This is a genomic window from Flavobacterium sp. GW823-FHT06G12 (assembly GCF_058794775.1).
On the sequence record NZ_JBXAHE010000003.1, the window covers coordinates 692,057 to 749,727 of the forward strand.

32 protein-coding genes (2 of these 32 running past the window's edge) are annotated in these 57,671 nt (G+C 34.7%); 28 read left to right on the forward strand and 4 right to left on the reverse strand.

Going from position 1 to position 57,671, the window contains the following annotated elements; all coding sequences use genetic code 11:
* The 8 genes from AC1Q5Z_RS15310 to AC1Q5Z_RS15345 all read left to right on the forward strand — a co-directional run.
* Positions 1-2,287, forward strand: partial view of a substrate-binding domain-containing protein gene (locus AC1Q5Z_RS15310; protein WP_343587091.1) — the 3' portion only. It extends 452 nt beyond the left edge of the window; only the last 2,287 of its 2,739 coding nucleotides appear in the window; its start codon lies off the left edge, out of view; it ends in the stop codon at positions 2,285-2,287.
* Between the two features lie 230 nt (positions 2,288-2,517).
* On the forward strand, positions 2,518-3,876 hold the full coding sequence (locus tag AC1Q5Z_RS15315) for a sugar porter family MFS transporter (protein ID WP_492445724.1): 1,359 nt from the start codon (positions 2,518-2,520) through the stop codon (positions 3,874-3,876).
* On the forward strand, positions 3,839-5,455 hold the full coding sequence (locus AC1Q5Z_RS15320; protein ID WP_343587087.1) for a glycoside hydrolase family 32 protein: 1,617 nt from the start codon (positions 3,839-3,841) through the stop codon (positions 5,453-5,455). Before AC1Q5Z_RS15315 ends, AC1Q5Z_RS15320 begins: the two co-directional genes overlap by 38 nt.
* A gap of 184 nt (positions 5,456-5,639) precedes the next feature.
* Positions 5,640-8,744: a SusC/RagA family TonB-linked outer membrane protein gene (locus tag AC1Q5Z_RS15325; protein ID WP_492445726.1), complete on the forward strand. Its 3,105-nt coding sequence runs from the start codon at positions 5,640-5,642 to the stop codon at positions 8,742-8,744.
* A 15-nt stretch (positions 8,745-8,759) separates the two neighbouring features.
* The gene (locus AC1Q5Z_RS15330; RefSeq protein WP_343587084.1) at positions 8,760-10,451 is read left to right on the forward strand and encodes a RagB/SusD family nutrient uptake outer membrane protein; all 1,692 of its coding nucleotides are present in this window, start codon (positions 8,760-8,762) and stop codon (positions 10,449-10,451) included.
* Positions 10,452-10,470: 19 nt separating this feature from the next.
* The gene (locus tag AC1Q5Z_RS15335; RefSeq protein ID WP_492445728.1) at positions 10,471-11,868 is read left to right on the forward strand and encodes a DUF4960 domain-containing protein; all 1,398 of its coding nucleotides are present in this window, start codon (positions 10,471-10,473) and stop codon (positions 11,866-11,868) included.
* A 21-nt stretch (positions 11,869-11,889) separates the two neighbouring features.
* The gene (locus AC1Q5Z_RS15340) at positions 11,890-13,446 is read left to right on the forward strand and encodes a glycoside hydrolase domain-containing protein (RefSeq protein ID WP_492445730.1); all 1,557 of its coding nucleotides are present in this window, start codon (positions 11,890-11,892) and stop codon (positions 13,444-13,446) included.
* Between the two features lie 25 nt (positions 13,447-13,471).
* On the forward strand, positions 13,472-14,377 hold the full coding sequence (locus AC1Q5Z_RS15345; protein WP_492445731.1) for a carbohydrate kinase family protein: 906 nt from the start codon (positions 13,472-13,474) through the stop codon (positions 14,375-14,377).
* A gap of 109 nt (positions 14,378-14,486) precedes the next feature.
* On the opposite strand, the gene AC1Q5Z_RS15350 is transcribed toward AC1Q5Z_RS15345, so the two are convergent.
* A complete protein-coding gene (locus AC1Q5Z_RS15350) occupies positions 14,487-14,957 on the reverse strand; it encodes an Lrp/AsnC family transcriptional regulator (RefSeq protein WP_198857282.1) in 471 nt (156 codons plus the stop codon).
* A gap of 188 nt (positions 14,958-15,145) precedes the next feature.
* On the opposite strand from AC1Q5Z_RS15350, the gene AC1Q5Z_RS15355 reads away from it, so the two are divergent.
* From AC1Q5Z_RS15355 to AC1Q5Z_RS15390, 8 genes are all read left to right on the forward strand, one after another.
* A complete protein-coding gene (locus AC1Q5Z_RS15355) occupies positions 15,146-15,961 on the forward strand; it encodes a DUF1338 domain-containing protein (RefSeq protein ID WP_345159258.1) in 816 nt (271 codons plus the stop codon).
* 56 nt (positions 15,962-16,017) lie between these two features.
* Positions 16,018-17,571 carry an L-piperidine-6-carboxylate dehydrogenase gene (gene amaB / locus AC1Q5Z_RS15360; RefSeq protein ID WP_492445733.1) on the forward strand — a complete coding sequence of 518 codons (1,554 nt, stop codon included), beginning with the start codon at positions 16,018-16,020 and terminating at the stop codon, positions 17,569-17,571.
* Positions 17,572-17,734: 163 nt separating this feature from the next.
* On the forward strand, positions 17,735-20,857 hold the full coding sequence (locus AC1Q5Z_RS15365) for a SusC/RagA family TonB-linked outer membrane protein (RefSeq protein ID WP_492445735.1): 3,123 nt from the start codon (positions 17,735-17,737) through the stop codon (positions 20,855-20,857).
* 22 nt (positions 20,858-20,879) lie between these two features.
* A complete protein-coding gene (locus AC1Q5Z_RS15370; protein WP_488754647.1) occupies positions 20,880-22,379 on the forward strand; it encodes a RagB/SusD family nutrient uptake outer membrane protein in 1,500 nt (499 codons plus the stop codon).
* Positions 22,380-22,513: 134 nt separating this feature from the next.
* Complete coding sequence (locus tag AC1Q5Z_RS15375; RefSeq protein WP_492445737.1) at positions 22,514-24,520, forward strand: MGH1-like glycoside hydrolase domain-containing protein; 2,007 nt, start codon at positions 22,514-22,516, stop codon at positions 24,518-24,520.
* Between the two features lie 36 nt (positions 24,521-24,556).
* Positions 24,557-26,692: a beta-galactosidase gene (locus tag AC1Q5Z_RS15380; RefSeq protein WP_492445739.1), complete on the forward strand. Its 2,136-nt coding sequence runs from the start codon at positions 24,557-24,559 to the stop codon at positions 26,690-26,692.
* A 188-nt stretch (positions 26,693-26,880) separates the two neighbouring features.
* Positions 26,881-29,178 (forward strand): aminotransferase class III-fold pyridoxal phosphate-dependent enzyme, encoded by a 2,298-nt coding sequence (locus AC1Q5Z_RS15385; RefSeq protein WP_492445740.1) that lies wholly within the window; start codon positions 26,881-26,883, stop codon positions 29,176-29,178.
* 180 nt (positions 29,179-29,358) lie between these two features.
* The gene (locus tag AC1Q5Z_RS15390; RefSeq protein ID WP_492445742.1) at positions 29,359-32,307 is read left to right on the forward strand and encodes an FAD-binding and (Fe-S)-binding domain-containing protein; all 2,949 of its coding nucleotides are present in this window, start codon (positions 29,359-29,361) and stop codon (positions 32,305-32,307) included.
* Positions 32,308-32,478: 171 nt separating this feature from the next.
* On the opposite strand, the gene AC1Q5Z_RS15395 is transcribed toward AC1Q5Z_RS15390, so the two are convergent.
* Positions 32,479-34,488 carry a hypothetical protein gene (locus tag AC1Q5Z_RS15395; RefSeq protein ID WP_492445743.1) on the reverse strand — a complete coding sequence of 670 codons (2,010 nt, stop codon included), beginning with the start codon at positions 34,486-34,488 and terminating at the stop codon, positions 32,479-32,481.
* Between the two features lie 794 nt (positions 34,489-35,282).
* Positions 35,283-36,128 (reverse strand): AraC family transcriptional regulator, encoded by an 846-nt coding sequence (locus AC1Q5Z_RS15400; protein WP_198857272.1) that lies wholly within the window; start codon positions 36,126-36,128, stop codon positions 35,283-35,285.
* 179 nt (positions 36,129-36,307) lie between these two features.
* Here AC1Q5Z_RS15400 and AC1Q5Z_RS15405 point away from each other — a divergent pair, with 179 nt between their 5' ends.
* The 9 genes from AC1Q5Z_RS15405 (at position 36,308) to AC1Q5Z_RS15445 (ending at position 53,754) form a co-directional block, all read left to right on the forward strand.
* Positions 36,308-37,222, forward strand: a complete 915-nt coding sequence (locus AC1Q5Z_RS15405; RefSeq protein ID WP_278021399.1) for a dihydrodipicolinate synthase family protein — start codon at positions 36,308-36,310, stop codon at positions 37,220-37,222.
* Positions 37,223-37,344: 122 nt separating this feature from the next.
* The gene (locus tag AC1Q5Z_RS15410; protein ID WP_492445746.1) at positions 37,345-38,928 is read left to right on the forward strand and encodes an aldehyde dehydrogenase (NADP(+)); all 1,584 of its coding nucleotides are present in this window, start codon (positions 37,345-37,347) and stop codon (positions 38,926-38,928) included.
* Between the two features lies 1 nt (position 38,929).
* Positions 38,930-39,940 carry a 4-hydroxyproline epimerase gene (locus AC1Q5Z_RS15415; protein ID WP_492445747.1) on the forward strand — a complete coding sequence of 337 codons (1,011 nt, stop codon included), beginning with the start codon at positions 38,930-38,932 and terminating at the stop codon, positions 39,938-39,940.
* A gap of 56 nt (positions 39,941-39,996) precedes the next feature.
* On the forward strand, positions 39,997-41,232 hold the full coding sequence (locus AC1Q5Z_RS15420) for an NAD(P)/FAD-dependent oxidoreductase (RefSeq protein WP_492445749.1): 1,236 nt from the start codon (positions 39,997-39,999) through the stop codon (positions 41,230-41,232).
* 3 nt (positions 41,233-41,235) lie between these two features.
* A complete protein-coding gene (locus AC1Q5Z_RS15425) occupies positions 41,236-42,534 on the forward strand; it encodes an aminopeptidase P family protein (protein WP_343587020.1) in 1,299 nt (432 codons plus the stop codon).
* A 4-nt stretch (positions 42,535-42,538) separates the two neighbouring features.
* Entirely contained in the window at positions 42,539-44,698 is a 2,160-nt protein-coding gene (locus AC1Q5Z_RS15430) for a S9 family peptidase (RefSeq protein ID WP_492445751.1), read from the forward strand.
* 275 nt (positions 44,699-44,973) lie between these two features.
* Entirely contained in the window at positions 44,974-48,180 is a 3,207-nt protein-coding gene (locus AC1Q5Z_RS15435; RefSeq protein WP_492445753.1) for a SusC/RagA family TonB-linked outer membrane protein, read from the forward strand.
* A 12-nt stretch (positions 48,181-48,192) separates the two neighbouring features.
* Complete coding sequence (locus AC1Q5Z_RS15440) at positions 48,193-49,650, forward strand: SusD/RagB family nutrient-binding outer membrane lipoprotein (protein ID WP_492445755.1); 1,458 nt, start codon at positions 48,193-48,195, stop codon at positions 49,648-49,650.
* Between the two features lie 258 nt (positions 49,651-49,908).
* The gene (locus AC1Q5Z_RS15445) at positions 49,909-53,754 is read left to right on the forward strand and encodes a M43 family zinc metalloprotease (RefSeq protein ID WP_492445756.1); all 3,846 of its coding nucleotides are present in this window, start codon (positions 49,909-49,911) and stop codon (positions 53,752-53,754) included.
* A 77-nt stretch (positions 53,755-53,831) separates the two neighbouring features.
* Here AC1Q5Z_RS15445 and AC1Q5Z_RS15450 read toward each other — a convergent pair whose 3' ends face one another.
* Positions 53,832-55,043, reverse strand: a complete 1,212-nt coding sequence (locus AC1Q5Z_RS15450; RefSeq protein WP_492445757.1) for a M24 family metallopeptidase — start codon at positions 55,041-55,043, stop codon at positions 53,832-53,834.
* A 186-nt stretch (positions 55,044-55,229) separates the two neighbouring features.
* Here AC1Q5Z_RS15450 and AC1Q5Z_RS15455 point away from each other — a divergent pair, with 186 nt between their 5' ends.
* The 3 genes from AC1Q5Z_RS15455 to AC1Q5Z_RS15465 all read left to right on the forward strand — a co-directional run.
* A complete protein-coding gene (locus AC1Q5Z_RS15455) occupies positions 55,230-56,519 on the forward strand; it encodes a S28 family serine protease (RefSeq protein ID WP_492445758.1) in 1,290 nt (429 codons plus the stop codon).
* A 179-nt stretch (positions 56,520-56,698) separates the two neighbouring features.
* Positions 56,699-57,499: a molybdate ABC transporter substrate-binding protein gene (gene modA, locus AC1Q5Z_RS15460; protein WP_492445760.1), complete on the forward strand. Its 801-nt coding sequence runs from the start codon at positions 56,699-56,701 to the stop codon at positions 57,497-57,499.
* A protein-coding gene (locus tag AC1Q5Z_RS15465) for a TOBE domain-containing protein (protein WP_343587001.1) crosses the window boundary here: on the forward strand, positions 57,496-57,671 show its start. The gene runs 220 nt beyond the window's last position; 176 of the gene's 396 nt are visible here — the first part of the coding sequence; it begins with the start codon at positions 57,496-57,498; its stop codon lies off the right edge, out of view. Before modA ends, AC1Q5Z_RS15465 begins: the two co-directional genes overlap by 4 nt.

The following is a 57,671-nucleotide window of genomic DNA, read 5'->3' on the forward strand; positions in this document are numbered from 1 at the left end:
TGGTAAAATTATCGAAATTACAGGAGCAAATGGGTCTTCGCCAGCCTATGAAAGATCGCTTGGTTTTAATCAGATTATCAATGAAAATAAACGTTTTAGCATTGTTAAAACCATTCAAGGAGATTGGGAAAAAGAGTCTGTGAAAGAGCCATTAAAGATTGCTCTTCAGCAAAATCCCGACGTTGAATATATTTTTGCGCATAATGACCGAATGGCTTTGAGCGCCTGGGAAACTGCCAAAACTTTAGGATTAGAAAATAAAATTAAGTTTATTGGTGTTGATGCATTAAACAGTGTAAATGGCGGAATTGAATTGGTAAAAAATGGTGTTCTAGATGGAACAATTTTATATCCTACTGGAGGAAATGAGGCTTTAAAACTAGCATTGAAAATTTACAACAAAGAATCTATTTCCAAAAACAACATATTAAATACTATTGTTATCGATAAAAATAATGCAGAAATTATCGAAAACCAAATGGATAAAGTAGATCAGCAGCAAGTTGTAATAGAATCGCAGCAAGAGGCCATTAAAGTACAGGAAAAAGAATATGCTTCACAAAACAATTTGGTTCGTTTACTGAGTTTCTTTCTTGTAATTATTTTAAGCTTAACCATTTATAGCATTTATTCTACGATTTCGATTTCTAAGAAAAAGAAACAGCTGGAGAAAATTAACCAAACTGTTATTCATCAGAATAGTGAAATTCAGGAAATGGCAAAACTTGCGGCTAAAAGTAATGCTGCAAAATTGAGTTTTTTTACAGGACTTTCACACGAGTTTAAAACTCCTATCACTTTAATAATGAGTTATGTGGAATCTTTAATAGAAAATGATAAAATTAAAGGAACTGCATTGATTGACGAAGTTAAATTAATCCATAAAAATTCTAACCGCTTATTGCGATTAATTAATCAATTATTAGATTTCAGAAAAATTGAAGAGCAAAAATTTACTTTAAGAGCTTCCAATACTAAGATTTATGATTTTACTAATGAAGTCATGCTTAATTTCAAAGGTGAAGCTGCGCGCAGAAATATTGATTTTCAATTGATTTGCAAAAACAAAAGTCTTGATCTTTTTATTGATCGAAATTTGATGGATAAAGTGTATTTCAATCTATTGTCAAACGCTTTTAAATTTACGCCAGATAACGGAAAAATTACGATTTCGATTATTGAATCATCTGATAATTCAGTTAAAATCCATTTTAAAGATTCTGGAATTGGAATTCCCGAAAATGAATTGTCAAATGTTTTTAATCCATTTTTTAGAGCATCAAATAATAATAAAAACAGTTCGGGAATTGGTTTGCATTTATCGAAAGAATTTGTGCTTTTGCATAAAGGAAATATTGAATTGAAATCAAAACAAGGCAGCGAATTTATAATAACGCTTTTGAAAGGGAATGAGCATTTGCAGCCTTCAGAAATTATTCAAAAAGTAGAAAATTTAAGTAGTATTCCAAATCTGATTACTGATAATTTGGAACTAGAATCAGAATTAAAAGATTTAAATGCAATTGCAGATTCTGAGAAGCATTCACTTTTAATTATAGAAGATAATGCCGATTTGGTAACTTTCTTAAAAGCTAAATTATCTAATGAATATATTGTAAATATTTCTGATGGGAGTGATGCTATAGAAAAAGCTTTAGAAATTATTCCCGATATCATTATTTGTGATATTAATCTAGTGGATAAAGATGGTTACGAAATTAGCAAAGAATTAAAAAAAGATCTTCGTTCCTCACATATTCCTATTATTATTTTAACGGCGCAAAGCAATAAAGAAGCTGTTTTAAAAGGATTACAAAGCGGTGTCGATCTCTATTTGACTAAACCATTTAGTCTTTCAATTTTGAAACAGTCTATTTTGAGTCTGCTTTTCAACCGAGAAAAATTACGTTATTATTATACCAATAATATATATCGTGTAGAACCTGAATCTAAATTTGGAAACCAAGAACAAACTTTCATTACCAAAATGAATAGCATTATTATGACAAATGTTGAGAATCCTAAATTTTCTGTTGAAGAATTGGCAGACAAATTAGGCGTTTCTAGAGTTCAGCTATATAGAAAAGTGAAAGCCATAATAGGAATTAATATTAGTGACCATATTAATAATGTCAAATTAGAGAAAGCAGCAGAGCTTTTGAAGTCAAATGAAATGAATATTTCTGAAATTGCGTACTCATTAGGTTTCTCTTCTCCAAACTATTTTTCTACAGCTTTTAAGAATAAATTTGGAATTTCTCCTAAAGAATATAAAACGTCCAGCTAATTTGTCTTTGAAATTGTTTCTTTTAAAGTATCAATTTTGAAGGTGATGTAACAAAATCGAAACTACAAGGTTTTCGTAAAAGATTTTTAATTTACGTAAAACCTTGTAAATAAAGGTTTTGAGCTTAAAGTGCTAAACTATCAATATTTATAGAAATAAATTGTAACATCATTAAAAATAAGTTGATTTTTTTGCAGATATCTTAGCAACAAGTTTTTAATACATGTACAATGAATAAGATATTGATTTGGTCTGTTACTGCTGCACTGGCAGGTTTTCTTTTCGGTTTTGATACCGTAGTTATTTCTGGAGCTGATAAACAATTACAGCTTCTGTGGCACTCGTCAGATGCCTTTCATGGTTCAGTTGTTATGGCAATGGCTTTATGGGGAACTGTAGTTGGCGCTATTTTTGGAGGAATCCCAACTAATAAAATAGGACGTAAAAAAACGCTGTTCTGGATTGGTATTTTATATTTCGCTTCAGCAATTGGTGCTGCCTTTGCAAATAATCCATTTGTATTTGCTGCTTTTAGATTTATTGGCGGTTTAGGAGTTGGTGCTTCTACTATTGCTGCTCCGGCTTATGTGTCAGAAATTGCTCCGGCAGAGAAACGCGGAAGATTGGTTGCTTTGTATCAGTTTAATATTGTATTAGGAATTTTAATTGCTTTTATCTCTAATTACTTTTTAAAAGATATTGGCGAAAATGCCTGGAGATGGATGATTGGAGTTCAGGCAATTCCTTCTCTAATTTATATTCTGTTTATTTTGTCAATTCCGGAAAGTCCGAGATGGCTTTTATCTAAAAATCGTGACGAAGAAGCCCGTAAAGTGTTATATACTATTGATCCGTCAGCAAATATTTCAGATTTGCTGGACGATTCCCGTGAAAACGGTGTTACCAAACACGAAAATATTTTCATGAAGAAGTACCGTTTCCCATTGATTCTGGCTTTTTTAATTGCCTTTTTCAATCAGTTTTCTGGAATTAATGCATTTCTATATTATGCGCCAAGAATTTTTGAAGAAGCCGGTTTAGGACAAAATACAGCGTTGTTAAGCAGTATCGGAATTGGAGTTACAAATCTTATTTTCACCTTAATTGGTGTAGCATTAATTGACAAATTAGGAAGAAAGTTGTTAATGTACATTGGTTCTGTTGGATATATTATTTCACTCGGACTAGTATCGGCTTCTTTCTATTACAATTGGGGAGGTTTATCAGTTCCTATTTTCCTTTTCCTTTTTATTGCTTCACATGCAATTGGTCAGGGCGCGGTAATTTGGGTTTTTATTTCAGAAATATTTCCAAATCATATTCGAGCATCTGGACAAGCATTTGGAAGTTCAGTACATTGGGTTTTGGCTGCGATTATTCCGTCTTTAATTCCAATGTTATTTTCAGAAATCGGACCCGAAGTTGTATTCCTTATTTTTACTTTAATGATGGTTTTACAATTGTTATTTGTAATTTTTCTGATGCCGGAAACAAAAGGAATCTCTTTAGAAGCTTTAAGCGAAACACTAACTAAAAAAAATAACCACAAAAATGAAATCAAAGAAACATCTGCCGTTAGCTCTTTATAGTGCTGCCTTACTGTCGATAGTAGGATTAAAACCGTCTTCTGCAACTGCACAAACTGCTGCCGTAACTGTATCGAACACAGCGGAAGAACAAATGTATCGACCAAATTTTCATTTTACGCCAAAAAAAGGCTGGATGAACGATCCTAACGGAATGTTTTTCGCCAATGGATATTATCATTTATTCTACCAGCATTATCCTGACGGAAATACATGGGGACCAATGCATTGGGGACATGCCATTTCTAAAGATTTAATTAAATGGGAAGAACAGCCAATTGCGCTTTACCCAGATAAAGACAAATATATATTTTCAGGAAGTGCTGTTGTTGACACGCACAATACATCTGGATTAGGAACTGGAAATACAGCACCAATTGTTGCCATTTATACTTTGCATGATATGACAAAGGAGAAAGAAGGTAAAATTGATGTGGAACATCAGGATATTGCTTTTTCTAATGATAATGGTTTTACATGGCAGAAATTTGAGGAAGGAAATCCTGTCGTGAAAAATCCTGGAATTAGAGATTTTAGAGATCCAAAAGTATCTTGGGATGAAACGCATAAACAATGGATTATGGCTTTGGCAGCACAGGATCGAATTCATTTTTACAAATCAGCGAATCTAAAAAACTGGGAATTTGCATCTGAATTTGGAAAAAATATTGGTGCTCATGGCGGTGTTTGGGAATGTCCCGATTTCTTCGAAATAAAAGTAGAAGGAACAAAAGAAACCAAATGGGTTTTAATCGTAAATCTTAATCCAGGCGGGCCAAACGGAGGTTCTGGAGTTCAATATTTTGTTGGAGATTTTGACGGAAAAACTTTCACGATGGATCAAAGTTTTGCGGAAAGAGTAAATAACGAAAAAGCAGTTTGGGCAGATTATGGAAAAGATAATTATGCCGGAGTAACTTGGAATAACGTTCCAAGCTCAGATGGAAGACGATTATTTATCGGATGGATGTCAAATTGGGAATATGCACAGCAAGTTCCAACAACAACTTGGAGAAGTAGTACTACAATTCCGCGCGAATTGAAACTGGTTAAAAAAGAGGGCAATTATAATTTGGTTAGTATGCCAGTACGAGAACTAAATAATTATGTTGCTGAAACTATTAGTGCAAAGAGTTTAAACGGAAAAGGAAATTTAACATTGGTTAAAGATGGTTTTAATGATTTGACTAAAAGCATTATTAGCTTAGATTTAAAAAAATTAAAACAGTGCGATTACACTTTTACACTTTCTAATTTAGATGGCGAATCTTTAAGTTTTGGACTCAATAACAAAGAGAATTTTCTATTCATAGATCGTTCTAAAGCCGGTAAAGTTGATTTCTCTGATAAGTTTGCTTCAACCATGAGTAAGGTGTTTTTGGAAGGAAGCCAAAAAAGTGCCGCTTTTAAAATTATTTTGGATAAAACTTCAATTGAAATTTTTTATAACAATGGCGAAAAAGTGATGACTGAAATCTTTTTTCTAAATAAACCATTCTCAGCTTTATCTATTTCTTCGAAAGAAAAAATAGAGATAAACAATTTTAAAATTCAAGAACTAAATTTTTCTAAAAGTCATTAAAAAAGAATAGCAAAAGCACTTTTTCTTTAGTGAAGAAATGATTGCTAAAGCTTGAAAACATTCGAAAGATTATTCCTTTCTGACCTTTTATGCTTTATTCTGAAATAGATCGGCCACTTAAAATTGGCATTCGAAATACTAACTACGTAATTAACCAATTAAATATAACCAAAACCATTAATTTATGAAAAGTAAGATTATTTATTTTCTATTTTTCTTCTTTCCGATGCTGATGATGACGGCTCAGGAAAACGGAATAAAAGGAACGGTGTTTTCGTCTGATGACGGAATGCCGCTTCCTGGAGCGACAGTAATTATTTCAGGAACCAATACCAGTTCAGTAACTGACTTTGACGGAAATTTTTCCTTGCCGAATGTTGCTCCAGATGCTGTACTTGTAGTTTCTTTTATAGGATATGCCCCGCAATCGATTTCAGCTAAAGGGCAAAAAACAGTCAATGTGACGCTAAAAGTTGACAACAATCAATTGAATGAAGTTGTTGTAACGGGATATTCAAAACAAAAGAAAACGGATATTACAGGAGCGGTTGCTGTTGTAAACATGAAGGAAGTCATGAAACAGCCGGAACCAAACCCTATAAAAGCTTTACAAGGAAGAATTGCTGGAGTAAAGGTATCGTCGGATGGTTCGCCAAGCGGCGGAAATACCAAAGTGGTGATTCGTGGTGTTGGAACTTTGAATAACACAGATCCGCTTTATGTTATTGACGGAATGCCGACAAAATCTGGAATGCATGAACTAAATCCGAATGATATTGAAACCATTCAGGTTCTGAAAGATGCTTCTTCTGCAAGTATTTATGGTTCCCGAGCGTCGAACGGTGTGATTATCATTACAACCAAAAAAGGAAAAGAAGGCAAAATGAGAATCAATTTCAGCACCTATGCTTCCTTTTCTGATTATTCAAGAAAGTTAGATGTTCTAAATGCAAACCAATTTGGACAGGCGCTTTGGCAAGCAAATATTAACGACGGTTTAAATCCGAATAACAATAATTTACGCTATCAGTTTGATTGGTCGGTAAATAATAATAAACCGCAATTGAATAAAGTTTTGGTTCCAGAATATTTAGATGCACAGCAAACTCTTAAAGCTTCAAATACAGATTGGTATGATGCTATTTCTCAAACCGGAGTTGCCAATTCTTATGATTTGTCTGTTTCAAATGCATCAGATAAAGGAAATTATGTTTTCTCGCTTGGTTATTATGATAACGAAGGTGTAGTAAAAACTACTGATTTCGAAAGAATTTCGGCTAGAATGAACAGTTCGTATAAATATTTTGACGGGAAATTAGTTATTGGAGAAAATTTCAGTTTAAACCGTACAAACGAAGTGACAGATCCTGGCGTTTTAGATCCTGCACTTAGAGCTTTGCCAATTATTCCGGTTCACACTGTAGATGGAATAGGTTGGGGAGGTCCTGTTGGAGGAATGAACGACAGACAAAATCCTGTTCGTCTTTTAGAATATAATAAAGATAACAAATACGATTATTTGCGCCTTTTTGGTAACGTTTATGCGGATTTGGAAATCATTAAAAATCTGCATATCAAAACCAGTTTCGGAATGGATTATGGTTTTTATAAAAAACGTACGCTGCAAAGAAGTTACAAATCGGGTTATTTGCAAAACGATCAGACTTCTGTAACTATCGATCAGTCAATTAGTGATAAATGGACTTGGACGAATACAGCAATTTATAGCTTAAACTTTGGAAAAAGCAATCTGAATTTGATGGCGGGAACGGAGATGTATAAAGATACTTATGATACAAACACGTTGCGTAAAAATGACTTTTTGATTGAAACGCCAGATTATATGTATCCAGATGCAGGAACAGGAGAATCTTTTACCAGCGGAACTTCGACTGTATATTCTTTACTTTCTTATTTTGGAAAAGCAGATTACGAGTTTGATAATCGTTATTTGGTTTCGGGTACTATTCGTCGTGATGGTTCTTCTCGTTTTGGAAAAAACAATCAATTCGGAACATTTCCGGCAGTTTCAGCGGGATGGAGAATTAGCAACGAAAACTTCATTAAAAACAATGCTCCTGTTTTTTCTGACTTAAAATTAAGAGCAGGTTGGGGGCAAACCGGTAATCAAGAAATTAGCAATACAGCAGTTTACTCGCTTTATCTTGCAAGTTACGCAGGCGGAAGCCCAACTTGGGCAACGTCTTACGGAACTGCTTACGATATTGCAGGAAACGGAAACGGATTGCTTCCGTCTGGTTTTATCGCAACGCAATCAGGAAATGATGATTTGAAATGGGAAACTACGACACAGACCAATATTGGTTTGGACTTTGGTTTATTCAAACAAAAAGTAAGCGGTTCTGTAGATTATTATATCAAGAAAACGGATGATATTTTGGTATTGCCACCGTACTTAGGAGTTATAGGAGAAGGTGGAAACCGTTGGGTAAATGGAGCTTCTATGGAAAACAGAGGTTGGGAATTTTCTTTAGGATATCATGACGAAACTTCATTTGGATTGAAATATGATATTTCAGGCAATATTTCGGCTAACAGAAACAAAATGACCAAATTACCAGATGAAGTTAAAAACAATTATGGAGGCGATGGTCTAAACGATAATATCTTGGGACGACCAATAAATTCGATGTACGGTTACGTTACTGATGGCCTGTTTACAAGTCAGGATCAGGTTGATAATTCGGCTATTCAAGAAGGAAAAGGCCTTGGAAGAATTCGTTACAAAGATTTAAATGGCGATGGCGTAATTACAGATAAAGATCGTACATGGATTGGAAACCCAAATCCAGGATTGCTGTACGGAATCAATTTAAACTTGTCTTATAAAAACTTTGATTTTACCACTTTTTGGGAAGGTGCAACAGATGTTGACGTGATTAACAACACAAAATATCAAACTGATTTTTGGAGTGTTGATGACGTAGGATCAAATAAAGGAACTCGTTTACTGAATGCCTGGTCTTTGGACAATCCAAGTTCAACTATTCCGGCTTTGACAACGGTTGACAGAAATGCAGAATCTAGATTTTCGACTTATTATGTAGAAAATGGCAGTTACCTTAAACTAAGAGTTTTGCAACTTGGATATAGTTTGCCAAAAGAACTATTGAAAAAGCTAAGTATGGAAAGCTTCAGACTGTACATCAGCGGTCAAAATTTATTGATTCTTGATGCAAAAAGCTTCACAGGAGTTGATCCTGAAAATGCAGGTTTTGGATATCCACAGCCAACAACTTTTACGGCAGGTCTTAATTTTACTTTATAATAAAAGATTAAAAAAATGAAAAAAATAATATATATGGCAGGATTTTTAGCGATAGGTTTCTTCGCTTCCTGTTCCGATTTTTTAGAAAATGATCCGCGTGGCGTTTTGTCAGAAAAAGATATTGTAACGCCTGAGAATGTTGAAGGATTTATGAATGCTGCTTACGCTCAATTAGGAAATGATCATTACGATTCTCCGTACAGTTTATGGCCATTTGGAAATGTTCGTTCTGATGATGCCTACAAAGGCGGAAGCGGGACAAATGATATTCAGGATTTTCACTTTTTTGAAGTTTCAAATAATATCCGTCCAGATTTTGGAGAGTTGGACAGTTTCTGGTACATCAGTTATGTTGGTGTTTCAAGAGCCAATAAAGCGTTGAAAGCTTTAGAGCAAATCTCAGAAGCTGATTATCCATTGAAGAAAACACGTATGGCTGAAATGCGTTTTTTAAGAGGACATTTTTATTTTATGCTGAAAATCATGTTCAGAAATGTGCCTTATATTACCGAAGATGTTCCGGTAGAAGAGTATAAAACGATTTCAAACAAAGCACTTTCAAATGAAGAACTTTGGGAAAAAATTGCAGAAGATTTTCAAGCTGCGGCTGATAATTTGCCTGACACACAACCAGAAGTTGGACGTGCCAATAAAAAAGCAGCTTATGCTTATTTGGCAAAAACTAGACTGTATCAGGCTTATACGCAGGATGAAACATTTAAAGTTACAGGAATCAGTCAGCAGCATTTGCAGGAAGTAATTGCAGCAACGGATAAAGTAATTGGAAAAGCTTCTTTAGAACCTGACTTTGCCAACAACTTCTTACCAGGAACTTACGAAAACGGACCTGAATCTATTTTCTCGATTCAGTTTTCTGATAACGACGGAACTTTATACGGAAGATTAAATTTCTCGGATGTTCTTTCTACGCCACAAGGTTTAGGCTGTTGTGATTTTCATAAACCAAGCCAAAATTTAGTGAATGCTTTTAAAACAGGAGCAAATGGTTTGCCTGAATTTGATACGTACAACAACGAAGATTTTGATTACAAAAATATAGATGCAAATACGGTTGATCCTAGATTGTATCATACCGTTGCAATGCCTGGCTTGCCTTATAAATATGATCCAGAATTTTTATATGTTGAAGCTTGGGTACGTTCTCCAGGAACGTATGGTTATTACGCTTCTTTAAAAGAAAACGTTGCACCAAATTGCAGCTGTGTTGTAAATATTGACCCATTTTACGGAAATTCTAAAAACAGAATTCAGATTCGTTATGCCGATGTGATTTTGATGCGTGCCGAAGCTTTGATTGAATTAGGAAGACAATCTGAAGCTTTGCCGTTGATTAATGAAATCAGAGAAAGAGCAGCGCAGAGTACAGGAAGACTGCCATATGTGAGTAACTTCAAAATCAATACTTATGTGGATGGAAGCAATTGCAACTGGACACAGGATTTTGCCCGTAAAGCGTTGCGTTGGGAACGTCGTTTAGAATTGGCAATGGAAGGAAGCCGATTCTTTGACCTTGTTCGTTGGGGAATTACAGATCAGGTTATGAATGATTTTTATGCAAAAGAAAAAACAAAACGTACCTATTATCAAGATGCCTTTTTTGATGCGCATAAAGAAGAATATTGCCCAATTCCGTTGAAGCAAATTAATTTCAGTCAGGGATTGTATAAACAGAATCCAGGTTATTAATCTTTAAAAAATCAGCAATATGAAAAAAACTTTAAATAAATATTGGACCAAAGTGTCTATAGTATTCGCAATGATTTTTATGATTACTGCCTGCGAAAATAGTTTTGAAACTGGCGGATTTGATGTGAGTTCGCCTTCAAATGTACTTTCATTCAAATTGGATGGAGTTTCAGGAAACATTGATCAGACAACAGGAAAAATTACTGTTGTAATGCCTTACGGATCTGACATAACAGCTATAAAACCGGAAGTTGTTTTTGTAGAAGGTGCGACATCAAATCCGGAATTAAATTCGGCGATGAATTTTACAAATCCGGTAAAATTCAGAGTGGTTAACGGTAATTTATATAAAGATTATACAGTGACTACAACCGTTTTGAGTCCAATTAAGAGTTTTACAATTAATGGAGTTGCAGCGACTGTAAACGACATTAGCAAAACCATTAATATGACGCTTCCTGAAAATACTGATTTAACAGCGCTTAAACCAGTAATTGAAACAACTGCTGGTGTTACGATTTCACCTGCTTCAGGAGCAACAGTTGATTTTACAAATGCAGTTACTTTTGTAATAACATCAAACGGAAAAAGCGTTAATTATACCGCAAATGTTGGAGTTCCGGTAACAGGATTAACTGTGGCGTTTTTAGGAACTGCGGCTACAAGATCAGGAATTACAAATATGGATGAAGTTATGGCTTCGAACTGGTTGTTTGATAACTTCCCAGGAGCTAAATATATTTCTTTCGAAAGTATACAAAACGGTGCCGATTTAAGTGATATTGACGTCATTTGGTGGCATTTTGATTCGGCTGCCAATTTACCTTCTGTAGCTTATAATCCTGCGGTTACAAATGCATTGAAAAATTTCAGAACAAATGGAGGAAATCTGTTGTTGACTTCATTTGCTTCACAATATGTTGATGCTTTAGGAATTGTTCCGTCAGGAAAAGGACCAAATAATGTTTTTGGTGACTTTCCTCCAAACGGATTTGTAGACGGAAATTCATGGGGAATGTCATTCGTTGGTCATGAAGGTCATCCAATTTTCCAAGGTCTAACCACTTTTGAAGCTGGAAAAGCCAATTTACTGCAAAGTGGAACTTTCAGATTAAATCATACAGCGTGGTGGTTTTTACCAGAATGGGGCGGATACAATAATGGAGAAGGTTGGAGAAACCAAACCGGAGGAACAAATCTCGCAAGTGAAGCGTGGGATAATGAACTTAACGGAAGGGTTACAATTGCAGAATTTCCAAATACAAGCACAAATAAAAATGTAATTGTTATTTCTATGGGAGCTTATGATTGGTACAATGAAACCAATAGCAGCGGAGTGCCAAGTCAGGCAAATGAGTTTATCACAAACATTAAACTGCTGACACAAAACAGTATCAATTATTTAGCAGCAAAATAATCCACTTTGAATTTAATTAAAATGAAATATAGAAATATAATCACAATTGCCTTTATTTTCTTTTCACTTGCTTCGTGTAGTCAGGATGAAAATTATATTGGAGGTTCCATTTCAGGAGGGAATTCTGAAATTACAAGTGTTTTTCCTGTTCCGCCAGCGCAATGGATGGGTACAACCGATCCTTATTACAGTGCAGGTTATACTGGAGATATTATGCCTTTTTTCGATAACGGAAAATTTCATATTTATTTTTTGCATGACGCACAGAATAAACCTGCTGGAAAAGGATTTCATGATATTCATGAATACCAAAGCACAGATTTGGCACATTTTACTTATGAAGGTCAAACCATTCCGTATGGTACAACGCTTGAACCTGATTTTGCTATTGGCACAGGATCAGTTGTCAAAGTGGGTAATCTCTATTATTTTTATTATACAGGGCACAATGAAAGTCCGGCTTTTGTGCAGTCGAATGCCAGAGAAAGTGTTTTATGCGCAACAAGTAGTGACTTGAAAAAATGGACAAAAGTTCCGTCTTTTAAAATTACAGCTCCTGCAGGATATTACAACTATGATTTCAGAGATCCGCACGTGTTTTATAATGATGAATTGAAAAAATATTCAATGTTAGTAAGCACACAGACAGAACCAGGAAGAAAAGCTGTTTTGTTACATTTTACAAGCGCAGATCCTGCATCGGGAAAATGGGATGTTGAAGCTCCAATTTATACCACAACTCCTGAAGATAATTATCTGATGATGGAATGTGCGGATATTTTCAAAATGGGAAGCAATTGGTATTTAATTTTTTCTGAGAATTGGAGCGGAAACAAAGGAACGCATTACAGAATTTCATCATCAATCAATGGGCCATGGATAAAACCTGAGAATGACAGAATTGACGGAGAATATTTTTATGCAGGAAAAACAGCTTCTGACGGAAATAAAAGATATTTTTTTGGATGGAATGCCAGAAAAACACCTGAAAATGATTTAGGAAACAAGGATTGGGCTGGAAATATGGTTATTCATGAATTGATTCAAAATTCAGATGGAACTTTAGGAACGCAATCACCGAAATCGGTTAAGGATTTATTTTCGAAAAAGAATGCTACTGCAGAAGTAGATGCTATTTCAGGAAATGCAACAGCTAATAATGGAACTTATTCTTTATCTGGAGAAACAGAAAAAGCAATGGTTACTTTTAAAAGTGTTGGAAAGAAAGTAAAAATAAAAGCCGAAATCACTTTAGCGAAAGCTAACGGAACAGCCGGATTTGTTTTTCATACCAATGATACAGGAAGTTATTATAAAGTAGTTTTGGATATTGCTAATGGAAAAATAAGCGGTTATAATTCGGCTTCACAGGAAGTAACAAGCTTGCCTTTTGCTTTTCAGATAAATACAAAATATGATGTTGAAGTAATTGCTGAAGGAAGTGTTGTAGTTTTTTATATCAACGGAAAAGCAGCGCTCACCAATCGCATTTATGGAAGAGACAAAAATAAATGGGGTTTAATTGCAGAAGGGCAAACAAGTACAATTTCAAACCTTCTGGTAACGCAGCCCGAATAAAAACTAATATTAAAATAATTCTAGAATGAATAAGGGAAAAAACCTTAAGGCGATGGCATACGGAGAGGTTCTTTGGGATGTCTTTGCCAATGAAAAAAAGATTGGCGGAGCTCCATTGAATGTAGCCTTGCGCATGAAAACGTTAGGTTGCGAAGTAGCCATGATAAGCTGTGTAGGAAATGACGAAGATGGAAAGGCAATAAAAAGTCAAATAAAAGAACTTGGGCTTGAAACAGATACGATTGTAGTGTCAGAAGATTTTCCAACGGGTTTGGTCAACGTTACATTAAATGAACGTGGATCGGCAACGTATGAAATAAATTATCCGGCAGCTTGGGATAAAATTGTTTTGAATGATTTAGCAAAAACTACCGTTGCAGAAGCAGATGTGCTGATTTACGGAAGTTTGGTTTGCCGTGACACCGTTTCGAGAAATGCTCTGGAAGAATTGCTTCAAAGTGATGTTTATAAAGTATTTGATGTGAATTTAAGAAAACCGCATTATACTTATCAAATCTTAGAAGAGCTTATTCAATCAGCCGACTTTATTAAATTTAATGATGAAGAATTACTTGAGATCGCAAAAAAGATGAATTCTCCTTTTAAAACTTTGGAAGAAAACATGGCTTTTATTGAAGAAAAAACGAAAGCCACAGCGATGTGTGTTACCAAAGGAAAACATGGAGCTTTACTGCTATGGAAAGGGAAAATCTATGAAAATGGAGGTTACCCAATTGAAGTTGCAGATACTGTTGGTGCAGGAGATTCTTTCTTAGCGGCCTTAATCACTTCACTATTAAATAGTAGAGATCCTCAAAGTTCAATTGATTTTGCCTGTGCAGTTGGAGCGCTTGTTGCTGAGGCGCCTGGTGCAAATCCCGAAATTTCTACTTCAAGAATTAATGATTTAATGGCAACAGTTAAAAGTTAGTCTTTTTTATAGAAGTTAAAGAAACTAGATTATTTTATTAACAAAGAACTCAATACTTTAAAAGAGCAGTATTTTTACTGCTCTTTTTATTTATATAAAGTTTTATCGCTTAGATTGGCAGGTTTTTTTCAAATGCAGAACCAAAAGAGAAAAAAGAATCAGTGCTTCCTACTCCTTCAATTTGATGAATTTGTTCATATAAGATTTTACGGAGCTCCTCATTATTTGCTGCAACAATCTTAATGAACAAAGCATAATTTCCAGAAACCCAATGGCATTCTACCACTTCAGGAATTTCTTTGAGTTTGTTCGCAATCGAATACGAAAAATGTGCTTCTTTGGTCACTATTCCAGTATAAGTTGTGGTTTCAAACCCCATCATTTTAGGATCTAATTTCACAGAAAAACCTGTTATTACTCCACTTTCTTGCAATTTTTTAACTCTTAAATGGACTAATGAATTAGAAATGTTTAATTCTTTTGCTAAATCTGAAAAAGCAATTCTACTGTTCTCGCTGAGCTTTTGAATAATTTCTCGATCTAAATAATCAGTATTTTCGTTCTTATTGAGCTTTGCCATAAGTTATGTCAATTTGTGTTTTCTATAATTTTGACAATTCTAATTGTCAAACTGGTTTTTAAAGTGTCAAAAATACATAAAAAAATGTTAAAAATGTCTAATTGTAAATAATCGACTTCATTGACTGTTATAATAACAGTATTATTGATATGTTTGTGTCATTATAACACTATTTAACAAACCAACAAATGAAGAACAATCAACTACTTACAAAGCTATGGGAGCAATATATCGATATAACTCCATCGGCACTGAAAATACATGAGTTGTTAGAAGAGAAAGGTGAAGAAATAAAAAATGACCATATTGCAATTCGAACTTTTAACGATAAACGTATCAACATCGAAGTATTAGAAAAAGCTTTTCTAAATGTAGGATATGAGGCAAAAGGCGAATATTATTTTGAAACCAAAAAGCTGTATGCTAAACATTATGAAAATGCTTTGGATAAAGACGCTCCTAGAATTTTTATTTCGGAATTGGAATTAGAAAAATGTTCTGCAGAATTACAAGAAACAGTGCAGCAACTTTTAGACAGCTGTGATCAAAATGCATTTAATGATCCGAATTTGATTTTAAGTGGAGCAGTTTGGAATGGAAATTCACAAGCGGTTTACAAATCGCTGCTAGAAGAATCTGAATATGCGGCATGGATGTATGTTTATGGTTTTAGAGCAAATCATTTCACTATAAACACAAATGCATTAAAAGGATTTCAAACATTAGAAGAATTAAATAACTTTTTAGAAGATAATGGTTGGAAACTTAACGCTTCTGGCGGAAAAATTAAAGGAACTCCAGAACAATTATTAGAACAATCTAGCACATTAGCAGATTTGTACGATATAGATTTTAAAGAAGGTACACTAAAAGTGCCATCATGTTATTATGAATTTGCCCTTCGTTATCCTATGGCAAATGGAGAATTATATCAAGGTTTTGTAGCATCATCAGCAGATAAGATTTTTGAAAGTACTGATGTAAAACTTCAAAAATCGATTTAAATAATCGTTTTTTAGAAGAAAAAAGACTTTGAGATAAACATAACAAAAAGTTCATAATGAAAATCGAAGAATTAAAAGCTACAATACAAGAAGCTTTAAAGGAATTAAAAATAAAAGACGTTAACGAAGGAACTTCAACAGGGCTTAATAATTTTTCAGATGGAGAAATTTTAGAAAGCTATTCTCCTGTTGATGGTCAATTAATAGGGAAAATTAAAACATCATCTCCCGCTGATTACGAAAAAGTAATGGAAGTGGCGAGTGTTGCTTTTAAGGAATTCAGATTAATGCCAGCGCCACAGCGAGGTGAGATTGTTCGTCAGTTTGGCGAAAAATTGCGTAAAAACAAAGAAGCGTTGGGCAAATTGGTTTCGTACGAGATGGGCAAATCATTGCAGGAAGGTTACGGAGAAGTTCAGGAAATGATCGACATCTGCGATTTTGCTGTTGGACTTTCGCGTCAATTGCATGGATTGACAATGCATTCAGAGAGACCTGGACATAGAATGTACGAACAATATCATTCTTTGGGAGTTGTTGGGATTATTTCTGCATTTAATTTTCCAGTGGCTGTTTGGGCTTGGAATGCTGCTTTGGCATGGGTTTGTGGTGATGTTTGCGTTTGGAAACCATCTGAAAAAACACCGCTTTGTGCAATTGCATGTCAAAATATAATGGCTGAAGTTATTAAAGAAAACAATCTCCCAGAAGGTATTTCTTGTTTGGTTAACGGAAATTATAGTATAGGAGAACTGTTAACCAATGACAAACGTATTCCGTTAATTTCTGCTACAGGATCTACACGAATGGGTAAAACTGTTGCGCAGGTAGTCGCAGGGCGTTTAGGAAAATCATTGCTTGAATTAGGTGGAAATAATGCAATAATTGTAACGCCCGATGCCGATTTAAAAATGACAATTATAGGTGCCGTTTTTGGTGCAGTTGGAACAGCTGGACAAAGATGTACTTCTACACGTCGTTTAATTATTCACGAAAGTATTTACGATAAGGTAAAAGATGCTCTTATCTCGGCATACAAACAATTGCGAATCGGAAATCCTTTAGATGAAAAAAATCATGTTGGTCCTCTGATTGATACGCAAGCAGTAGAAATGTATGAGAAAGCTTTGAAACAAGTCGTTACACAAGGAGGTAAAATTCTTGTTGAAGGCGGAGTGCTTTCTGGTGAAGGATATGAAAGTGGCTGTTATGTAAAACCTGCAATTGCAGAGGCAGAGAATACTTTTGAAATTGTACAGCATGAAACTTTCGCTCCTGTTTTATACCTATTAAAATATTCAGGAACAGTTGAAAATGCTATAGAAATCCAGAATGGTGTAGTGCAAGGATTGTCTTCTGCAATTATGACAAATAATTTAAGAGAAGCAGAATTGTTTTTATCTGTTACTGGTTCTGATTGTGGAATTGCAAACGTGAACATCGGGACATCTGGTGCCGAAATTGGTGGAGCTTTTGGTGGAGAAAAGGAAACTGGTGGAGGACGTGAATCTGGATCTGATGCATGGAAAATTTACATGAGAAGGCAAACCAATACAATCAATTATACTACGAGCTTGCCATTAGCGCAAGGAATAAAATTCGATTTGTAGCCCAAAGAGATTAAAGCTTAACAAAAAATCACCCCAAAGAGAATACCACATTTTGTTTGATAATGTTTTTTGAACATTATCAGGCGAGGTGTATCTGCATGCAAAAAAAACTAAAAATGTAAAAAAAACAACTAAAAATTTACTAACTAAAACCATTACCGAAATGAACAGAAAACTAATTAGGAGACTTTATTTTATTCCTTTACTGCTATGTTTGTGGTTACCAAACATCAATTTTGCGCAAGCGCAAAAGACTATTTCAGGAAAAGTTACAGACGATAAAAATAATACGTTGCCTGGCGTAAGTATTTCTATCAAAGATTCTAAATTTAATGCAGCAACGGATATTGATGGAAATTATACGTTGGTGTATTCATCAACTTTAGAAAATCCAGTTATCTTTTTTTCTTATGTAGGATTTACAGGAATAAGCGAAGAGGTAAATAATCGCAAAGAACTTAATGTGGTTATGCAGGAAGAAACCAATAAACTGAATGAAGTTGTCATTATTGGTTATGGTTCGCAGAAGAAAAGTAATGTTACAGGAGCCATTTCTACCGTTAAAAAAGAAAGCCTGGAAACGCGTGCGACAACAAGTCCAGCAGAAGCACTTCAAGGCTTAGTTGCAGGGGTGAATGTGCAAAAAAGCGGTGGTGTTGCAGGTGCCTCTGTAAGCGTGAAAATTCGTGGAGTAAATACATTTGGAGCAACAGAACCGCTTTATATTATTGACGGATTTCAGGGATCTATCAATACCATTAACCCAACAAATATAGAATCGATGGAGGTTCTTAAAGATGGTGCTGCAGCTGCAATTTACGGATCTGTCGCTGCCAATGGTGTAATTATCGTTACTACAAAAAATGGACAGAAAGAAGGGGTAAAAGTAGATTTTAGCTCTTTTTTAAGTATCACAAACCCATCGAAAACATTAGATTTATTAGATGCTGATGGTTACAAAACGGTTAATAAAAGAATGTATGACGAATACAATAAATATGCAACGTCGCCAAAACCGCTTCCAGCCTATATTACTGCACCGTCTGATACAAATACAGATTGGCAGGACGAAGTTTTCCGTTCTGGACTTACACAAAATTATGGTTTAGGAATTCAAGGAAGACAAGGCGATTTCAAATTTGCACTTTATGGTAATTACGTAAAGCAAAAAGGTATTGTAATAGATAACGAATTTGGTCAGCAAACAGGTAGTGCGAGAGTGAGTTTCAAAAAATCGATTTTTGACATTGATGGAAAAATGGCTTACATGGGAACGCAAAATGCATTGCCTAATTTCCAGTTAAAAGAAGTATATACAATGTCTCCTTTGGTTCCAGTTTATGACTCATCAGAGGAATATGGCTATGGATTGTCAAATAAAAATGGTTTGCCAGCAGGTACAAATCCAGTTGCTGAAGAGCATTTTAGAAAAAGCAATGATATAGGACAGGATATAACGGCAAATATTGCAGCAACAGCAAACATCGCACCTTGGTTAAAATACAAACTGGCTTATTCTTACCGTGTGAAAAACAACCAGCAAACGGCTCATTTCCCACCTTATATTGCAAATCCTAAGGAAGTGCATCTTTATCCGATGCAAACAGAATTGAGAACTACTTGGAATGAGCAGATATTAGACAATATTATCACGATTGATAAAACCTTCGGGAAACATGTTTTTGGTTTAATGCTTGGTAATACTTTTAATAGTCAGGCATCAAACTGGAATCAGGTTAGTGTTGAAGGTAAGACAACAGATTATACAGTAGAAAACGGACAACTAGTTTCTATCGATCGTCCGTCAGGATTTCTTGATCCTAGTTTTGAAACAATTGGTGCCGGAAAAGGAGGAACGTATTCTGCCGACGGTTCAAAATTTCAATACAACAGAGTATCTTTTTTTAGCAGGTTAAATTACTCTTACAATGATCGTTATTTACTTCAAGTAACAGTTAGAAAAGATGGTTCTTCTAAATTTGGAGAAGACAGCCGTTGGGGAACTTTCCCATCTATTGCTTTAGGATGGAAAATCGAGCAAGAAGATTTCTTTCCAAAAGACATGATTCTTTCTACTTTAAAATTAAGAGCAAGCTGGGGACAATTGGGTAACGAAGCGGCTTTAGGTTATTATTCTGCAAATACACTAATTAAAACAGGCAATACTTTAGGAAACGGTTATGTTCAAGGTATAGGAAGCAATCCTTGGCCAGGAAGTATTGCAACAGCATTAGAAAATAGAAATTTGCAATGGGAAACTACAGATTCTAAAAACATCGGTATCGATTATACGCTATTAAAAGGAAAAATCAGCGGTTCGATGAACTATTACCATAATGTTACAGACAACTTATTGATTACGAAAAAACTTGCTCCATCTGCCGGAATCGATGATCCAGTTCTTAACGTAGGTAAAATTAGCAACAGCGGATTCGAATTTGAAGTAAATTACCGTGATCAAGTTAATGAATTTAAATATAATGCAGGATTAAACCTTACTACGCTTAAAAATAGAGTAGAAGAATTGGCAAACGACGGACAAACTATTTACGGAGAAGGATTAAAATACGGAGACGAACACTTTCCAACTCAGGCTCGCGTAGGAAGTCCAATTAGCGGATTCTATTTATACAAAACAGATGGTATTTTCCAATCTGCTGACGAAGTTGCAGCTCATAACAAAAATGGAGTTTTATTACAGCCAAACGCTAAACCTGGAGACATTCGTTTCAAAGATTTGAACGGAGATGGTGTTATCGATGAAAAAGATAAAGCTTATGCAGGAACAGGATTACCAAAACTAGAAGTAAACCTTAGCTTAGGTGCAAGTTACAAAGGATTTGATTTTTCTGCTTTGATAGGAAGCGGTTGGGGCAATAAATTATATAACGGAAACAGATATTTCTATGAGTCTATGAATTCAGGAACAAATATGCTGGCTTCTACACTTAATTCATGGACACCAGAAAATCACAGTAATATACCACGTGCCGTATTGCAAGATCCTAACGGAAACAGTCGTGAATCAGATCGTTTTCTTGAAAGCGGAGACTTCATCAGAATGCGCCAATTACAACTTGGGTATACTATTCCAAGCAAAATGTTAGGCAAAGCAAAAATTGATAAACTTAGAATTTATATAAGCGCCGAGAACTTGTTTACTATCACCAATTACTCAGGTATCGATCCTGAATTCTCACGAGCTTCAGTAATTGATACTGGCGTAGACCGTTTTGTTTATCCATTTACAAGATCATTTGTTTCTGGTATTCAGTATATATTTTAATTCTATTTAATAAGACACTATCATGAAAAAGATATTTTTAATATTATCCACTATAGGTTTATTCACTTTTGCAAGTTGTGATGATTATCTGGATCAGCAATCGCCTGATCAGCTTACATCAGATAATTTCTGGAGAAACAAAGCTGACGCCGAATCAGCTTTAGCAGCCACTTATTCTCAGTTAGAATGTGCGGTTGATGAATGGGCTTTCGCCGAAGTAAAATGGCCAGTTGAGGCTTATCGCGAAGACATAAACGAATTAGGAAGCGATGCATTGAACTACCAAAACTGGGTAGAACTTTCGACTTTTACGTACACAAACGGAAATAGCCAGTTTACTAGTTATTGGAAAATTAATTATAGAGGAATCAGTAATGCCAATCAGGTTATTGATAAGTTACCACAGGTTCCTTCAGATAAAATAACTGATGCAGACCGTAAACAAATTGAAGCCGAAGCTCGTTTTTTACGTGCTTACTATCATATGAAACTTATTCTTAACTGGAATCAAATCTATATCAGAAACAAATATGTTACTAAAGAAAGCGATTTGAACATTCCTTTATCAACACGTGCAGAAGCTTGGGATTTTATTATAAACGAGTTTAAAGCTGTAGCCGATGTTTTACCTGCAAAACAATCAGCAGATAAAACAGGACGTGCAACTAGCGGTGCAGCAAACAGTTATTTAGGATTTGCATATTTAACAAGAGCTTATGAAGAAACAGCTCAAAAGCAAACTTTCTTGAATGACGCACTTACAGCATTTAGCAAAGTACAAGGTTACGAGTTAGTTAAAGATTATGTTTCTATGTTTGACGGAACAACCAAAAACACAAAAGAATCGATCTTTGAACTTCAATTTTCAGAAACTACAGCCAACGGCGCTTTTTACCGTAATGCGCTTCATTACTGGATGGCTGCTGCCGAACTTGGCGGATGGGATGAAATTCTTCCGAGTCCAATGTTGGTAAATGAATTCAAAAAAGAAGGAAAAATTGCGACTACAGGAAACTACGATTCACGTTTTTACAGTACCATTTTCTTTAAAGATCCCTATTTTAATAACCCTAGCAATCCATTGGTATTAGGAACTACATATGATGATAAATTTGGAGATACAGACAAACCAGTATATCGTAAATATATTCCGAGTACACAGGAAAAAATGGATCAAGAATTTACAGCGATCAATATTCCTTTAATGCGATATTCGAATGTATTGCTAATGCAGGCCGAAGCTTTAAATGAATTAGGACGTCCAGGAGAAGCTATTCCGTATATTAATAAAGTTCGCGAAAGAGCAGACATGCCAGCAATGACAGGAACAACCACAGCAGAAGTAAAAGCACAAATAGAGCACGAAAGAATTTTAGAATTCCCTCTTGAAAATTATCGCTTTTATGATTTGCGTCGTTGGGGAAAAACAAAAGAAGCGCTTGATGCTGTTGGAAGAACAGGTTTTGATGCTGCAAAAAATAATTTCTATCCAATTCCATTGACAGAATTACAAACGAATTAATTCTCGAAATGATTTAAATTTCAAAAAAGAATAGCCTATATTTCTTGGGCTATTCTTTTTGTCTAAAGATTATCGATCTTGCCAATAAAAAGAGCAAGACTTTATCTAAATAATAACAAAAACAAACATAAAACATGGACAAAAAGAACATACTTTTTATTCTTGCTTCCTTTTTTATAATACAGGCAGGTTGGTCTCAAAAGAGCTTTCCAAATTTAGAGTCAGGCAAAAACAGTATCAATTTTAAAGGAGATCCAAAAAATGCCACAGATAGAAAATCATTGGCATTTTCAGATAAAGGCGCTTGGTTCGGATTTGGGTTTTTAGAACCATCAGAAATTCAAGCAGGATTTTCAGGACCTTTCTTAATGACTGAACAGAATGGCGTTTGGTTAAGTTCTTCTTTTGTTTCATTACAGCTAAAAGACGAAAACAAACAAGAAATCATCAACTGGAAAAATTCATTGGTGGCACAAAATAGCTACAACAGCCATTTAGAACAGCAATTTAAAAATGAAAAACTAGAAGTAAAACAGCAATTAGTGTTTTTATCAGGGCATTCGGCTTTACAGAAAACAGCGATTACCAATAAAACAGCTAAACCACTAACTATTTTTCCTTCTTATAATGCAACTTTGTTTTTAGATGATTTACAACTATCAAATGAAAACAATATTTTAAAAATCACTTCTGCTAAAAGTATTGCTGTAGGTTACATTCAATTCTTGAAAACAAAATTAGAAATTGAAATTTCGAAACAAGGATACCAAGCGCAGACAGAAAAATTGGTTTTAAAACCAAATGAAACAAAAGAAATAATTGTTTCTCAAAGTTTTATTTTTCCACAATATTCATGGAAAACCGAAAACGAGACGATGCAAAAAACGGTTTTTAATACACTGCTTAACAACACACAAAAAGAAAAAGAAAAGCAATTATCGCAATTAATTGCCAAAAAGAAAGCCATTTATAAAGATCAGATTTATTCTGATTTGATAGCAAAATTGGCACTAACATTACAAACCAACACTAGAATTGCAGCAGAAGGATTAAAACATGGCGGTCTTTTTCCGAGTTACAATTACGAATGGTTTCATGGTTTTTGGGCCTGGGACAGCTGGAAACACGCTGTTGCAGTTTCAAATTATGATTCGGAGTTAGCCAAAAATCAAATGCGTGCTTTATTTGATTATCAAGAGCCAAATGGTTTTATTCCAGATTGCATTTACAGAAACAATGATCTAGAAGAAAATAATTACCGAAACACAAAAGCACCTCTTGCGGCTTGGGCAATTTGGAAAATTTATGAAAAAACAAAGGATATTAATTTTCTAAAAGAGTTTTATCCGAAGTTAAAATTATACCATAATTGGTGGTACAAAGAACGAGATCATGATCAGGATGGTTTATGCGAATTTGGTTCTACAGACGGAACTGTGATTGCGGCAAAGTGGGAAAGCGGAATGGATAATGCAGTTCGTTTTGATGATAGTAAAATTCTGAAAAACGGAGAAAAAGCATATTCATTAGATCAGGAAAGTGTTGATCTGAATTCATTTTTATTTGCAGAGAAAAACTTTTTAAGTAAAATGGCAGCAGCTTTAAAACTGAGTGTCGAAGCAAAAAAATGGAATGAAGAAAGTGCTGCACTAAAAATGAAAATTCAAAATCAGTTTTGGGATGCTGCAACAGGCTGGTTTTATGATACAACCATTGACGGAAAAACATTGATAAAAGCAATGGGATGCGAAGGATATTGTCCAATTTGGGCAGAAGTCGCTTCTGCAGAACAAGTGAAAGCGGCAAAAATTAATATGCTGGATTCGGCAAGTTTGAACACTTTTGTCCCTTTACCAACATTGGCTGCAAATCATCCTAAATTTAAGCCAGATAATGGCTATTGGAGAGGACCTGTTTGGTTGGATCAAAGCTACTTTGGAATTAACGGACTAGAAAAATATGGCTATACAAAAGAAGCAAATGAGTTAGCGCATAAACTGATTCATAATGCAGAAGGAGTTGTGGATAAAGGAACTTCTATTAGAGAAAATTATCAGCCCGTTACAGGAAAAGGATTAGAAGCTTTTAATTTTAGCTGGTCTGCATCGCATTATTTAATGCTGCTTTTGGAGGATAAATAAACATCCAACATTTCATTAATACCAAAACTATAAAATATGTTTAACTACAATATATCTTTCACAAAATTAATAATGGCAGGATTGCTTGTTGCAAGCTGTCATTCAATTCCTCTTTTTGCCCAAAACAAAAAAAATATAGTTTCAGAAAATAAAGATCCGCAGCGTTTTTTCTCAAAGGCAGATTTAATGCAAATAGGGGTTTATTATTATCCGGAACAATGGCCGAGAGAACAATGGGAACGCGATTTAAAAAATATTAAAAAACTAGGATTTGAGTTTACGCATTTTGCCGAATTTGCGTGGACTTTTATGGAGCCTGAAGAAGGAAAATACGATTTCAAATGGCTAGATGATGCTTTGGCAATTGCAGAAAAAGCAGGTCTAAAAGTAATTCTTTGCACACCTACGCCAACACCTCCAGCTTGGATGGGAGAAAAATATCCTGAGATTTATCTAGTCGATGCAAATGGACGCAGAAGAGAACATGGAAATAGAGCGAATCAATCTGTATCTAATGAAAAATACAGAGAATTTGTAGAAAAAATTGTTTCTGAATTAGGAAAAAGATACGGCAAGAATAAAAATATAATAGGCTGGCAAGTAGATAATGAACCTGGCGCACCAGACGATTTTAGTCCTTCGGCACAAAAAGGATTTCAGAAATGGCTTAAAGCAAAATACGGAACAATCGAAAAATTGAATACCGAATGGGTAGCTAGTTTCTGGAGTATCAGATATAATAATTTTGAGCAGATTGCAATTCCAAATGCGGAGATTTATTCTGAAGACAAACTAAGTCCGCACGCTGTTTTGGATTTCAAAAGATATACGGCAGATTCGCAAGCAGAATATTTAAATCTGCAAGCCGAAACACTTCGAAAATATATCGATCCGAAACAATGGGTAACAACAAATTATACCAATGTAGTGTATGGTGCAGATCCAAGAAGAACAGATAAAATGGATTTTGCCACTTATACAATGTATCCAGTTAGCGGAAGAAATACGCTAGGAGGACAGAATTTCAGAATGGGATCTCCAAACAAAATCATGGAAGCCAATGATTATTATCGATCTATAAATGGCGTTACTGGAGTTATGGAAATGCAGCCAGGACAAGTAAACTGGGCAAGTATTAATCCGCAATTGCTTCCAGGAACTGTTCACATGTGGATTTCTCAGGCTTTTGGTGGAGGTTGTTCATTTACTTGTACGTATAGATACAGACATCCTCTAGGAAGCAGCGAAATGTATCATGACGGAATTGTTGGAACTGATGGAGTAACTTTATCAACAGGAGGAAAAGAGTTTGTACAGTCAATCGAAGACATGAAATTGCTTCGTAAAGAATACAATCCAAAAGCGACGATTCCGCAGGAAATTGCAAAAAGGAAAACAGGATTTTTATGGAGCCATGAAAATCTTTGGGATTTGGAAAACCAAAAACAAACTGAATTCTGGAATACATGGAGACATAGAAATACGTACACCTCGGCAATAAAATCGACAGGTGCACCAATGGATTTTATTACAGAAGAAAGCGATTTTTCGGCTTATCCATTTATTGTGGCGCCAGCGTATCAATTAGTTGATCAAAAGTTGGTTGACAAATGGACAAAATATGTTGAAAATGGAGGAAATTTAATTCTTTCTTGCCGAACAGGTCAGAAGGATAAAAACGGACATTTTTTTGAAGCGAATTGGAATGCACCAATTGTACCTTTAATCGGAGCTGACGTTGAATTTTTTGATATGTTAGTTGAAGATGTAAACGGAACAGTAAATGCTGGAAGCAATACTTACAAATGGAATGCTTGGGCAGACGTTTTAAATCCGAAACAAGGTACAGAAGTTTTAGCCACTTATGCCGATCAGTTTTATAAAGGAAAAGCAGCTGCAATTACAAGAAAACTAGGAAAAGGAACCGTTACTTATATTGGAGCAGAAAGTAAAGATGGAAATTTGGAAAGAGAAGTTGTTCGAAAAGTTTATGAGAATGCAAAAGTAGCCATCGAAAACTTTCCAAAAGGTGTTTATGTAGAATGGAGAGACGGCTTTTTTGTTGGGGTAAATTATACCAATGAAACAATTAATCTGCCTATTCCTGCAGGAAGTAAAATTTTAGTTGGACAAAATCCATTAGAACCAGCTCAGGCTGTTATCTGGAAATAATCATATCGTATTCCTGCAAGGTTTTCAAAACCTTGTAGGAATAGTTACGAAAATGAAAAAATTATGTTTATAGATATCTTTAATACCTACAAGGTCTGAAAAAGACCTTGCGGGACAGCAAAAAAAATAGTGCCAATTCGTGTAATTCGTGGCTAAAAAAAATAAAAAACAACTTTAAAAGAATACCAATGAATTTTTCAGAAGCAATTATTCAAGATTTAGTAAAAGAACATTACGGTTTTAGCGTAACCGTAAAAGCATTAAACGGGTATGATGAATTGAATTTTCTTTTATCAAATGAGAAAAATGAAAAATACATTCTAAAAGTATCCAACGAAAGTCATCCGTTTCCTTTTTTAGAAGCGCAAGCGGCTATTATAAGACATCTTACAAAAAGCACTATTTCAGATTGTTTTCAGCATTTTTGCATCAACAAAAAAGGAGAGGAGCTTACAAAAATAGTAACAGATTCTCAAACCTATTATATCCGAATTTTAAACTTTTTAGAAGGCGTTTTCTGGGTAGATGAAAAAAACAAAACAACTGAATTGCATTATAATTTAGGTTCATTTTTGGGTAACATGGATCGTGCTTTGGCTGATTTTTCGCATCCTGCAATGCATCGAAATTATACTTGGGATATTAGTAAAGCTAGCGAAGCAAGCGATAATTTGAAACACATTCTAAATCACGAAAGAAGGCGTATTGCAGGTTATTTTTTATTGCAGTTTGATACAGAAGTAGCACCGCAAATTCATCGATTGAGACATGCTTATATTCACAACGATGCTAATGATTATAATGTTTTAGTGCAAGGAAATCGTGTTAGCGGACTTATTGATTTTGGCGATATGGTTTATACAGCTTTAGTCAATAATTTGGCAATTGCCTGTACTTATGCAATGTTAGACGAAGAAGATCCATTGGCTGTAGCGGTAAAAATTGTTGAAGGATATCATCATTCATATGCGCTTACTGAGCAGGAATTAGATTTATTGTATTATTTAATCGCAGGAAGACTTTGTATTAGCGTAACGCAATCGGCTTATAATGCTTCATTAGACAGTAACAACGAACATCATTTTATTACTGAAAAACCAGCTTGGGATTTATTATATAAACTAATAAAAATTAACCCGATCAAGGCGCAAGATGCGTTTAGAAGAGCTTGTGGTTTTGAAGGGTTAATTACAAATGATGATTACTCAGAATTGCTTGAAATCAGAAAAAAGAAAATAGGCAGAAACCTGAGTATTGGTTACAAAGACAAACTAAAAATTGTAAAAGGAGCTTTGCAATATTTATATGATGATAAAGGAAGAACTTTTGTTGATTGCGTAAATAATCCTTCGCATGTTGGCCATTGTCATCCCGTTGTTGTTAGAAAAATGCAAAAGCAAATTGCAACTTTAAATACCAATACGAGATATTTGAATGATGCGATTACAGAATATGCAGAAAAACTAACTGCAACTTTACCAGAAAAACTTAGCGTTTGTTATTTTGTTAATTCAGGAAGTGAAGCCAATGATTTGGCTATTCGCATGAGTCGTCATTATACCAAACAAAAGGATATTATTGTTTTAGATCATGCCTACCACGGAACTTCGACAGTTGCAATGGAAATGAGTCCGTATAAATTTGACAGCAAAGGCGGTTCAGGGCAAATGCCTTGGATTCATAAAGCAATTAATCCAGATTTGTATCGTGGACCGTATAAATATGGAGATATTGAGGCCGGAGAAAAATATGCTGCTGATGTGCAAAGAATTATTGAAGATTTAAAAAACGAAGACAAAGCGCCAGCAGTATTTATTTGCGAAACTTTGTTGGGAGTTGGAGGACAAATTCCGTTGCCAGAAAATTATCTTAAAACAGTTTATCAATATGTTCGTGCCGCAGGAGGTGTTTGTATTGCAGACGAAGTTCAAGTTGGATTTGGAAGAATTGGAAATCATTTCTGGGGATTCGAATTGCAAAATGTCGTTCCTGATATTGTTGTTTTAGGAAAACCAATAGGAAACGGACATCCGCTTGCAGCTGTGATTGTTACTGAGGAAATTGCAGAAGCCTTTAACAACGGATTAGAATATTTCAATACCTTCGGAGGAAATCCTGTTTCAATGACAACAGGATTGGCAGTTTTAGATGTAATTCAAGAAGAAGAAATGCAAAAGCATGCTCTAGAAACTGGAAATTACTTGATGGATGGATTAAAAGGCTTAATGGCCAAATACCCAATTATAAGTGATGTTCGAGGGCATGGTTTGTTTATTGGTGCAGAAATGGTAAAAGACAGAATTACGATGGAACCGGCTATTCCTGAAATTGATATTGTTGTTGAAAAACTAAAAGCAAAAGGCTATTTGTTGAGTACAGACGGACCTTTGCATAATGTTTTAAAGATAAAACCGCCAATGCCATTCAACAAACAAAATGCTGATGAATTGGTTGAATTATTAGATGTCGCATTAAGCGAATTATAGTTTTTTTTAATACACAGAAAAATAGATTTTTATTTTACAAGAAGATGCGTTTCGCTTAACATGCAAGCATCTCGATAGCTATCGGGACTATGTGAAAAAATGAGTCTATTTTTGTTGCCGTTTTTAGAAATAAGAATCTATTTTTCTGTGTGTTAAAACAATAGTTAACAAGAGATAAAAATGAATAATAATATCCTTCCAAAGATTTCTTCTAAACTCGAAGGTTTAGAAAAGGAATTAGAGGGCAAATTATTTTACGATCATACGATGCGTCTGCTTTATGCCACTGATGCAAGCGCTTACAAAGAAATGCCTTTGGCTGTGGCAGTTCCGAAAACGAAAGAAGACATTCAAAAAATTATTCTTTTTGCTAAAGAAAACAAAAGCAGTATTATTCCGCGTGCAGCCGGAACTTCGCTTGCAGGGCAAGTAGTTGGAAATGGCATTGTTGTAGATATTTCACAAGAATTTACTAAGATTATTTCGGTAAATCAAAGCGAGAAATCGGCTTGGGTTGAACCAGGTGTAATTCGCGATGAACTGAATCTTTATTTGAAATCGCACGGACTTTTTTTCGGACCAGAAACTTCTACCAGTAATCGCTGCATGATTGGCGGAATGGTTGGAAATAATGCCTGTGGAGCACGTTCTGTTGTATATGGATCAACGCGTGAACATGTTCTTGAAATAAAAGGTTTTCTGGCAGATGGAAATGAAGTCGTTTTTGGCGCTTTAACAAATGCTGAATTTGAAGATAAATGCAACGGAATTAATGTTGTTAGTACATTAGAACAAGCAATTTATGTTCAAGCGAAAGAAATACTTTCATCTGAAAATAATAGAAATTTATTTGAAGCCAATTTTCCTAAAAAAACAATTCCAAGAAGAAATACAGGTTACGCTTTAGATTTATTGGCCGATAGTTCGCCTTTTATAGATTCCTCAGAAAAGTTTAATTTCTGTAAATTGATTGCAGGATCTGAAGGGACTTTGTTTTTTTCGACAGCGATAAAATTAAATCTGGTTGATGCTTTAAAACCTTTTTCAGCATTGATTTGCGTTCATTTCGAAAGCATTCATGAATCTTTAAAAGCGAATATTGAAGCATTGAAGTTTAATCCTGATAGTGTAGAATTAATTGACCACTATATTTTAGAATGCACCAAAGAAAATATAGAACAAAGCAAAAATCGCTTTTTTGTGAAGGGCGATCCTCAGGCTATTTTGGCTGTCGAATTTTTGAGAGATTCGCAAGAAGAAATCGAGAAGATTGCAGAAGAAATGGAAGCTTTAATGCGATCTAAAAATCTAGGTTATCATTTCCCAATTGTGTATGGTGAAGATACCAATAAAGTTTGGGCATTAAGAAAAGCTGGATTAGGCTTATTATCGAATATTCCAGGAGATGCAAAAGCAGTTGCGGTGATTGAAGATACAGCCGTAGACGTAAATGATTTGCCTGATTTTATAGCAGATTTTAATGCGATTTTAAAAGAAAGAAATTTAAACTGTGTGCATTATGCGCATGCTGCTACTGGCGAATTGCATTTGCGTCCGATTATAGATTTAAAAACCAAAGAAGGAACGGCTCTTTTTAGAACTATTGCAACAGATATAGCGCATTTGGTTAAAAAATACAAAGGTTCTTTAAGTGGTGAACATGGTGATGGAAGACTTCGTGGAGAGTTTATTCCGTTGATGCTTGGAGATGAAATTTATCAGCTATTTATTCAGATAAAAAATGTTTGGGATCCTTGGGGTGTTTTCAATCCTGGAAAAATTGTGAATACGCCACCAATGGACACAAGTCTGCGATATAAAGCAGGCCAAGATACGCCAATGCCCGAAACGTATTTTGATTTTTCAGATCATAACGGAATTCTTCGTGCCGCCGAAATGTGCAACGGATCTGGAGATTGCAGAAAAACAGAAAAAAGTGGCGGAACAATGTGTCCAAGTTATATGGCAACTCGAGACGAAAAACATACGACTCGAGCGCGCGCCAATATGCTTAGAGAGACTATTACAAACTCAACGAAAGCAAATCGGTTTGATGATGAAAATTTGCTTGACGTTTTGGATTTATGTTTAAGCTGTAAAGGATGCAAATCTGAATGTCCTTCAAATGTGGATATGGCAAAATTGAAAGCCGAAACTTTACAGCAGTATCAGGATAAAAACGGAGTAAAATTTAGATCTAAACTAATTGGAAATACGCCAAAAATAAATCAATTATTCGCCTCAGCTCCGTGGCTATATAATTTATCTGCGAAAGGAATTCTAGGAAATTGGATTAAAAGAGGAACTGGTTTTGCCCTAGAAAGACAATTGCCTTTAATGCATAAAATTACTTTTGGCAAATGGATGAAAAGCTATAGCCAAATTGGTGATTTTAATAATGGAATTGTGTATTTGTATAATGATGAATTTCTGAATTATTTTGATGTCGAAATAGGACAAACCGCTGTAAAACTTTTAAACAGATTAGGTTATAAGGTTGAGATTCCTAAAATTGGAATAAGCGGAAGAACTTATTTATCAAAAGGAATGCTAAAAGAAGCACGAGAAATTGCAGAACAAAATACAAAAGACTTTGAAGCAGCAATTCCAACTGATGGAATTTTAATTGGAATTGAACCTTCTGCAATACTTTCATTTCGTGATGAATATCCTGATTTGTGTCGTGGCGATCTCAAAGAAAAAGCAAAACAATTTGCAACGAAAACTTTTTTAATTGAAGAGTTTTTAGCTAAAGAATTGGAAGCTAAGCGTATTTCTCCTACTAGTTTTACAGAAAAGACAGAAAGAGTGCGTATGCATGGACATTGTTTTCAGAAAAGTTTATCGTCTTTAGTGCCACTTAAAAAGATACTTTCATTGCCAAAGAACTATACTGTTTTAAATATCCCAAGTGGTTGTTGCGGAATGGCAGGTTCGTTTGGTTATGAAAAAGAGCATTATGATATTTCGATGAAAATTGGTGAATTGGTTTTGTTTCCAATAATTAGGGCAGAAGAAAGTGTTACTTTAATTGCTGCTCCAGGAACAAGTTGCAGACATCAAATTGCAGATGGAACAGGACGAAAGGCACAGCATCCTGTGGAAATATTATTTAAGGCTTTGAAATAGAGATTTGCTATTATTGTCCCAATATTCTAAAGACACGATCTACCGTACGTCTTTTCAGCTATACTTTACGAATGAAATGTGCTATATCTGAGTAAAAGACTATTTTAAAAAAGCAAACCTCCAAAAATGTATTTTGGAGGCTTGTATTAAAAAACAATAATTCAAAAAAAATTATAACTTAATATTTATCGTCGTACCATCTTTAATAACTTTATTGATTGCTAGCTTTTTCCCATCAGTTATTTTTAACCTTAGATTTTTGCCAGCTCTTTCAACTGTAATATCAAAATCGCATTCAAAAGCATGAATGCCCTTCAGTTTCATAATAGACCAATTTTTAGGAAGACGTGGCGTAAAATCGAAACTGCGCAAACCAGTTGGACGAATTCCGAATAATCCTTCTGTAAAAATTCTGCAATATAAACCGCTTTCAGCCGAAAGATGACGCTGATCGCCTTCTGGATACGCTTCTACAGGGTATGGAACGTGATCGCCCAATAAACGTCGGTTAGAATAATAATGTAAAAAATCAAGTGCTTTATCTGTTTCGCCAGCAGCAAGAACTCCTCTTAAAGCATATAAAGTAGATCGATCCCAAAATATTTTATCTCCCGCTATACTTGCCAAACCATCTTTAGTCCATAATCTAGGAGAAAATAAAGCATCTATAGTTCCATCTTTTCGATCATAAATTCCCATAGTAAGCGGTGTGCAAATCCAAGCTCTTAAAACATCATTTTCTTTATAATATTTGTAGGTTTCAAAACCTTCGACTTTAGCGCCAAAATAGTTCTCAATTGCAGTCTTTAATTTCTCAGCTTCGGTTTTATAGATTTTAAGCAGGCTTTCATTTTTTCCTAAAACCTTACCTAAATAAATTGCTGAGTTTAATGCATCATAATACAGAGAAGAAGTATTAAGGTTGGCTTTTCCAGCGGGTAAACGTCCTTCTAGTTCATCAGAATCTGAAGCGACAACGCCCTCAGCATTTATTTTTCTGTGACAATATTCCAAACACCATTCTATTAATGGCCATAATTGTTTTGCTTCATCTACATTTCCTCTTGAAAGTGCGTAACGAGCTGCTCCATAAGCAATCATTGCGCCATCACCACGATCTCCTGCGCCTGCCCAAATATCCGTTCCTTCTGCAACAATAGAACTCGGAATCGGTTTGTAGTCTTTGTTTATGAATTTTGCAAATTGCAGATAAGCATTCAATGAAGCTTGATTTCCATACTCATACCCCAAATAAGGAAAGAACGGACCAACATATTCGGCCTGATCGTTTGCCCAGATTGCAGCATAATACGATTCTCCTCCAGGACCGTGCATTGGACCGTTTTTGGTTTCAAAAATACTTTCAGCCGCTCTGATTTTCGCGAAAGCAAATTCAGTATTTAAAACTTGATCTGGTGTTTCCAAAATTAATTTGCTCCAAATTTCACGGATTAAGTCAATGCGTTTGTTTTTTTCTTCTTCGGCATTTACAGTAGGAATAGATTCGCTTGTTTTAACGCCAGAATAAAAAACAGAAAAAGTAACACTTTCGTTGGGCTTTAGGTTAAAAGTTCCGTCATTAAATAATTGCACCTGAACTTTGTAACTGCCTTCTGTTCCTTTTGTAGGATCTGAAGTATAAATCGTATTTGATTTTGGAATTTCTACGATAGAGTTTTTTTCAGAAGTGTTTTTAATAGTGTAAATTTCATTGTAACCTGCCAATGCTGTAGAAGGAAAAAATTGTCTAGTAAGTTCAAGAGCATTGGTTTTACTTTTAATTAATAATGTTCCGTTAAGAGTTATCGAAATTGTTTTCTCTCCCGTAATAGGTTTGTAATTTACAGTTACAAGATCAAAAGCATCTTGAGCAAATTGACGTGTAAAACTTGCATGTGTATTGTTAGGAACAGTTCTGAGCATTGGCCAGATCAAACTTCGAGTAGCATGAAAAGAACCATCTGCCGCTACGCCGTATCTTAAAACGCACGAGACTTTTTTACTGCTCATTTCGATATGGTCATCATGCGGAATAGCATTGTTTATTTGCCAAGAAATTGTGCCATCGCTATTAATTTGCCATCGCTGATCGTCTTGAGAAAATGCAATATTGCTAATAAAAAATAATGCAGTAAGAGTAAGTAAAAAAGGTTTGCGTTTTTTTTCAGAAAATAGCTTCATTGCGTTTGTTTTTTGTATTTGTTGTGTTGTGTGTTGTGTAGTTTTTTATGCTTTACAGAATAATGCTGTAGGTAGCACAGGTAAATTGTTGACCTCAGAAATGCTCTTTTTTCGTCTTAGAATGTTAGTGCTATTTTTTGCGAGACATTCGGCTCGGTTCTTATGCTTGTTGAGTTAATAATTCATGCTTCTTCGTTTGGTTTTCAAGGTTAATAATTGAGTTTTTCGTTAGTTTTTTGTCTTTTATTCTATTTTGTAACCCAAAAAAAAATGTTTTGAGCTCGTGCAAATTGTTTGGATAATATAGATAAATGCGAGATCCAAAAGTATAAATGTTCTTAAATTTTACATACCAGTACCTACTAGTTTTTTTTAATTGGAGGTAAAAAAGAGAGATGATTTTAAACAATGTGAAAAGCAAAGAGGATAATATATACACAGAATGTAAATTGTCTAATTGGAGAATAGGTAACTTAATTTTATTTTCTTCTAATAGTAATTTATTGATAGTAATTTCAAATAAATGATTTAGAATTTTGATGCTTGTAAGCATTATTTAATCAAGAAATGGATAATATAGTATCACAAAAAAAATGGTAAAACTTTTGCATTTTTTTCTTCACCCTATTTTTCGACCATACCAGTTTGCTTTTTACGCTATTGTATTAGGAATAAGCATGTTTGATCTCATTTATAAATAATGAGATTAAACAGCTTTTTTTAGCCCAAAGAATGTCTGTAGAACAACAGTTTGTCTACGAATCGTATAGCTGCAAATATTGATTAATGAATAATTACAAATTCAGCTTTCTATATTGCAAAGGAGAAAGCTGTTTTAATTCTTTAAACTTTCGATTAAAATTAGAAATATTATTGAAGCCGCATAATTCGGCAATTTCCAAAACAGAGAGTTCCTCATTATTAGATAATAATTTTGCAGCTCTCTCAATGCGCACTTCAATTAGAAACTGAAAAAAAGATTTGTTTGTCCGGACTTTAAAATACCGACAAAAAGCATTTTTGGTCATACTGGCTATCGAAGCAATTTCATCAAGCGTTATGTTTTTATGAAAATTAGTCATAACATATTCAAACACAATCTGCATTCTTTTCCCTTCATTATCAGTTATTTTCTTTTGATATAAATAATTAGAAAGCGGAGTAGTTTCAGATGTTGAGAGCCATTTTAGAATATCAAGAAATAATATAAATCGTGTATAACTGTCAGCTTTTCGTAACTTCTTAAAATATTTGACTACTTTTTTTGGTGCGTTGTGAATGATAAATCCATTTTTGCTGCTTTCTAAAATAGGATGAATATTTCGGAAAGTAGATAATTCAAAAAAATCTTTCCCAAACGAATTGAAAGTAAAGAATAAAGTTCGCATTACAGAAATTACATTTTCTTGAACATCACTTCTAAATACATGGGGCAGATTGCTTCCAATTACCAATATATCGCCCTCGCGATATTGCGAAATAGTATCGCCGGCAAAAACGGCTCCTTCTCCTTTTTCTATAAAACTAATTTGAATTTCTTCATGCTGGTGCAGTTTATCATAAAATGATACTTCTATATCTTCCTGATAAATAAGGGGATCTTCTCCAGATTTTGGAATTTTGAATGGAAAAACTTTCATATAGTGGTTAGTTAGTTACTATCAAATATATTGCATTTGATCAAAAAAATGATGCTATAATGTTCTATTTTTTGGTATTTGTCATTATATAGGGTAATATAATATCATTTTGTGGTAATTTTTGAAAGCTTAGCTCTGTCGTTTCTAGATAATTTTGGCTTAAATAAAAAATTAAAATTATGAGCATTGAATGGAATGGCGTGATGCCGGCGGTAACTACAAAATTTACTGCAGATGATAAATTAGACTTCAAAATGTTTGAAGTTAATATGAAGGCACAATTAGATGCTGGGGTGTCAGGGATTATTTTAGGAGGCACTTTGGGTGAAGCCAGTACACTTTTGGAAGAAGAAAAAAGAGAATTAGTACAACATACCGTTTCACTTACAGAAAACAAAGTGCCTGTAATAATGAATATTGCAGAGCAAACTACAAAGGGAGCCATTTTAGCGGCTAATAAAGCGGAACAAGATGGAGCAAAAGGATTAATGATGCTTCCTCCAATGCGTTATAAAGCATCTGATTTTGAAACGGTTGCTTTTTATAGTGAAGTGGCAAAAAGTACAAAACTTCCTATTATGGTTTACAACAATCCAGTTGATTATAAAATAGAAGTTTCGTTAGATATGTTTGAAGAGTTATTAAAATTCGATAATATTCAAGCAGTAAAAGAATCTACAAGAGATATTTCTAACGTTACAAGAATGATTAACCGATTTGGGGATCGCTTAAAAATATTATCTGGAGTGGACACATTAGCATTAGAAAGTTTATTAATGGGCTCTGATGGATGGGTTTCTGGATTAGTTTGTGCTTTTCCTGCAGAAACAGTAGCCATTTATAAATTGGCTAAAGCCGGAAGAATCGATGAAGCTCTAAAAATTTACAGATGGTTTTTGCCTTTGTTAGAATTGGATATTAATTCATTTTTAGTTCAAAATATAAAATTAGCAGAAGTAGCAACAGGAATTGGAACTGAAAATGTCCGTGCTCCAAGATTGCCATTGCAAGGGGCAGAAAGAGAAAGAGTTCTTGCCATTATTGCCGAAGGACTAAGAACAAGACCAACTTTGCCAGATTACAAAAATTTATAGCATCTTATTGCTAAGATTGGCTCTTTTGGTTATCAGTCTCAGTGAGAATTGTTAGGGAATTCTTTACTGAGGCTATAACTAAGAACTGTGACTTCAATACATTTCATTTATTAGACAAAAACATGATTACAGGAAAAAATTATATAGGAAGCCAGCTAAAAGCGAGTGGTTCAAAAATATTGAAAACGTTTAATCCGTTATTGAACAAAGAAAATCCTTGGGTTTTTACAGAAGCAACTCAGGATGAAATTGAGGAAGCAGTTACTTTAGCCAATCAAGCATTTTCGAGTTATAAAAAATATTCAGGAATTGAAAAAGCTAAATTCTTAAACGCAATTGCTGATGAAATTTTAGCTTTGGGAGATACTCTTTTTGAACAATACTGTACCGAATCGGGTTATCCGAGAGGCAGGGCGGAAGGTGAACGCGGTCGAATGATTGGTCAATTAAGAGCCTTTGCCGAAATGCTTACAGAAGGAAATTGGGTTCAAGCAACAATAGATACAGCAATAATTGACAGACAACCTGCACCAAAAGAAGATTTGCGCAAAATGTTAGTTCCTCTAGGACCAATTGTAGTTTTCGGGTCGAGTAACTTTCCTTTTGCATTCTCTACAAGCGGAGGAGACACAGCTTCGGCTTTGGCTGCGGGTTGTCCGGTTATTGTAAAAAGCCATTCCATGCATATAGGAACAGGCGAAATGGTCGCTTCGGCTATTATAAAAGCGGCTCAGAAAACCAATATGCCCGAAGGCGTTTTTTCTAATCTTATAGGAGATGGAAGAACGCTCGGAACGAGTTTGGTAAAACATCCGTTAATAAAAGGTGTTGGTTTTACAGGAAGTATAAAAGGTGGCCGTGCTTTATGCGATCTGGCTGCACAGCGTCCAGAGCCAATTCCGGTATTTGCCGAAATGGGAAGTATAAATCCGGTAGTGCTTTTGCCTAATGCATTGAAAAAAAACAGTCAAAAATGGGCAACAGCCTATGCAAATTCGATCACTTTAGGAGCGGGACAATTTTGTACCAATCCAGGATTATTATTAGCTTTAAGAGGTGAAGAATTAAAAGAATTTGAAGAGAACCTAAATCAAGCCATTGAAAAAACTCAGCCGGGCTGTATGTTGCATCCTTCTATTTATGCTGATTTTAATAACGGAATTTCAAAAATAGAAGAACAGAACGGGATTTCGAAAATCGCTCAGTTTAAAGGAGAAACAATTCCAAATCATGGCATTCCAACAGTTTTAAAGGTTGATGGAAAAAAGTTTTTAGAGAATAAAATATTGCATAACGAAGTTTTTGGTCCATTTTCTATTTTGATTGAATGTGAAAATGAGACGGAATTAATAGAAGTTATTTCAAAACTGGAAGGACAGCTGACAGGAACAATTATAAGTGAAGAGAACGAAATTGACAAGCACAAAGGAATAATTGCCGCTTTACAGAATCGCGTAGGTCGCTTAATATACAATGGCGTGCCAACAGGAGTTGAGGTTTGTGCTTCAATGCTTCATGGCGGGCCTTATCCTGCATCGTCAGATTCACGTTATACCGCCGTAGGAATACACGCGGTTTATAGATGGGTTAGACCATTAAGTTATCAGAATTGGCCAAACGAATTGCTGCCTGCTGAATTGCAAAATGAGAATCCATTACAAATTGTTCGTACAATAAATAATAAACTAACACTATCTCAAATATAAAATGGTAAAGAAAACTTTTTTTTGCGTAGATGCTCATACGTGCGGAAATCCAGTTCGGGTTGTTGCCGGTGGCGGACCAAATCTACAAGGTAATTCGATGAGCGAAAAACGGCAGCATTTTTTAAAAGAATATGACTGGATTCGTAAAGGATTAATGTTTGAACCAAGAGGACATGATATGATGAGCGGAAGCATTTTGTATCCGCCAAGCGATCCTGCAAACGATGTTGGAATTTTGTTTATAGAAACTTCTGGCTGTCTGCCAATGTGCGGACACGGAACAATTGGAACCATCACAATTGCTGTTGAGGAAGGATTGGTAAGGCCAAAAACTCCAGGTATTATAAAAATGGAAGCTCCTGCAGGTTTAGTGCATATAGAATATCAGCAAACTGGCAAAAAGGTAGATTGGGTACGTCTGACCAACGTAAAATCGTATCTAGCAGCCGAAGGTCTTACTATTGATTGTGAAGAATTGGGTGAGATTGTTTTTGATGTGGCTTATGGAGGAAATTATTACGCGATTGTCGATCCGCAGAAGAATTTTTCTGGTGTTCAGGATTATACAGCGAGTAAAATTATTCAATACAGTCAGGAAGTGCGCAAAAAGATTAATGAAAAATATCCTGATTATTTCATTCATCCACAGAATGATACCATTCGAGATGTGTCGCATATGTTATGGACAGGAACGCCAATAGATCCTACATCTTCAGGCAGAAATGCTGTTTTTTATGGAGATAAAGCAATCGACCGTTCGCCGTGCGGAACAGGAACATCGGCCCGAATGGCACAATTGCACGCAAAAGGAAAATTGAAAAAAGGGGAAGAGTTTATTCACGAAAGTTATATTGGAAGTAAGTTTATTGGTAAAGTCGTAGAAGAAACTTCTATTGGAGATATTCCAGCTATTGTTCCAAGTATTCAAGGTTGGGCAAAAGTATACGGATATAATAATATTATAATTGATGAAAATGACGATCCATATGCATTTGGATTTCAGGTTATTTAATGAATTAATTTATAGTATAACTAGAAGTTTAAAAAACTCTTAACGAATTAAAATTTATGAAAAAAGTAGCTGTTATAGGCGGCGGAATTATTGGCTTATGTTCTGCTTATTATCTTGCAAAAGAAGGTTATGAGGTGAGCGTATTTGACGAATCTGATATGAACAATGGCTGTTCGTACGGAAATGCAGGTATGATTGTGCCTTCACATATTATACCGCTCGCGCAGCCTGGCATGATAGCACAAGGAATAAAATGGATGTTCGATAGCCGCAGTCCGTTTTATGTAAAACCACGTTTGAACAAAGATTTAATAAATTGGGGAATGCAGTTTTATAAACATGCCAATTTACGTCATGTAGAAAATGCAATGCCCGCTTTACGAGATCTTTCTCTTTTGAGTAAAGAGCTTTATCAGGATTTTGCTAAAGAGAATAATTCTTTTTTTTACGAAGAAAAAGGACTTTTAATGCTTTATAAAAGCGATAAAGTAGGAGAAGAAATGCATCATGAAGGAAAAGAAGCAGAACGTTTAGGGTTGGAAGTAGATTATCTGTCAAAATCTGAAGTCGCGCTTTTAGAAAAAGGAACCAATACAAATGTAATTGGAGGAGTTCATTATAAAAACGATGCACATTTGTATCCTCAAAAATTTATGACTTTCATCAAACAAGAATTGGCTCGTTTAAAAGTCGAAATTCATTCTCAAACGAGCGTTAAAGATTTTGTTTTAGAAAGAAATAAAATAGAAAAAATAGTAACCAATAAGGGACTCTTTAGAGCTGATGAAGTGGTCTTGGCATCAGGATCTTGGAGCCCTTTTTTGGCCAAAAAACTAAATATTTCGATTTCAATTTTACCAGGAAAAGGATATAGTTTTACATTAAAAGACAAAACCCAGAAACCAAGTATTCCATCTATTTTATGTGAAGGAAAAGTGGCCGTGACTCCAATGGCAAATGACATAAGATTTGGAGGAACGATGGAAATTACACATACCAAAGACAATAAAATAAACGCAAACAGGCTTCAGGGAATCATAAACAGCATTAACGATTTTTATCCTGATATGAAAGTCGAAATGCCAAAGCAAGAAGATACTTGGTTTGGGTTCAGACCTTGTACGCCAACGGGAATGCCAATTATTGCTAAAGATAAAAAAATCGTAAATTTGACATTAGCAACAGGGCATGCCATGATGGGATTAAGTCTCGCACCAGCAACAGGAAAAATCGTAACAGAGATTATTTCTGGCAAACCTGTTTCTGTAGCTATTGACAGATTCCAAATATAAATTATGAAATACAATGCAATTCCGGTTTCTTTGTTTATTGAAAACCGAAAAAGATTTACCGAAAAAATGAAGCCAAATAGTGTAGCTATTTTGACTTCAAATGATGTAATGCCAAATAATGCAGATGATGTTATGGGCTTTGCACAAAACAATGATTTGTTTTATTTGTCTGGAATTGATCAGGACGAAACTATTTTGGTGCTTTTCCCGGATGCTTTTAAAGAAGAAAACAAAGCCATACTTTTTGTAAAAGAAGCCAACGAACATACACTAATTTGGGATGGTAATTTTTTAACCAAAGAGCAAGCAACTGCTATTTCTGGAATACAGAATATCAAATGGATTCATGAATTTGAAAAGACCTTGCAGCTTTTTGCTTTTGAAGCCGATACTTTTTATTTAGGCCATAATGAGCACATCAAAAGGGTAACTTCTGAAATGGAAACCAGACAGGATAGAATGATTAAATGGTGCAAAGAAAAATATCCGTTGCATCAATATGATCGTGTGGCAAAAATAACTCGAGCATTGCGACCTATTAAATCAAACGAAGAAATTGATTTAATCAAAAAAGCGACTGCATTAAGTGTTGAAGGTTTCCATAGAGTTTTAGCTGCAATCCGTCCGAATGTAAAAGAATACGAATTAGAAGCTGAATTGTTATACGCGACCGCAAAAAACGGAGGGACAAGACAAGCATTTAAATCTATTGTAGCATCTGGCGGAAATGCCTGTTCACTACATTACAATTCCAATGATGATGTTTGTGAAGAAAATGAAATGGTTCTGCTGGATTTTGGAAGCTGTTATGCCAATTATAATTCAGATACAACAAGATGTATTCCGGTTAACGGAACTTTTAGTCCAAGGCAAAAACAGGTTTATGAATCTGTTTTACATTGTTTGAAAGAAGGTTCAAAATTATTGAAGCCAGGGGTTTTATCTAAAGATTATGAACTTCAAATGGCAAAATTAATTGAAACCGAATTAGTCAAATTAGGATTGATCACAGAGGGCGAAATTAAAGCTCAAGATCCAGAAAAACCTGCTTACAAGAAATATTTTATGCACGGAACTGCGCATCATTTAGGTCTGGATGTTCATGACGTTGGTCTTTATTCTAGACCTTTTGAAAAAGGAATGGTTCTAACTTGTGAGCCTGGAATTTATATTAGAGAAGAAGGAATTGGCTGCCGTTTAGAGAATGATTATTTGATAACGGAAGATGGAAACGTAAATTTGAGTGAAGCCATGCCAATTGAAATTGCCGATATTGAAAGTTTAATTAAAAATAAAAAATAATAAGATGAAAAAACATTTATTGTTTCTTCTGTTGATATGCACATCTGTTTTTGCACAGAAGGATATTGACATTAACAATCTAAATTGGCTGCCTAATTCTCATTCCTTTTGGGTAAACAAAGATAATAATGTGGTGGTTTACGATGTTGATAAGCTTGATAAACAAACCGCGATTTTGTCTAAGGAACAATTGGCTGCTGCCGGATTTACAGGAGAAATTGAGAACTTAGTCTGGAATGACTTAAAAACAAAAGTTTTGGTTTACACCAATTCTAAAAAAGTATGGAGAGACAATACCAAAGGTGACTATTGGTTTTTTGACTTGGCTACAGGTAAAGGAAAACAACTAGGGAAGAACTTAGATGCATCGTCGTTAATGTTTGCAAAATTTTCAAGCGATAATGAAAATGTAGCTTATGTTTCGAACCATAATATTTATGTGGAAAATGTAAATTCAGGTAAAATTACGCCTTTAACTACAGACGGTACAGATAAAATCATTAACGGTACTTTTGATTGGGTTTATGAAGAAGAGCTAGCGGCACGTGATGGATTTAGATGGAGTCCAGACGGAAAAAGTATTGCTTTTTGGAGAGTAGACGCAACTTTGACTAAATTTCATTTCATGATCAATAATACCGATTCGTTGTATCCGGTTATTATTCCTGTAGAATATCCAAAAGCTGGCGAAAAACCATCGTCGGTTAAAATTGGAATTGTAAATATTGATTCGCTTCAAACCAATTGGTTGAATATTCCAGGAGAACCAGATAACAATTATTTGGTTCGAATGAAATGGCTAAGTAACGAATCTGTGATGGTGATTCAATTAAACCGAAATCAGAATCAGGTTACAATGTACGATTGCAATACAAAATCTGGAGCAGCCAGAGTTATTTACAAAGAAGAATCTAGTGCTTGGATAGATGTTTTTGACATTTCTTCGGGAGAATACGATACTTTTCCTTGCCAATTTGTAGATAACGGAAAAGCCTTTTTATGGAGTTCTGATGCTGATGGATGGATGCATATTTATAAAATAAGTTTAGACGGAAAATCAAAAGAATTAGTAACCAAAACTAATTTTGATGCTTATTATAAAGCTTATAATGAAAAAACAAAAACAATTTATTTCATTGCTAGTCCAACTGATGCTACACAGCGTTATTTGTATGAAACGAATTTAGGTTCTAAAAAAACAAAAAGAGTAACTCCAGATATTTTTGATGGTTCAAACAGATATATTTTTTCTACAGATGCAGCTTACGCACAACATGCCAACGCAAGTATTTCGAGAGATTACAATCAGAGATTAATCGCTTTGTCTGGACATCAAAAAGTTTATCCAAAAGAAGCAGATGTTTTTACTGCTCCTGATAGAAATTATACTTTAGAAAAATTTAAAGTAAAAACAGTTGATGGTATTGATATTGACGGAATAATGGCAAAACCGTTAGATTTTGATCCTTCAAAAAAATATCCTGTTTTCTTTTATGTGTACGGTGAGCCCATGGCTACAGTGGCTAATGACAAACCTTATTTTAATGAATTTATTAGTGAATTGATTCCAAAAGGATATATCGGAATTGCAATGGATAATAGAGGAACTCCAGCAATGAAAGGAACGCAATGGAGAAAATCGATTTATAAAAACATCGGAATTATCAATACACGAGATCAGGCAATGGCTGCCAAAGAAGTTTTAAAATGGAATTTTATTGATTCTGATCGAGTGGCAATTCACGGATGGAGTGGCGGAGGTGCTGTAACTTTAAATTTAATGTTCCAATATCCAGATATATACAAAACAGGAATTGCCATTGCAGCGGTGACAGATCAGCATTTTTATGACAATATCTATACCGAACGCTATATGGGATTGCCAGACGAAAATGAAGCAACTTATGTTAAAGCTTCTCCAGTAACTCATGCCAAGAACTTAAAAGGAAATTTACTGTACATTCACGGAACAGGCGATGATAATGTACATTATAAAAATGCTGAGGTTTTAATTAATGAATTAATTAAATACGATAAAATGTTTGATTTAATGATTTATCCAAATCGTTCGCATAGTATTTATGAAGGCGAAGGAACAACCAAACATTTAGTAGATACTTTTGTTCATTACATAGAAAAAAATTGTCCGCCTGGCGCGAAATAGAAAAAAAAATATTTATAGAAAAAAGGAGGGTTTCATTAATTTGAAATCCTCTTTTTTGTTTTATAAAATTAGAATTTAAATGCACTTGAATTTAAAGTTTAAGATATTATGCTTAGTTTGTTGATTTTTAAATGATTATTTGTTTTTGTAAAGATGTTTTTTAAAATGTGAATTTGATAATTATAGGGTAATATAAGCAGGTTTTTCGGTAATATATTATCAGAAAAATTATCTAAAAAGCAAAATATTTGCCTCATTAATTATAAAACCATTTTATGAAATTGAAGATTAATTTTAGAAAAATTGCAGTACTCTTTTTTGTACTGTTGACCAAACTGACATTTGCGCAAGAACGGATAGTGTCAGGAATTGTATCAGATGAGAATGGAATACCTCTACCTGGTGTGGGTGTTCTAGTTAAAGGAACTCAAACTGGCTCTCAGACTGATTTTGACGGGAAATATTCAATAAAAGCTGATGCAAACGCTGTGTTAGTGTTTACTTTTATTGGAATGCAAACGAGAGAAGTTCAGGCGCGAGATAAAAGCATTAATATAAAAATGACTGCTGGTTCTACACAATTGCAAGAAATTGTGGTTACCGCATTAGGTCTTAAAAGAGAGAAAAAATCGCTGGGTTACGCTACCCAAGAAATAAGTGGCGACCAGCTTACAAAGATAAATACAGGGAACGTTTCTAATAATATTTCAGGAAAAATTGCAGGTGTAGAGGTTAGAAGAAATAATAATATAGGCGGTTCAACCAATGTTGTGATTCGTGGTACCACTTCATTAACAGGAAATAATCAGGCTTTATGGGTTGTTGACGGAATTGTATTGAACAATGACAACACGAATAAAGAAGATCAAAAATCTGGTGGAAATGTAGGCGGTTATGATTACGGAAATGCAGCGTCTGATATTAATCCTGATGATATCGAAACCATGAACGTTTTAAAAGGAGCGGCGGCTACGGCATTGTACGGTTCTAGAGCATCAAACGGAGTTATTATTGTTACGCTAAAAAAAGGAAGTAAATCTAAAGGCGGATTAGGATTTAGTTTTAGTTCGGGAGTTAATGTTGGGGTAGTAGATAAAAAAACATTGCCAGAATATCAAAATCAATATGGTGGAGGTTATGGTGATTTTTATGGAACAGTTGATCTAGGAAGCGGAGTTCATCCTTACGTAGCGACAGATGACGCAGCGTGGGGACCAAAATTTGATCCTTCATTACTGGTTTACAACTGGAACTCATTTTATCCAGAATTACCAACTTATGGAAAAGCAACTCCATATAAAGCGGTAAGAAACAATCCGAACAGTTTTTACCAAAACAGTCTTACTTATATAAATAATATCGCTTTTTCGGGAGGAAATGATCAGGGGGATTTTAGATTTGGTTATACCAATTACAATCAGCAACAAGGAATTTTGCCAAACAGTAATAACAGAAAAGACAATTTTAACTTTTCTGGAAGTTTTAAGGTTACGCCAAAAACTAGAATTTCGACTACAGCTAATTATCTAACATCAGATGCTATCGGAATGAACGAAACAGGATATGGAGATGGCGGAAATAACTATTTGAGTAGTGTGAGACAATGGTATACAACTAATGCCGATTTTAGAGATCTTAAAGAGGCTTATGAATTGACTGGTAATAATACAACATGGAATGTTGGTTCTCCAGATGATTTAAAAGTTCAATTTCATGACAACCCTTATTTTCAGCGTTACAACAATTATAACTCTCTAAAAAGAGATCGTTTCTTTGGTAATGTAGTCGTAAAAACCGATGTTACGAACTGGTTTGATATTATGGGAAGAGGTGCAGTCGATTTTTACCACCAATTGCAAGAAGAGCGTATTGCTGTTGGATCTAAAAGAACTCCAAACGCTCTTGGACAATATTCGAGATTTGATAAAAATTTTAGAGAAATCAACTTAGATTTAGTACTGAACTTTAAAACTGGTATTGCAGAAGGAATTAGTTTTAATGGTATGTTAGGAGGTAATACAAGACGTTCTGTTAACAATTCTATTTACGCAGTAACAAATGGAGGATTGGTTGTGCCTGGAATTTATGCCTTAACCAACTCAATTGATCAAATTAATAGTCCAGACGAGATACAGCAGACTTTAGGTACAAATAGTGTTTATGGTATGGCAAGTTTCAATTTCCTTGACACTTATTTTCTTGAAGGAACTTATAGAATAGATCAGTCGTCTACTTTACCAAAAGACAATAATACCTATTCTTATCCATCAGTTACAGCTACTTATATTTTTAGCAATCACATTAAAAAAGAATGGCTGTCATTCGGAAAATTACGTTTGAATTATGCTGAAACCGGAAACGATGCGCCATTTGCGGTGACTTCGGCACTTTATCCTAAAAACAGCAATTTTGGACCTGGCGGAATTCGTTTTTCTACAGAAAACAGCAGAAGTAATTCTGACTTAAAGAGTGAGTTGACAAAAGGAGTTGAAGCAGGTGTTGAACTTAAATTCTTTAAAAACAGATTAGGACTTGATTTTTCTTATTATAAAACCAATACCACAAATCAAATCCTTTCTATCGAAACACCAACTCAGACAGGATATACAAGAGCTTGGATTAACGCAGGAAATGTTCAGAATAAAGGTTATGAGTTAACCTTGAATGCAACACCAATAAAAACAACTGATTTTTCTTGGCAGGCAACTGTAAACTGGTCAACGAATAAAAATGAAGTAATTTCTTTAGGAGGAGCCAATCAAATTTCGTTAGGATCTTTTCAGGGAGTTAATTATGTAGCAGAAGTTGGCAAACCAGTTGGACAGTTAGTTGGTTCTGGTTATACCTATTTAAACGGAGAAAAAGTAATTCGTTCAAACGGAAGATATCTACAAACTGCGGGAGCTGTAATAGGCAATGTTGCTCCAGATTGGATTGGTGGTTTTAATAACGTTTTGACGTACAAAAATATCGCTTTCAATTTTTTAATAGATGTTAAAAAAGGCGGAGATGTGTATTCTCTAGATCAGCAATTTGGTCATGCGACTGGAATTTATGAAAGCACTGTTTCAAAAAACCATAATGGAGTTCCTCAGCGTGAGCCAGTTTCTCAAGGCGGTGGAGTGTTGTTAGACGGTGTTAAACAAGACGGTTCACGTAACGATGTTGTAGCAAGTGTTACCGGAACAGATGGTTATTATTTCTATAATTCTATGCCACAGCAAGAATATGTTTATGATGCTTCTTATGTAAAACTTCGTGAAGTAGGATTGAGCTATAGGCTTCCAAAAAGATTTTTAGAGAATACATTTATTAGCAATATGGTTTTTGCTATAAACGGAAGCAATCTTTGGATAATCCACAAAAACTTGCCTTATGCAGATCCTGAGGCAGGAGCTTCTTCAGGTAATTTGCAAGGTTTTCAAACCGGAGTGTTGCCAACAACAAAGGAGTATAGTTTTACTCTGAAAGTTCAATTCTAAAAAATTAAAGACATGAGAATTATAAAAACAATATTTTTTGCAGGCGCAGTTTTGTGTGCAATTGCTTCATGTGACAATCTAGATAACATGAATAAGAATGAAAAAGGTTATGAAACCGCTTTGCCAAGCGCATTAATGACTAGTGCACAAGTAAATTATGCTTATTTTTTAACGAATGCTTCCGTAAATTCAAACAACTTTAGAGCTTATGTACAGCATTGGTCTACATCTACTTATACAGATGAAGCCAATTATAATCAGGCAAAAAGAAATTTAGGAAGTTCGCATTCGGTGTTATTGTACAGAGATGTATTGCAGGATTTGATCAATTCGCAAAAGCAGATTAAAGATAGCAAAGCATTAGGACCTATTGAAGAGGGAATCAAGAAAAACCGACTTGCTATTTTAGAAGTGCAAATTGTAATGGCGTACCAAACGCTGGTTGATTTGTTTGGAAATGTAGCTTATTCTGAAGCTTTAGATATCAAAAAATTTCCGCTTCCTAAATACGATGATGCAAAAACAATCTATTTTGATTTGGCTACCCGTTTAGATGCAGCCATTTTAGATTTAAATGATCAATACGATAGTTTCGGAAATGCTGATTTAATTTTTCATGGCGATGTGGCTAAATGGAAAACTTTGGCAAATAGTGTAAAACTAAAAATGGGATTGCATTTAGCAGATGTTGACGTTGCAAAAGCAAAAACAATGGTAGAAAGCGCTTTCAATTCAGGAGTTATGAGTAAAGAAACTGATACTGCTTTGTTTCAGTATTTTTCTTCAATAACAGACATGAATCCATTATATGATGATTTGGTTAACTCAAGCCAGATTAATATTGCCGCATTTTTTGTGAATGAATTAAACGGAAAAGAAGATCCAAGACGTGATTTTTTCTTCAATCCAAATTCAAAAATAAATGGAGAATACAAAGGCGCTCCATATGCGCAGCAAGTTAATTATGCTGATTATAGCAATACAGGTTTAAGACTTAGACAGAAAACAAATCCAGGTGTTATATTCGATTACACAGAAACTTGTTTTTTATTGGCCGACGCGGCAAACCGAGGCTTTAACGTAGGAGCAAATGCAGCAACGTATTATACAAAAGGAATTGAAGCTAGTATGAAATTTTGGGGAGTTTCAGACACTGATATCCAAACGTATTTGAATAGACCAGATGTCGCTTTTGCAACAGCTGCAGGAACAGACAAACAAAAAATCGCTTATCAGCTTTGGATTGCGTATTACAATCGTGGTTTTGAAGCTTGGACAGAATATAGAAGATTAGATTATCCTATACTTACAGCGCCTGTTACAGCAGTTCAAGAAGCTGAAGGGAAAGTTCCTGTTAGAAATATTTATTCTACATCTGATAAAACGCTTAATACAGCAAATTACGAAGCTGCTTCATCGGCTATTGGAGGAGATTTAATGACAACAAGAATTTTTTGGGACAAATTTTAATTTTGAGTTAGTTTAATTTGTTTTTTGAGACCAGCACTTTTAAGTGCTGGTTTTTTTTTTGCTCAAAGTTTTTAGATTAATATTCTTATAAAGTTAAATGTGTGTTGTTATCTGTATTTTAAAATTGGAATTTTTAAGGATATGTTTTTTTAAGGTTAAAAACATGATAATTATGTATTAATTCTGATTAAAATAATATCAGAAACATATAAACATGTAAGGTAATTTTGATTGTTACTAATTATAAAACCAAAATAGATGAAATTAAAATTACTAATCTGCTTACTGATTTTCAGTGTATTGAAAGTTAGTTCGCAAGTTTTGCCCTGCAGAACAAGCGAAGAAAATGCCAAAGTGTATCGGAATAATCCACATGCACTTGAAGAAAAAAAGAACTTTGATGTTTTTAGTAAAAACTTTGCTGCACAACGCAAATCTCAAACCTCAAAAACGGCTGCCGTCACTTATACAATCCCGGTAGTTTTCCATATTTATGGCGATGTGCAAGGAGGTAAAACCGTAACCTACGAAAAAATTGTAAATCACCTTGCCCAACTTAATGATGATTTTAATGGACGCAATGCCGATTATCAAACCGTAGAACCATTCTTTCAGTCACGACGTGGAACTTTAAATATCGAATTTAAGTTAGCTAAAAAAGATCCTAATGGCGGTTGTACAACAGGAGTTGTATTTCATCCAACAAAAAACGGATATGGAAATGGCGGCGGTTACGACGATCAAATTGCTGCTGACGCTTGGGATAATACTAAATACATGAATGTTTATATTCAGAATGATTTGTATAATGATGGAGCTACAAATAATTCGGGTGTTGCTTGGTATCCAAGTTCAGATATGACAGCAAGCAATACTGCTCGTGTTGTTTTTAACGGAGCTTACTTATATGATAACTCCTATAGTAAAGAATTCTCGGCAACCTTAACGCATGAGTTTGGTCACTTTCTTAACCTGATTCATACTTTTGAAGGAGGATGCTCTGGCACAGATGAGGTTGCAGATACTCCAGCTGAAGACGGAAATCATACCTTAGGCTGTACTCCAGGAACAAACTGCAGCGGTGACAAAGTAAACTTTGAAAACTATATGGGATATAACGGCGCTCAAGGTTGTTATAAAATGTATACACAAGGTCAGATCGACAGAATGCTGGCGGCTTTAGAACATCCTGCTCGAAAATCTTTATGGCAACCTCAAAATTTAATTGATACTGGCGTTAATGCAACAGGAAGTACACTAGTTGCTTCGGCAGTAACTTTTAAAGAAGCTATTATAAATGATGGTTCTTTTGATACTTCTTCTATCATAAACTTAAACGGAACAAAAACTTTTGCGGTATCTTCAGGAACTTTAACAGCTGGTACTCATTTTACACATACTTTTCCAGCAGGAATAACTCCTGTACTTACTGTAAATTCAAACAATCAAATTACGGTTACATTAACTGGAAAAGCCACTAATCATGCAGCAAGTAATAATGCTTCAGGAGGAATTAGTTTTTTACCTGCGGCTTTTACAGGCGGAACAGCCAATTTATCATGTAGTTCTCTCTATTTTAACTTAAAATTTTCAGATCCTTACGGAATCTTTTTTGTAGACATGCCTGATGTTACTGTATCATCTGCACTGACATGGAAATATTTTGAAATTGCAAAGGGAGATGATAAAGCATTTGGAGGTTGGCGTTATGCGGCCAATGCTTTAAAAATAGAAACTTATGCAAAAAAACTAGTTTGTGAAACAGGCACTAGAAATATCTCATTATTAAATTCAAATACAGCTGTTGGTCCAACGAGTAATATGACTGCTCCAGGCGCATATCCAAACCAGTTAGATTTAAGAACGGCAGGTTACACAGCATGGGATGGAAAAACAGGGTATGTTGGATTTGATTATTTAATGGATGGTCTTACTTGTTATGGATGGTTCAAAGTAAAAGTAAACGCTGATGGTGACGGATATACTATCTTGGAATATGCTTATAATACCAAGCCAAATACTCCAATTTATACAGGAATGACCGATAAGACTGCTACAACTTTATCAGCAGATACCTTATACGAAGCTGTAACTAATGACGGAAGCATTACATCTACTACAACAATTGCATTGACGACCAATAATGGAACATTCACGAAAAGCAGTGGAACTTTTACTGCAGGAACAGATTATACCATTACAGGCGTTCCAGCTGGATTAACAGCAGTTTTAACTTTAGAAAGCAATACCAAAACAGTACTTTCTTTTACAGGAAAAGCAACTGCACATAATACAACAAATGATGCTGTTGTTACACTTACTTTTAAAGATGCAGCAATTACAGGAGGTATAGCGACTTTAGATACTGCAACCAAAACAATCAACTTGAAGTTTGATGCTCCTTATGGTGTATTTTACGTAAATAATCCAGATTATACTGCCAACGCAGCATCGACTTGGCAATATTTTGATTTGGGCATTGGAGATAATACAGAATATGGTGCATGGCAATATGCCGCCGCCGCTTTAAAAATAGAAACGTACGGAAAAAGGCTAGTTGCTGAATCTGGAACAAGAAATATTTCATTCTTAGCACAAGGAACTTCTATTGGCGCTTCGAGTAATTTTGCTGCTCCAGGAAATTATCCGAATCAGTTGGATTTGCGAACAGCTACTTATACTACTTGGGACAATAAAACAGGTTATGTTGGTTTTGAATATACTAGTAGAGGTCGTATTTGTTACGGATGGATGCATATTAAAGTAGAGGCTGGAGGAGTAGGCTATATCGTTTTGGACTATGCTTATAATACTAAACCAAACGAGCCGATTTTGGCAGGAATACAAACTGCAAATGTAGTATTGGCTCCAACAAGCTTGACAGCAACAGTTACTAATTTAGAAGCTTCTCTTACTTGGACAAATAATGCTACTAATGCCACAAATGTAATAGTAGAAAGAGCAGGTTCAGATGATGTATATGCCGAAATTGTTACTTTGGCCAATACAGCATCTACTTATACCAATACAGCTTTAACAGCGGGCAGCACTTATAAATATAGAGTTAGAGCAAAATCAGGAACAGATTATTCGGCTTATTCGAATGTGGCTACGGTTACGATTCCCGCAGCTTCGCTATGCAGTGCGCAAGGAGCAAATAGTTACGAGTATATAAGCTCGATTGCGGTAGGAAGCTTTGTAAACACATCAGGAAAAGAAACAAATGGTTATGCCGATTATACTTCAAAAGTAATTACATTGACTCCAAATGCAAATACGAGTATTACTTTGACACCTGGTTTTACAGGATCTGCTTACACCGAATATTGGGGAGTTTGGATTGATTACAATAAAAACAATCAGTTTGAAGAATCTGAAAAAGTAGTTAATAATATTTCGTCAAATGGTGCTGTAACAGCAAGTTTTACTCCTGCATCATTTACAGGAACGACAAGAATGAGAATTGTAATGAAGTATAATGCCAATCCATCTTCAACTTGTGGAAATCTAGGAGATGGTGAAATCGAAGATTATACTGTTAGTGCAGGAACTTCTGTACCACCAAATCCAGCAACTTTAACAATTCCTGCTAATCTTGGTAATGCAGGTGTATACACATCAGGATTTTATGCTTCGTGGGCAACATCAGCAGATGCGACATCTTATGAAGTGCAATTGAATACTTCTTCAGGATGGACATTAGCTGGAACTTCGACAACATATTATCTATGGATTCCAAAACAAGGAACTCAAACGGTATATGAATTTAGAGTGAAAGCAAAAAATGGCAATGCTTTTAGCGATTGGAGCGCATCGCATACTATTGATTTACAATCTGGAAGTTTAGGTTTGCCTGGCTCAGATATCAATACAGCAAAAACATTCACCATGTATCCAAATCCAGCTTCTGATGTGGTAAACTTTACTTTTGAAAATATTGATATAAATAAAGTTAAAGTATCAATTTACGATAGTACAGGACATTTAATTGCTACAATGCATAATACAACAGTTTATTCTCTTAAATATTTAAATAAAGGAGTTTATATTGTTGTAGCTACCGATGGTAAGTTTGTGGAAAAGAAAAAATTATTGGTTGAATAAGAGTTAATTTGCTCAAAAAGAAAGGGATGCTTGTTTTAGCATCCCTTTTTTATTAAAAAGATAAAGTGTTTAAAAACCTATAGCCCAAAAGGATTTTCAATACTCTGCATAGGTTCAGTAAACCATTTAGGGCCATTTGCAGTCATGTAAAAATGATCTTCATGACGAATACCGAATTGTCCTGGCATGCATATCATTGGTTCGTTGCTAACAACCATTCCTTCTTTTAGAACAGTTTGATTGCCTCTTACCAAATAAGGATATTCATGAATATCAAGTCCTGTTCCGTGTCCAACACGATGAGGTAGACCCGGAATTTCATAATCACCGCTTAGTCCGGCTTGTGCCAGAACTTTTCGAGCTGCATCATCAACAGAACCACATGTTGCTCCAATTTGCGCAGCATCAAAAGCAGCTTTTTGAGTTGCCTTTTCAAGATTCCATATTCTTCGGTGCTCTTCATTTGGAGTTCCGTAAACATAAGTTCTTGTAATATCAGACAAATAGCCTTCTAAGCGACATCCTGTATCAATTAATACAATATCATTATCCACTAAATTTTGTGGAGATGTAACACCATGCGGATATTGAGAATCTTCTCCAAAAAGAACAATGCAGAAATAAGAACCCGATGAAACACCAGCCTTAATATGCGCTCTATGAATAAAGTCGACAACAGTGCTTACTTCAATGCCTGGATATAAAATGCTTGCCGCCGCTTTTTGAACCGTCATGGTTATATTTTTAGCCTGCTGAATTATAGCAATTTCGTTAGCCGATTTATGCATTCTGCATCCTGCTGTAATAGGCTGTGCATTTACAAAACTAAATTTTGGATTCGCTTTTGCAACTCCATCAATCAGGAAAAAAGAAGCCGATTCGTCTAGCGCAATATTTCCATCAATGACATTTTTGTTTTGCAAAATGCTTCCAAATAGCTCGTATGGACTTTCATGTTCTTCCCAGAAATTTAAGTTTCCTTCAACTTTCATAAAAGTCTTAAAAGTTCCTTCTTCAAATTTCGGAACAATATATTCAACCGTTTCATCGTCAAAAAGCACCGCTCCAACCATACGTTCAGAAGCATTCCATTTTGTCCCTGTAAAATAATACAGATTCGTTCCCGCATTTACATAAAGCGCTTTACAGTTATGCTCTTTCATTAATTCGACCGCATTTTTGATACGCTGTTTGTATTCTGATAAAGCAATTGGCACAACACCAAGTGTCATGTTTTGTATTTTTCCCAATTCGATATCTATAGTTGATCCGCCAACTCCAATTGTCATTTTTTATTTTTTTAGTTAATATTAAATCGCTGTATGCTTCAATTTTTCAATAAAATTAAGGCATTATTTCGATTTTGTCTTATGTTGATGCAAACTAGATAAAATATTACATTTTAAGGGTAATATAATATCAGTTTCAGCTTAACATTGCGCTTACTTTTAAAAACTTAAATAATTAAGATTAAAATGAATTCAAAAACCTTTATTACCTCATTGTTTTTTCTTTTGTTGAACTATTTTACAATAGCTGCGCAAAAGATAGAAGAATCATCAGAGAATTTACAGCAAAGATTGAATGAATTATTTCCAAAAGCGATTATAACTCGAATTGAAAATTTGGAAAATTATACCGAATCATATCAGATAATTTTAGATGAACCTTTAGATCATAAACATCCTGAGAAGGGAACTTTTCAGCATTATATTTATCTTTCTCATCTTGGTTTTGACAGGCCAACGGTAATTGAAACTCATGGTTATAATACTGAAAATATAAAGAGTGAAGTAAGCAGTCTTTTGCAAGCAAATCAAGTTGCGGTTGAATATCGTTTTTACGGAAAATCAAGACCAAATCCGATTCAATGGGAATATTTAACCAATGATCAAGCTATTGCAGATTATCATGATATTGTAACTAAGTTGAAAAAAATATATTCTGGCAAATGGATTTCTACAGGAATTAGTAAAGGAGGAGAAACAGCTCTGATTTATAAATCTATTTATCCGAATGATGTTGATGTTGCAATGCCTTATGTGGCTCCGTTAATTAATTCTTGTGAAGATCCTAGAACGATAAATCATACGAGAACAATTGGAACAGCAGAATGCAGAGCAAAAATAACCGCTTTTCAGAGAACTGTTTTAAAAGAAAAAGAAGCCGTTTTGGCCGTTTTTCAGGATTATGCAACTACAAAAAAAATGCAATTTACAGAAGTTCCTTTTGCTGAATCTTTAGAATATGCCGTTTTAGAATTTCCTTTTTCTTTTTGGCAATGGGGAGGAAAATGCGATGAGATTCCGTCAGCAAATGCTTCTGCAAAAGAATTATTTGATTATTTGAATAAAATTGTTGGAGTGGGAACTTACAGCGATAAAATGTCTTTTGTGTATTTACCGTCTTATTATCAGCATTTAAGTGAACTGGGTTACTATGGGTTTGATCTAGAGCCTGTTGCCGATTTACTGACTATTGTAAAAAGCAGTTCGAATGCAAGATTCGCACCTAAAGATGTTGCAATAAAATACAACCCAAAATACATTAAAAAAGTTCGTAAATATGTTGAAAACAAAGGAGATAAAATTTTATACATCTACGGAGGTTATGATACTTGGTTCTCTTGTTCTCCAACTCCTAAACTAAATGTTGATGCTCTTAAAATGGTGCTTCCTAATGGAAGTCACTCCACCAGAGTAAGAGATTTTTCTGAAAATGACAGAATTTTAATTATGAATACTTTGAACAAATGGTTGAATTAGAAATCTAGATTGTATCGTACTAAAGTCTATTATAGTATTAAAGCCTGAGAATATACTTCTCGGGCTTTTTTTATTTATAGAATATATTTATAGGCTATTTTTCTTTTAAAAGATTAGTTTTTTCAATCTACGCGAGAATGCTTATTTTTACAGTTATAACATTATTTACTTCGTGTGTTATGAGAAAGAGAAACAAGTCACTACAGTATAAAATCAGAAAAAGATTTTTATTTTATCTGTTGCTGTTTTCCGTATTATCTTTCAGGAATATGCAGGCGCAACAGAAATTTACAATTGTGGCGGCGGCGAATCTTAAAGTAGCTTTAGATTCTATAAATAATGTTTTTAAAATTCAAAACCCAGATATAAATCCTCAGATTACTTATGGTGCTTCTGGAAAATTTTATGAGCAGATTTCTAGTGGAGCGCCATTTGATTTATTCTTTTCAGCAGATATGGATTATGCTAATAAACTGGCAAATAAAAAAATGACAGCCTCAAAAGTAAAAATGTATGCTGTGGGTAAATTGGTTATTTGGAGCAAAAAAATGGATCCGAATAAAGCGAAAATGAATAGCCTTTTAGATGCTTCTATTCGAAAAATAGCTATCGGAAATCCTTCAACTGCGCCATATGGAGAAAAAGCGGTGGAGTGCTTAAAATTCTACAAAATATATGATAAAGTAAAAAACAAATTGGTCTTTGGCGATAATATTACACAAGCCACTCAGTTTGTAACTACTGGAAATGCTGATATTGGAATTACAGCCTTGTCTCTTGTGCTAACCCCTAATATGCAAAAAGAAGGAGGAAAGTATTATATTATTCCAGAAAAAAGCCATTCTTCGTTAGAACAAGGATGCGTAGTATTGAAACATGGAAAAGACAATGCAAATGCTGTAAAGTTTTATAATTTTATATCTTCAAAAAAAGCAATTGCTATTTTAAAATATTACGGATACGATACAAAGGCAAAATGAATGTACTAAAAGGAATTATAACTGAAATTCAATCGCATGAAGGCATTTCATTAGTTAAGCTGAAATCGAATGAAAATATCTTTACTTCGATCATTCTAGACGTGCCAGATTATTTAAAAGAAAATAATACAGTTAAAATCATTTTTAAGGAAACAGAAGTAATTATATCTAA

Coding starts and splice junctions, on each gene's coding strand:
- AC1Q5Z_RS15315 (WP_492445724.1), top strand. CDS start 2,518: ATGAATAAGATATTGATTTGGTCTGTTACTGCTGCACTGGCAGGTTTT.
- AC1Q5Z_RS15320 (WP_343587087.1), top strand. CDS start 3,839: ATGAAATCAAAGAAACATCTGCCGTTAGCTCTTTATAGTGCTGCCTTA.
- AC1Q5Z_RS15325 (WP_492445726.1), top strand. CDS start 5,640: ATGAAAAGTAAGATTATTTATTTTCTATTTTTCTTCTTTCCGATGCTG.
- AC1Q5Z_RS15330 (WP_343587084.1), top strand. CDS start 8,760: ATGAAAAAAATAATATATATGGCAGGATTTTTAGCGATAGGTTTCTTC.
- AC1Q5Z_RS15335 (WP_492445728.1), top strand. CDS start 10,471: ATGAAAAAAACTTTAAATAAATATTGGACCAAAGTGTCTATAGTATTC.
- AC1Q5Z_RS15340 (WP_492445730.1), top strand. CDS start 11,890: ATGAAATATAGAAATATAATCACAATTGCCTTTATTTTCTTTTCACTT.
- AC1Q5Z_RS15345 (WP_492445731.1), top strand. CDS start 13,472: ATGAATAAGGGAAAAAACCTTAAGGCGATGGCATACGGAGAGGTTCTT.
- AC1Q5Z_RS15350 (WP_198857282.1), bottom strand. CDS start 14,957: ATGGCAAAGCTCAATAAGAACGAAAATACTGATTATTTAGATCGAGAA.
- AC1Q5Z_RS15355 (WP_345159258.1), top strand. CDS start 15,146: ATGAAGAACAATCAACTACTTACAAAGCTATGGGAGCAATATATCGAT.
- amaB (WP_492445733.1), top strand. CDS start 16,018: ATGAAAATCGAAGAATTAAAAGCTACAATACAAGAAGCTTTAAAGGAA.
- AC1Q5Z_RS15365 (WP_492445735.1), top strand. CDS start 17,735: ATGAACAGAAAACTAATTAGGAGACTTTATTTTATTCCTTTACTGCTA.
- AC1Q5Z_RS15370 (WP_488754647.1), top strand. CDS start 20,880: ATGAAAAAGATATTTTTAATATTATCCACTATAGGTTTATTCACTTTT.
- AC1Q5Z_RS15375 (WP_492445737.1), top strand. CDS start 22,514: ATGGACAAAAAGAACATACTTTTTATTCTTGCTTCCTTTTTTATAATA.
- AC1Q5Z_RS15380 (WP_492445739.1), top strand. CDS start 24,557: ATGTTTAACTACAATATATCTTTCACAAAATTAATAATGGCAGGATTG.
- AC1Q5Z_RS15385 (WP_492445740.1), top strand. CDS start 26,881: ATGAATTTTTCAGAAGCAATTATTCAAGATTTAGTAAAAGAACATTAC.
- AC1Q5Z_RS15390 (WP_492445742.1), top strand. CDS start 29,359: ATGAATAATAATATCCTTCCAAAGATTTCTTCTAAACTCGAAGGTTTA.
- AC1Q5Z_RS15395 (WP_492445743.1), bottom strand. CDS start 34,488: ATGAAGCTATTTTCTGAAAAAAAACGCAAACCTTTTTTACTTACTCTT.
- AC1Q5Z_RS15400 (WP_198857272.1), bottom strand. CDS start 36,128: ATGAAAGTTTTTCCATTCAAAATTCCAAAATCTGGAGAAGATCCCCTT.
- AC1Q5Z_RS15405 (WP_278021399.1), top strand. CDS start 36,308: ATGAGCATTGAATGGAATGGCGTGATGCCGGCGGTAACTACAAAATTT.
- AC1Q5Z_RS15410 (WP_492445746.1), top strand. CDS start 37,345: ATGATTACAGGAAAAAATTATATAGGAAGCCAGCTAAAAGCGAGTGGT.
- AC1Q5Z_RS15415 (WP_492445747.1), top strand. CDS start 38,930: ATGGTAAAGAAAACTTTTTTTTGCGTAGATGCTCATACGTGCGGAAAT.
- AC1Q5Z_RS15420 (WP_492445749.1), top strand. CDS start 39,997: ATGAAAAAAGTAGCTGTTATAGGCGGCGGAATTATTGGCTTATGTTCT.
- AC1Q5Z_RS15425 (WP_343587020.1), top strand. CDS start 41,236: ATGAAATACAATGCAATTCCGGTTTCTTTGTTTATTGAAAACCGAAAA.
- AC1Q5Z_RS15430 (WP_492445751.1), top strand. CDS start 42,539: ATGAAAAAACATTTATTGTTTCTTCTGTTGATATGCACATCTGTTTTT.
- AC1Q5Z_RS15435 (WP_492445753.1), top strand. CDS start 44,974: ATGAAATTGAAGATTAATTTTAGAAAAATTGCAGTACTCTTTTTTGTA.
- AC1Q5Z_RS15440 (WP_492445755.1), top strand. CDS start 48,193: ATGAGAATTATAAAAACAATATTTTTTGCAGGCGCAGTTTTGTGTGCA.
- AC1Q5Z_RS15445 (WP_492445756.1), top strand. CDS start 49,909: ATGAAATTAAAATTACTAATCTGCTTACTGATTTTCAGTGTATTGAAA.
- AC1Q5Z_RS15450 (WP_492445757.1), bottom strand. CDS start 55,043: ATGACAATTGGAGTTGGCGGATCAACTATAGATATCGAATTGGGAAAA.
- AC1Q5Z_RS15455 (WP_492445758.1), top strand. CDS start 55,230: ATGAATTCAAAAACCTTTATTACCTCATTGTTTTTTCTTTTGTTGAAC.
- modA (WP_492445760.1), top strand. CDS start 56,699: ATGAGAAAGAGAAACAAGTCACTACAGTATAAAATCAGAAAAAGATTT.